The organism is Azospirillum humicireducens (assembly GCF_001639105.2).
Taxonomy (GTDB): Bacteria; Pseudomonadota; Alphaproteobacteria; order Azospirillales; family Azospirillaceae; genus Azospirillum; species Azospirillum humicireducens.
The window spans coordinates 172192-228295 of sequence record NZ_CP015285.1 but is presented as its reverse complement, the minus strand read 5'-3'; the positions used below and the strand labels follow the sequence as shown (position 1 = coordinate 228295).

51 protein-coding genes and 3 tRNA genes (2 of these 54 running past the window's edge) are annotated in these 56104 nt (G+C 66.7%); 28 read left to right on the top strand and 26 right to left on the bottom strand.

Going from position 1 to position 56104, the window contains the following annotated elements; genetic code table 11:
* Nucleotides 1-1213 carry the 3' portion of a heme biosynthesis protein HemY gene (locus A6A40_RS01000; RefSeq protein WP_063633736.1) on the top strand. 137 nt of this gene lie to the left of the window's left edge, so the window shows 1213 of its 1350 coding nt (coding positions 138-1350); its start codon lies beyond the left edge, outside the window; its stop codon occupies nucleotides 1211-1213.
* A 206-nt stretch (nucleotides 1214-1419) separates the two neighbouring features.
* On the opposite strand, the gene A6A40_RS00995 is transcribed toward A6A40_RS01000, so the two are convergent.
* Nucleotides 1420-3342, bottom strand: coding sequence for a right-handed parallel beta-helix repeat-containing protein (locus A6A40_RS00995; protein ID WP_063633735.1), 1923 nt, complete (start codon nucleotides 3340-3342; stop codon nucleotides 1420-1422).
* 245 nt (nucleotides 3343-3587) lie between these two features.
* Here A6A40_RS00995 and A6A40_RS00990 point away from each other — a divergent pair, with 245 nt between their 5' ends.
* Nucleotides 3588-4997, top strand: a complete 1410-nt coding sequence (locus tag A6A40_RS00990; RefSeq protein WP_063633734.1) for an oligosaccharide repeat unit polymerase — start codon at nucleotides 3588-3590, stop codon at nucleotides 4995-4997.
* Nucleotides 4994-5947, top strand: coding sequence for a glycosyltransferase family 2 protein (locus tag A6A40_RS00985; protein WP_063633733.1), 954 nt, complete (start codon nucleotides 4994-4996; stop codon nucleotides 5945-5947). Before A6A40_RS00990 ends, A6A40_RS00985 begins: the two co-directional genes overlap by 4 nt.
* Here the strand turns inward: A6A40_RS00985 and A6A40_RS00980 are convergent.
* Nucleotides 5883-6452, bottom strand: a complete 570-nt coding sequence (locus A6A40_RS00980; protein WP_063633732.1) for an MAPEG family protein — start codon at nucleotides 6450-6452, stop codon at nucleotides 5883-5885. The genes A6A40_RS00985 and A6A40_RS00980 overlap by 65 nt on opposite strands.
* A 286-nt stretch (nucleotides 6453-6738) precedes the next feature.
* On the opposite strand from A6A40_RS00980, the gene A6A40_RS32100 reads away from it, so the two are divergent.
* Nucleotides 6739-6867, top strand: a complete 129-nt coding sequence (locus A6A40_RS32100; protein WP_257792271.1) for a hypothetical protein — start codon at nucleotides 6739-6741, stop codon at nucleotides 6865-6867.
* A gap of 43 nt (nucleotides 6868-6910) precedes the next feature.
* Here A6A40_RS32100 and A6A40_RS00975 read toward each other — a convergent pair whose 3' ends face one another.
* The 5 genes from A6A40_RS00975 to A6A40_RS30940 form a co-directional block, all read right to left on the bottom strand.
* The gene (locus A6A40_RS00975; protein WP_063633731.1) at nucleotides 6911-7966 is read right to left on the bottom strand and encodes an alpha/beta hydrolase family protein; all 1056 of its coding nucleotides are present in this window, start codon (nucleotides 7964-7966) and stop codon (nucleotides 6911-6913) included.
* Between the two features lie 65 nt (nucleotides 7967-8031).
* On the bottom strand, nucleotides 8032-8433 hold the full coding sequence (gene pspC, locus A6A40_RS00970) for an envelope stress response membrane protein PspC (protein WP_063633730.1): 402 nt from the start codon (nucleotides 8431-8433) through the stop codon (nucleotides 8032-8034).
* A 62-nt stretch (nucleotides 8434-8495) separates the two neighbouring features.
* Entirely contained in the window at nucleotides 8496-8723 is a 228-nt protein-coding gene (pspB, locus tag A6A40_RS00965) for an envelope stress response membrane protein PspB (protein ID WP_063633729.1), read from the bottom strand.
* 74 nt (nucleotides 8724-8797) lie between these two features.
* Nucleotides 8798-9469, bottom strand: a complete 672-nt coding sequence (gene pspA, locus A6A40_RS00960) for a phage shock protein PspA (RefSeq protein ID WP_063633728.1) — start codon at nucleotides 9467-9469, stop codon at nucleotides 8798-8800.
* A 17-nt stretch (nucleotides 9470-9486) separates the two neighbouring features.
* Nucleotides 9487-9651 (bottom strand): hypothetical protein, encoded by a 165-nt coding sequence (locus A6A40_RS30940; RefSeq protein WP_167562456.1) that lies wholly within the window; start codon nucleotides 9649-9651, stop codon nucleotides 9487-9489.
* Nucleotides 9652-9830: 179 nt separating this feature from the next.
* Between A6A40_RS30940 and pspF the strand changes: the two genes are divergently transcribed.
* Both pspF and aceB read left to right on the top strand, forming a co-directional pair.
* Nucleotides 9831-10883, top strand: coding sequence for a phage shock protein operon transcriptional activator (gene pspF / locus A6A40_RS00955; RefSeq protein ID WP_063636055.1), 1053 nt, complete (start codon nucleotides 9831-9833; stop codon nucleotides 10881-10883).
* A 91-nt stretch (nucleotides 10884-10974) separates the two neighbouring features.
* Entirely contained in the window at nucleotides 10975-12579 is a 1605-nt protein-coding gene (aceB, locus tag A6A40_RS00950) for a malate synthase A (RefSeq protein ID WP_063633727.1), read from the top strand.
* A 50-nt stretch (nucleotides 12580-12629) separates the two neighbouring features.
* Here aceB and A6A40_RS00945 read toward each other — a convergent pair whose 3' ends face one another.
* Entirely contained in the window at nucleotides 12630-13223 is a 594-nt protein-coding gene (locus A6A40_RS00945; protein WP_174718504.1) for a demethoxyubiquinone hydroxylase family protein, read from the bottom strand.
* On the bottom strand, nucleotides 13220-13738 hold the full coding sequence (locus A6A40_RS00940; protein WP_063633726.1) for a disulfide bond formation protein B: 519 nt from the start codon (nucleotides 13736-13738) through the stop codon (nucleotides 13220-13222). Before A6A40_RS00940 ends, A6A40_RS00945 begins: the two co-directional genes overlap by 4 nt.
* A gap of 234 nt (nucleotides 13739-13972) precedes the next feature.
* Here A6A40_RS00940 and A6A40_RS00935 point away from each other — a divergent pair.
* Nucleotides 13973-14057 (top strand) — tRNA-Leu (locus A6A40_RS00935).
* A 2-nt stretch (nucleotides 14058-14059) separates the two neighbouring features.
* Here A6A40_RS00935 and A6A40_RS00930 read toward each other — a convergent pair.
* On the bottom strand, nucleotides 14060-14467 hold the full coding sequence (locus A6A40_RS00930; protein WP_082860679.1) for an ArsR/SmtB family transcription factor: 408 nt from the start codon (nucleotides 14465-14467) through the stop codon (nucleotides 14060-14062).
* A 93-nt stretch (nucleotides 14468-14560) separates the two neighbouring features.
* Here A6A40_RS00930 and A6A40_RS00925 point away from each other — a divergent pair, with 93 nt between their 5' ends.
* On the top strand, nucleotides 14561-14944 hold the full coding sequence (locus A6A40_RS00925) for a rhodanese-like domain-containing protein (RefSeq protein WP_063633724.1): 384 nt from the start codon (nucleotides 14561-14563) through the stop codon (nucleotides 14942-14944).
* A gap of 36 nt (nucleotides 14945-14980) precedes the next feature.
* Here the strand turns inward: A6A40_RS00925 and A6A40_RS00920 are convergent.
* A tRNA-Leu gene (locus tag A6A40_RS00920) sits at nucleotides 14981-15065 on the bottom strand.
* A gap of 254 nt (nucleotides 15066-15319) precedes the next feature.
* Here A6A40_RS00920 and A6A40_RS00915 point away from each other — a divergent pair.
* Entirely contained in the window at nucleotides 15320-15499 is a 180-nt protein-coding gene (locus A6A40_RS00915) for a hypothetical protein (protein ID WP_063633723.1), read from the top strand.
* A 74-nt stretch (nucleotides 15500-15573) separates the two neighbouring features.
* Here A6A40_RS00915 and A6A40_RS00910 read toward each other — a convergent pair whose 3' ends face one another.
* Together A6A40_RS00910 and A6A40_RS00905 are read right to left on the bottom strand one after the other, a co-directional pair.
* The gene (locus tag A6A40_RS00910; RefSeq protein WP_063633722.1) at nucleotides 15574-15819 is read right to left on the bottom strand and encodes a hypothetical protein; all 246 of its coding nucleotides are present in this window, start codon (nucleotides 15817-15819) and stop codon (nucleotides 15574-15576) included.
* Between the two features lie 106 nt (nucleotides 15820-15925).
* Nucleotides 15926-16726 (bottom strand): competence/damage-inducible protein A, encoded by an 801-nt coding sequence (locus A6A40_RS00905; protein ID WP_063633721.1) that lies wholly within the window; start codon nucleotides 16724-16726, stop codon nucleotides 15926-15928.
* A gap of 66 nt (nucleotides 16727-16792) precedes the next feature.
* Here A6A40_RS00905 and sfsA point away from each other — a divergent pair, with 66 nt between their 5' ends.
* Both sfsA and map read left to right on the top strand, forming a co-directional pair.
* Nucleotides 16793-17530 carry a DNA/RNA nuclease SfsA gene (sfsA, locus tag A6A40_RS00900; RefSeq protein ID WP_063633720.1) on the top strand — a complete coding sequence of 246 codons (738 nt, stop codon included), beginning with the start codon at nucleotides 16793-16795 and terminating at the stop codon, nucleotides 17528-17530.
* A 56-nt stretch (nucleotides 17531-17586) separates the two neighbouring features.
* Entirely contained in the window at nucleotides 17587-18396 is an 810-nt protein-coding gene (gene map, locus A6A40_RS00895; RefSeq protein ID WP_063633719.1) for a type I methionyl aminopeptidase, read from the top strand.
* Between the two features lie 302 nt (nucleotides 18397-18698).
* On the opposite strand, the gene A6A40_RS30285 is transcribed toward map, so the two are convergent.
* The 7 genes from A6A40_RS30285 to A6A40_RS00865 form a co-directional block, all read right to left on the bottom strand.
* Nucleotides 18699-20345 (bottom strand): acetate and sugar kinases/Hsc70/actin family protein, encoded by a 1647-nt coding sequence (locus A6A40_RS30285; protein ID WP_146191530.1) that lies wholly within the window; start codon nucleotides 20343-20345, stop codon nucleotides 18699-18701.
* An 18-nt stretch (nucleotides 20346-20363) separates the two neighbouring features.
* Nucleotides 20364-21368, bottom strand: a complete 1005-nt coding sequence (locus tag A6A40_RS30280) for a hypothetical protein (RefSeq protein ID WP_146191529.1) — start codon at nucleotides 21366-21368, stop codon at nucleotides 20364-20366.
* Between the two features lie 1052 nt (nucleotides 21369-22420).
* Nucleotides 22421-22495 (bottom strand) — tRNA-Thr (locus tag A6A40_RS00885).
* A gap of 103 nt (nucleotides 22496-22598) precedes the next feature.
* A complete protein-coding gene (gene recQ / locus A6A40_RS00880) occupies nucleotides 22599-24524 on the bottom strand; it encodes a DNA helicase RecQ (RefSeq protein WP_063633717.1) in 1926 nt (641 codons plus the stop codon).
* Nucleotides 24525-24946: 422 nt separating this feature from the next.
* Nucleotides 24947-25390 carry a (deoxy)nucleoside triphosphate pyrophosphohydrolase gene (locus A6A40_RS00875; protein WP_063633716.1) on the bottom strand — a complete coding sequence of 148 codons (444 nt, stop codon included), beginning with the start codon at nucleotides 25388-25390 and terminating at the stop codon, nucleotides 24947-24949.
* A 19-nt stretch (nucleotides 25391-25409) separates the two neighbouring features.
* On the bottom strand, nucleotides 25410-26648 hold the full coding sequence (gene argJ, locus A6A40_RS00870; protein WP_063633715.1) for a bifunctional glutamate N-acetyltransferase/amino-acid acetyltransferase ArgJ: 1239 nt from the start codon (nucleotides 26646-26648) through the stop codon (nucleotides 25410-25412).
* Between the two features lie 177 nt (nucleotides 26649-26825).
* Nucleotides 26826-27776, bottom strand: a complete 951-nt coding sequence (locus tag A6A40_RS00865; protein ID WP_063633714.1) for a peptidylprolyl isomerase — start codon at nucleotides 27774-27776, stop codon at nucleotides 26826-26828.
* 390 nt (nucleotides 27777-28166) lie between these two features.
* Here A6A40_RS00865 and secA point away from each other — a divergent pair, with 390 nt between their 5' ends.
* From secA to A6A40_RS00850, 3 genes are all read left to right on the top strand, one after another.
* Nucleotides 28167-30902, top strand: a complete 2736-nt coding sequence (gene secA / locus A6A40_RS00860; protein ID WP_063633713.1) for a preprotein translocase subunit SecA — start codon at nucleotides 28167-28169, stop codon at nucleotides 30900-30902.
* Between the two features lie 188 nt (nucleotides 30903-31090).
* Entirely contained in the window at nucleotides 31091-31543 is a 453-nt protein-coding gene (gene mscL, locus A6A40_RS00855; RefSeq protein WP_063633712.1) for a large conductance mechanosensitive channel protein MscL, read from the top strand.
* A gap of 249 nt (nucleotides 31544-31792) precedes the next feature.
* A complete protein-coding gene (locus tag A6A40_RS00850) occupies nucleotides 31793-34507 on the top strand; it encodes an EAL domain-containing protein (RefSeq protein WP_063633711.1) in 2715 nt (904 codons plus the stop codon).
* On the opposite strand, the gene A6A40_RS00845 is transcribed toward A6A40_RS00850, so the two are convergent.
* Complete coding sequence (locus tag A6A40_RS00845) at nucleotides 34504-34827, bottom strand: DMT family transporter (protein ID WP_063633710.1); 324 nt, start codon at nucleotides 34825-34827, stop codon at nucleotides 34504-34506. The two genes, A6A40_RS00850 and A6A40_RS00845, sit on opposite strands and share 4 nt — an antisense overlap.
* A gap of 194 nt (nucleotides 34828-35021) precedes the next feature.
* Here A6A40_RS00845 and A6A40_RS00840 point away from each other — a divergent pair, with 194 nt between their 5' ends.
* The 3 genes from A6A40_RS00840 (at nucleotide 35022) to A6A40_RS00830 (ending at nucleotide 39361) form a co-directional block, all read left to right on the top strand.
* Complete coding sequence (locus A6A40_RS00840) at nucleotides 35022-36590, top strand: lysine--tRNA ligase (protein ID WP_063633709.1); 1569 nt, start codon at nucleotides 35022-35024, stop codon at nucleotides 36588-36590.
* A 485-nt stretch (nucleotides 36591-37075) separates the two neighbouring features.
* Nucleotides 37076-37972, top strand: a complete 897-nt coding sequence (locus tag A6A40_RS00835) for a hypothetical protein (protein WP_063633708.1) — start codon at nucleotides 37076-37078, stop codon at nucleotides 37970-37972.
* Between the two features lie 84 nt (nucleotides 37973-38056).
* Nucleotides 38057-39361, top strand: coding sequence for a DUF2336 domain-containing protein (locus A6A40_RS00830; protein ID WP_236783699.1), 1305 nt, complete (start codon nucleotides 38057-38059; stop codon nucleotides 39359-39361).
* Between the two features lie 28 nt (nucleotides 39362-39389).
* On the opposite strand, the gene A6A40_RS00825 is transcribed toward A6A40_RS00830, so the two are convergent.
* Entirely contained in the window at nucleotides 39390-39875 is a 486-nt protein-coding gene (locus A6A40_RS00825) for a hypothetical protein (protein WP_063633706.1), read from the bottom strand.
* Between the two features lie 281 nt (nucleotides 39876-40156).
* On the opposite strand from A6A40_RS00825, the gene mdh reads away from it, so the two are divergent.
* The 6 genes from mdh (at nucleotide 40157) to A6A40_RS00795 (ending at nucleotide 48809) form a co-directional block, all read left to right on the top strand.
* Nucleotides 40157-41125, top strand: coding sequence for a malate dehydrogenase (mdh, locus tag A6A40_RS00820; protein WP_063633705.1), 969 nt, complete (start codon nucleotides 40157-40159; stop codon nucleotides 41123-41125).
* A 130-nt stretch (nucleotides 41126-41255) separates the two neighbouring features.
* Nucleotides 41256-42452, top strand: a complete 1197-nt coding sequence (gene sucC, locus A6A40_RS00815; RefSeq protein WP_063633704.1) for an ADP-forming succinate--CoA ligase subunit beta — start codon at nucleotides 41256-41258, stop codon at nucleotides 42450-42452.
* Between the two features lies 1 nt (nucleotide 42453).
* Entirely contained in the window at nucleotides 42454-43329 is an 876-nt protein-coding gene (sucD, locus tag A6A40_RS00810; RefSeq protein WP_014246680.1) for a succinate--CoA ligase subunit alpha, read from the top strand.
* 306 nt (nucleotides 43330-43635) lie between these two features.
* Entirely contained in the window at nucleotides 43636-46587 is a 2952-nt protein-coding gene (locus tag A6A40_RS00805) for a 2-oxoglutarate dehydrogenase E1 component (protein ID WP_063633703.1), read from the top strand.
* Nucleotides 46588-46630: 43 nt separating this feature from the next.
* Nucleotides 46631-47866 carry a 2-oxoglutarate dehydrogenase complex dihydrolipoyllysine-residue succinyltransferase gene (gene odhB / locus A6A40_RS00800; RefSeq protein WP_063633702.1) on the top strand — a complete coding sequence of 412 codons (1236 nt, stop codon included), beginning with the start codon at nucleotides 46631-46633 and terminating at the stop codon, nucleotides 47864-47866.
* A 217-nt stretch (nucleotides 47867-48083) separates the two neighbouring features.
* On the top strand, nucleotides 48084-48809 hold the full coding sequence (locus A6A40_RS00795) for a Tle-like phospholipase domain-containing protein (RefSeq protein WP_063633701.1): 726 nt from the start codon (nucleotides 48084-48086) through the stop codon (nucleotides 48807-48809).
* Between the two features lie 51 nt (nucleotides 48810-48860).
* Here the strand turns inward: A6A40_RS00795 and A6A40_RS00790 are convergent, their stop codons facing one another.
* A complete protein-coding gene (locus A6A40_RS00790; RefSeq protein WP_158279267.1) occupies nucleotides 48861-49532 on the bottom strand; it encodes a YopT-type cysteine protease domain-containing protein in 672 nt (223 codons plus the stop codon).
* A 327-nt stretch (nucleotides 49533-49859) separates the two neighbouring features.
* Between A6A40_RS00790 and A6A40_RS00785 the strand changes: the two genes are divergently transcribed.
* Nucleotides 49860-50315, top strand: a complete 456-nt coding sequence (locus A6A40_RS00785; protein WP_063633699.1) for a PAS domain-containing protein — start codon at nucleotides 49860-49862, stop codon at nucleotides 50313-50315.
* 98 nt (nucleotides 50316-50413) lie between these two features.
* Complete coding sequence (gene frc / locus A6A40_RS00780; RefSeq protein WP_063633698.1) at nucleotides 50414-51664, top strand: formyl-CoA transferase; 1251 nt, start codon at nucleotides 50414-50416, stop codon at nucleotides 51662-51664.
* Nucleotides 51665-51821: 157 nt separating this feature from the next.
* Here frc and A6A40_RS00775 read toward each other — a convergent pair whose 3' ends face one another.
* Together A6A40_RS00775 and A6A40_RS00770 are read right to left on the bottom strand one after the other, a co-directional pair.
* Nucleotides 51822-52028 (bottom strand): hypothetical protein, encoded by a 207-nt coding sequence (locus A6A40_RS00775; RefSeq protein WP_236783698.1) that lies wholly within the window; start codon nucleotides 52026-52028, stop codon nucleotides 51822-51824.
* Between the two features lie 187 nt (nucleotides 52029-52215).
* Nucleotides 52216-52635: an HRDC domain-containing protein gene (locus A6A40_RS00770; protein WP_063633696.1), complete on the bottom strand. Its 420-nt coding sequence runs from the start codon at nucleotides 52633-52635 to the stop codon at nucleotides 52216-52218.
* A 257-nt stretch (nucleotides 52636-52892) separates the two neighbouring features.
* Here A6A40_RS00770 and A6A40_RS00765 point away from each other — a divergent pair, with 257 nt between their 5' ends.
* Both A6A40_RS00765 and A6A40_RS00760 read left to right on the top strand, forming a co-directional pair.
* The gene (locus A6A40_RS00765; protein ID WP_063633695.1) at nucleotides 52893-53852 is read left to right on the top strand and encodes a hypothetical protein; all 960 of its coding nucleotides are present in this window, start codon (nucleotides 52893-52895) and stop codon (nucleotides 53850-53852) included.
* 113 nt (nucleotides 53853-53965) lie between these two features.
* Nucleotides 53966-54178 carry a hypothetical protein gene (locus tag A6A40_RS00760; protein ID WP_063633694.1) on the top strand — a complete coding sequence of 71 codons (213 nt, stop codon included), beginning with the start codon at nucleotides 53966-53968 and terminating at the stop codon, nucleotides 54176-54178.
* 169 nt (nucleotides 54179-54347) lie between these two features.
* Here A6A40_RS00760 and A6A40_RS00755 read toward each other — a convergent pair whose 3' ends face one another.
* Nucleotides 54348-54821 carry a ferritin-like domain-containing protein gene (locus A6A40_RS00755; protein ID WP_063633693.1) on the bottom strand — a complete coding sequence of 158 codons (474 nt, stop codon included), beginning with the start codon at nucleotides 54819-54821 and terminating at the stop codon, nucleotides 54348-54350.
* A gap of 176 nt (nucleotides 54822-54997) precedes the next feature.
* On the opposite strand from A6A40_RS00755, the gene hrpB reads away from it, so the two are divergent.
* Nucleotides 54998-56104, top strand: the start of a protein-coding gene (gene hrpB, locus A6A40_RS00750; RefSeq protein ID WP_063633692.1) for an ATP-dependent helicase HrpB. It continues 1467 nt past the right edge of the window; 1107 of the gene's 2574 nt are visible here — the first part of the coding sequence; its start codon is at nucleotides 54998-55000; its stop codon lies off the right edge, out of view.

The following is a 56104-nucleotide window of genomic DNA, read 5'->3' as shown; positions in this document are numbered from 1 at the left end:
GGTCACGCTGGCGGCGCTGGGCATCGCGGCGTTGGGCTACCGCCTGATCCGCGGGCTGATCCGCACGCCGCAGCGCATCCGCCGCCACAGCCGCGCCCGCCGCCGCGAACGCGGCTACCGCGCCCTGACCCAGGGTATGGTCGCCATCGCCGCCGGCGACGCGCCGACCGCGCGCAAGATGGCGCGCAAGGCCGACGGTCTGCTGAACGAGCCGCCGCTGACCATGCTGCTGTCGGCCCAGGCCGCCCAGCTGCAGGGCGACGAGCGCGCCGCCAAGCAGTATTTCGAAGCGATGCTGGAGCGGCCGGAAACCGCCTTCCTCGGCATGCGCGGGCTGCTGACCCAGGCGATCAAGTCGGGCGACCGGGTGGAGGCGCTGACCCTCGCCCGCAAGGCGCGGGGGATTCAGCCCAACACACCCTGGCTGCTCGGCACGCTCTATGACCTGGAGGCGCAGGCCGGTGACTGGGCTGCCGCCGAAGGCACCTTGCAGCAGGCGATCCAGGCCGGCGCCATCCCGACCGAGGAGGGCCGCCGCCACCGCGCCGTCCTGCTGCTGGAGCGCAGCTTCGAGGCGGAGCGCCGCGGCCGTGCCGACTCGGCCCTGTCGCACGCCCAGGCGGCACACGACATGATGCCGGGCTTCGTCCCCGCCGCGGTGCGTCTGGCCCGTCTGCAGATCGCCGCCGACCGTCCGAAGCCGGCGGCCAAGGTGGTGGAGCGGGCGTGGCGCCAGTCGCCGCATCCGGAACTGGCCGAGATCTACCGCGGCCTGGTCTCCAGCTACGACCCGCTGGCCCGCGTCCGTCTGTTCCAGAAGCTGGTGCGGCAGGCTCCGGATTCGGCCGACTCGCATCTGGCCGTCGCCCAGGCCGCCATCGAGGCACAGCTGTGGGGCGAGGCGCGCCAGCACCTGAACCGCGCCATGGAGATCGGCCCGACCCGCCGCGCCTTCCGCCTGATGGCCGAGCTGGACCGCGGCGAGCGCCATGACGAGGACGCGGCGAAGGACTGGCTGGCCAAGGCCGCCAACGCGCCGGAAGACCCGGTGTGGACCTGCAATTCCTGCGGGGCGGTCAGCCACAATTGGGGCGGGCTGTGCGGCCATTGCGGCGCCTTCGACAGCCTGACCTGGAAGGCTCCGACGGTCGCGGTCCCGGTGATGGAACCGACCGACATCCCCCCGGCGCTGGCCCGTCCGGCCACGGCATAAGGGACTGGCTTTGTGATTGAAGAAGGAAGCGCCGTTCCCCACCGGGAACGGCGCTTCCTTCATTTCGGGATGCTTGCTGCGTCCGCCAGTCGACCGTCATTCCCGCGCAGGTGGGAATCCAGTCATCACCTGCGCTTGTCCCGGAAGCCTGGATCCCCGCCTTCGCGGGGATGACGTCAGAGCGAGGCTTGCTCCGGTCTCTTGCGCTACCGCATTCCCTCCGGTCCGACGCGGTCGAGCGGCAGTTCCTTCATCGCCAGCAACCGGTCCAGCAGACGCCCACCGGCGGGCGGAGCGGCCGCCCTGGCCGTGCTGGCCATACCGGCGGACGCCGCAGGCGGCGCCGACGATTCAAGCTGCGTGTCCTCGACCTTGTAGTCGCCGCCGGTCAGGCTGACGACGACCTGCTCGTTCGGCGCCGGGCCGGCCACCACGTTGCCGTTGGCGACGTTGCCGTGCATCAGGCCGTTCCTACCGGCGCTGGGCACCCATTCCAGCCGCAGGAAGCGGTCCTTGCGGTCGGTCATCACCGTGATGTTGTCCGACACCCGGTTGTTGTCGCCGCCATGCAGGAAGATCGCCGCCATGCCGGTGTTCTCCAGCAGGTTGCCCTGCACCGTCACGCCGCTGGTCATGTCGTCCAGATAGATGCCAAAGCCTTTGTAGCGGACCAGCCAGCGCCCCTGCGCGTCGGTGGCGAGGCCGCCGGTGTCGCGGATGTCGTTGAAGCGGACGATGCTGCGGGTGTCGTTGCCGCTGCGGCCCAGCATCTCGATGGCGCCGGCGTCGGCGGTCTGGCGGGCGGTGTCGCGGATGCGGTTGAACTCGATGACGTTGTCGCTGTTCACCGTCTGCGGATTCCAGTTCTTCACCGAGATGCCGTAGCGCGCCGCCCGCCGGATGTCGTTGTGGGCGATCAGCGTGTTGCGGATGCCCGCCGCCATCACCCCGCCGCCGAAGAAGCGCACCTCGCCGACATCGCTGATGCGGTTGGCGAGGATGCGGTTGTCGCTGCTGCCCGGCGCCAGGAAGATGCCGGAGCGGCCGAGATGCTCCATCCGGTTGCGCGACACCTCGCTGCGTGCGGCACCGTCCAGCGTCACCGCGGTGCCGACCAGGGCGAAGCGGTTGCCGGCGATGCGCAGCCCGCTGCCGCCCTTCGCCAGCACGGCGCAGCCGTCCCACGGCACGTCGGTGAAGGTCAGCCCCTCCACCGTCACGTTGCGGGCGTTGTCCAGCCGCAGCAGGGTGGCGGTCCTCGCCACCACCAGCTCCGCCCGCCCGCTGTCGAACCCGGTCGGCGGCTTCACCAGCAGCCGCCGGGCCTTGGCGTCCCAGGCGAATTCGCCCGGCCGGGTCAGGAAGTCGGGATGGCCGAGCAACCGAACGGTGGAGCCGTCGCGGTACGGATATTGTCCGTCGCCGCCAAGGGTCAGCAACCCGTTCGGGTCGGCGGAGACGACGCCCAGCAGATCGTCGGACAGCCGTTCGCGGTCCAGCGCCTGCGCCCGCACCCCCGGCCCGGCCCAGCCGGACTTCAGCACCCCCGGCGGCACCTGCATCTGCCGCTTTGATCCGGGACTTTTGGCGTTGGACTGCACCGCCTTGGCCGGGAACCAGCCGCTGCGCGGGTCGCCGGGGTCGAAGTCGCCGCTGCGCGCGGCGTCCAGCCGCTGCCCGCCGCCAGAGCCGCCGATGGCGACATCCAGCCCCGGCTCGCGCGCCAGCGGCGCCGACAGCAGGCCATTCGCCATCCGCGCGCCGCCCACCATCTCGCCGCCCGACAAAACCGGCTGCTGACCCTCCGCCGCCGTCAGCCGCAGCCCGGACAGCGAGCCGTCCACCACCAGCGGCGCGCTCAGCCGATAGGTGCCGCCACCCAGCCGCACCGTCGCCGGCCCTCCCCCCCTGGCGGCGGCCAGCGCGCGGGCCGGGGTGGCGAAGGGGCCGTCGCGCCCGTCCGCCGAGGGCTGGGGCAGCCGACCCGACCAGCGGTCGTTACCAGTGGGCGACACGTAGAAGGTCGTCTCCGCCGCGGCGGCCATCGACCATCCTGAAGACAGCAGGACCGCGCAGATCGCCAGGACGCGGGCTGCACAGCTCCAGGACTCGGGGTGGAAACGGGGCATGAAGAAAGCTCCTCCGTTGCGGCGGATCTTCCGCCGAAGGGGGAGACTGACCCAGGCCCACGGCAACCGGCAAAAGCGCGAAGGGGGTGTGCGGGTGCGAAGGGGCCACGCCCTCTGCACCCCTGCCGGGCCGGGACGGGACGTATAGGCTGGCTTTTCATCCTAGCCTGACCGGCCGGTCGTACCCGCTTGCCCGCGGAACGCCCCCCGGTCAGGCGGGGCCTACAACCGGGGACGGTTTGCCGATGATCGAAATGGCGCTGATCGCGCAGGTCCTGGTGCTGGTGCTGGTGATCGCGGTGTTTCTCAGCACCGGCAGCGCGTCGATGTTCCATCCGCTGACGCTGTACCTGATCTTCCATGCCCTGGTCTTCGTCATGCGGCCGATCCTGGTCCACACGCAGAATTTCAACGATGTCTGGCTGTTCATGGGCTTCTGGCCCAGCGAGCAGCAATTCGTCATGACGCTGGTGGTCAGTTCGGTCGGTCTGATCGCCTTCGCCGCCGCCTGCACCTGGGCGGGGATGGTCCGTCCCGACTGGACCCCGAACGGCGAGCCGGCGCCGTCCTTCGCCTTCGACCGCGTCGACATCGTGGCCTTCCTGACCACCGCGGCGCTGTTGGGTCCGCTCGCCATCTATTCGGCGATCCAGCGCCAGGGCGGCGCCAGCTTCGACGGCACCGGCGACGTGCAGATGGAGCGCGATCCGCTGACCGGGCAGCCGATCTACACCAACACCACCGGCTACATCGCCGAAGCCCATTCGATGGGTCTGCCGCTGACGCTGGGGCTGATCTGGATCTGCCGGTTCCACCCGCTGTCCTTCCTCCCCTTCGCCGGCTTCGTCGCCTACCGCGCCTATCTGGGCTGGGGCCGCTGGGCGATCATCATGGGCATCCTGGGTCTGGTGCTCCTGTTGCTCTACCGCACCCGCACCCGATGGTTCCGGCTGTGGCATGTGCTGGCCGCGGTTCCGGTGATGGGGCTGTTCACGCTGCTCGGCAACAACCGCGACGCCTTCCGCGACGTGCTGGCCGGCGATGCGCCGCCTTCGGTCCTGCTGCGCTTCAACGGCGGCAGCGGCGGCGGCCGGGCGATCGACGCGCTGGCGGGCCAGGATCTCGCCAATTTCGACTTCCTCGCCTACATCCTGTGGGTGGTGCCGAAACAGTCGGCCACCTACACCTGGTTCACCCAGTATCTGCAGCTGTTCACCGAGCCGATTCCCCGCCTGCTGTGGCCGGGCAAGCCGGTGGGCGCGCCGGTGAAATGGGTGGACCTCAACGATTACGGCGTCTTCTACAACCTGACCACCTCGCTGCCGGGCGACGGCTGGATGAGCGCCGGCTGGATCGGCATGATCGTCACCATGGTGGTTGTCGGCCTGATCCTGGGGCGGCTGCACCGCTGGTTCTGGACCGACGGGTTCCGCAACCGCTACTCCGTGCTGTTCTACTGCGCCTTCCTGCCGCTGTGCCTGCAATGGTTCCGCGACGGCAACATCACCATCGTGAAGTTCGGATTCTTCTCGCTGCTGCCGATCCTGCTGTGGATCGCGCTGACCCGCGCCCTGCGGGCCTGGGGGATCCTGGAGGACGACCCGCTGCGTCCGGTGGTGGCGCCGCCCAATCTTGTCCGAAGGGAGCCGTCATGACGCTGACCGTCAGCGCCGTCATCGCCACCTACAACCGCGGGCCGGAGCTGCGCATCGCGCTGACCCGGCTGATGGCCCAGACCACCCCGCCGATGGAGATCATCGTCATCGACGACGGCTCCACCGACGGCACCGGCGCGATGATGCGGGCGGAATTCCCCACCGTCCGCTACGTCCGCCAGCCGCACAATGCCGGGCTGATCCTGGCCCGCAACTTCGGCTTCGTGAACACCAGCGGCGACTGCATCCTGTCGGTGGACGACGACAGCTGGTTCGGGGAGCCCGACGGGCTGGCCCGCTGCGTCGCCCATCTTGAGGAGAATCCGGAGGTCGCCGCGGTCGCCTGCAACATCGAGACGCGCGACGGGCTGGTCTATTTCCCCAAGGGCGCGGCGCCCTTCGATGTGCCCTGGTATGTCGGCTGCGGCCATCTGCTGCGGCGCAGCGCGGTCGAGCGGGTCGGCCTCTACATGCCCGAACTCTACCGTCAGGGGGAGGAGAAGGACCGCTGCCTGCGGCTCGTCGGCGCCGGCTACCGCGTCGTGGCATTGCCCGATGTGATGGTCTACCACGACAAGAGCGAAAAGGGCCGCAAGCCGGGGATGGAGCGCTTCTACAACCACCGCAACGACCTGATCCGCGAGGTGGCGCGCTGTCCCTCCCCGCTGCTGGCGTGGCGGCTGGCGCGTGCCTGGGCCGGCAACAGCTGGAAGAACCTGCGCCACGGCCCGCGTCTGACCGACCTGAAGGTGCTGCTGGCCCTGCCGGAGATCGTCCGCATCGGGCTGCGGCACCGCGCCCCGGTGGGCGTGGAGGCCTACCGCCGCTGGCTGCATCTGGCAAAGACGGCGGCCCCGGCCAGCGCGCCCCCGCCCGAGAAAGCCGTCAGCCGCCCGGCTGCATCCCGTCCAGCTGCAGCAGAACGGCCCAGCCCAGCACGATCAGATTGACCGTCAGCGTCATCGCCATGCCCGGCGCGCGGGCGAAGGGATGGACCAGATAGCCCGCCCAGAACAGCAGCCGCCCCAGCACGAACAGCCCGGTCGCCACCGCCGCCGCCGCCAGCGAGGGCTGCGGCAGGGTGGCGACCAGGGCGGCCAGCGCCGGCACGAAGATGGCGGACTGTTCGACGCTGTTGGCCAGCACCCGCTGACAGACGCGCTGGCCGCGCGATTCGGGATCCTCGATCGGGTTGAAGGCCTGGGTGAGCCCGCGCATCGCCATCACCCCGACGACCATGGCGAACAGCAGCAGCGCCGGCCAGACCGCCAGCCGCGCCCACAACACCATCCGCGCGCCCGGCGCGTTGACACCCAACGGCGGCGCCACCAGAGACAGCAGCAGGACGAACAGCAGCGCCGTCACCACCATCGACGCTCCGTTCAGCAGCAGGGCGCCGCGGATCAGGGATTTGCGCCTGCGCGGTGCGCTTTGGCGAAGGCTGCTGTCGGACATCGGGGCGGGGCTCCGTCACAGGGCGGGGAGGCGACAAGGGCGCCGGTCCTTTCCATCTGGTCCATCCGGCCCATCCGGGAAAGGCCGCAGCCTGTTCCTTCGACCAATAACGGCCCAGCCCGTGATTTGGATCAAGGCCCAGGCCGGAAGACCGGTGTTCGATGAGGATGTCTACTGGGGGCTTCCCCGATGGGAGAGCTGTTGTCAGTCTCTCTTTTCGCTACCATGTTCTAACCATCTGCTTCACCATGTGGGTGAACGCGGGGATCTCGATGGTGGAGGGCCTATGATGGATTTCGTTCTGCTCGGTGGTGCGGTGGCGACGGCTGCGGCGTTGGCCGGTCTGATCGCCATGATGCCCACCCCCAAACCGATCCCGATCCGCGTCCGCGACCGGCGCCGTCAGCGTCGCTGATCCGTCTGCCGATCGCACGTCCTTCACGGAGGCGGCTGTTCGCCTAGCGCGGCGGCATCGTCGATGTGAGGAAACTGACGACCAGGGCCGACACCTGACGGTGGATGGCCTCCCGGTCACGGCCGTCACGATCCCGGCATATCGCCCCGTCGCCGGGCCGTTCGGCCTCCAGCCGCGGGATGGCGCCGGCCTTGCAGACGCCGAGAAAGCTGAAATGACCGGCATCGGCGATTTCGACGGAGCGCGTCCGGTCGCTTGGCAGACTGCCGGCCAGATGTCGTGATTCCAGCTCCACCGGCATTTTCGGATTGCCGGCACCGGCACCGACGACGAGGAACGCGGCCTCGCTCCTGGACAGGCTTTCGGGATCGAACCCCTGCGACAAGCCGAGATCGAGCGTAACGACGGCCTTGATCCGCCCATCGGCCAAAGGCTGCGTCGCCCATGCTTGGGACTGCGGGCCTTCGACGCCCAATCCACCGATCTCCGGTCCGCAGGCCGCCATCAGCGGATGGGCATCGCAGGCGGCCTTGAGACGCCATGGTTCGAAACGCCCGCCGGCCAGGGCAACGGCGGTCCATCCACCGAGCGAATGCCCGACCACCGCAGCCTGTCCGGCTACGAGCAGTGCGGACCAGCGCGGCTCGTCGTTCAGCCAGTCGATGACCCGGCTGAGGTCGCCCGGACGCTTCCACAGCATGACGGCATCCGGCCGCGCCATGTCCCGGCTGGTCGAACCGGGATGGTTCGGCGCTGCGACGACATAGCCGTGCGCCACCAGATCGGCAGCCAGCCATTGCTGGTTGGTCCAGTTGCCGCCATAGCCGTGCGACACCACCACCAGCCCATGCCGGCCCGGCTGCGGCGGCGCGCCGACCCGGACCGCCGTCCCCACGAATGCCGGATTGTCGCCGATCGGCGTGGTTTCCCCCGCTGCCTCCGCCGGGTACCAGACCGCGACCTCCAACGCCCGGTTCCGGTCGGTCGCGGGCAGGGAAAGCCTTTGAAAGCCGATGGCCGGTTCGGCATGGGCGAGGCCCGGCAGCCCCACCGCCGCGATGGAAAGCGTGAGGAGCACCGACAGGGAAAAGCGCTTCATACCGATGCTCCGTGAGCCGAGGACTTCACGCCGGCTTCAGGCCGGCTTGGGAGGGTTCGGAACGATCAGCGGTCCAGGTCGCGGATCGCGCGGTTCAGCTCGAACTCCTTGGAGGCGACATAGGCCTCCATCCCGACGATGCGCTTCTCCATGTCGCGGAAGCGCTGGGTCAGGCCGGCGAGCGTCCGGTCTGGCTTGGTCGACACCGTCCGCCAGAAGGCCTCCTCCTCGGCATCGCGATAGAGCTGCGCCGGACGCACCGGCAGAACCAGCAGCGCGATCAGATAGGCGATCACCAGCGGGACCGAGAAGAAGAACAGGGCGAACAGCATCGCCAGACGGACGACCGTCGGCTGCACGCCGAAGTAATCGGCAACGCCCGTGCACACTCCGCCCAGCACCCCGCGTTGCGGGTCGCGATACAGCCGATGCGGATTCGGCGAGTCGTAGAAGGACTTGTGGTCCATGGCTGGCTCGGTCCTTTCGTTGAGTTTCGGGTTGGGCGGGAGGGGGGCAGGCGCCGAACCGCTCACACCTTGTTGCGCCAGTTCGGAGCCTCGGCATCGAGGACGCGTTCCAACGCATGGACGCGGGCTTCCAGCCGGTTGGAAATCTCCCACATCTCGGCCAGCAGCCGTTCGTCCTGCGCGGAGAGCCCGCGCTGCGCCCGCCATTTGGTGATGTAGTGGAAGACGATCCACACCGGTGCCACCACCACCATGAACAGCACCGCGAGGACGAAACCCAGGAACCCCATGGTCGTCGGGCCTTCTTATTGTCGTGAGGGAATGGGCGGGGCGTCACCGCCCCACCCCGGCGCCAAGGCAAGGATCAGCCGTTGCGCCGCGCCGCGATGCGGGCCTTCAGCGCCGCCAGATCCTCCTCGACCTTGTGGGCGGCCTCGAGTTCCGCGATCTCCTCGGTCAGGCTCTTGGTGCGGCCGACGTCGTAGGCCTCGACCCGGCCCTCCATCTCGTCCAGGTTGCGTTCGACCTGCTCGAAGCGCGACAGGGCGTCGTTGATCCGCTCGTCATGCAGGGCGCCGCGGACCTTCACGCGGTTGGCTGCGGTCTGGGTGCGGGCGACCAGCGTCTTCTCGCGGGTCTTGGCGTCGGTCAGCTTGGCCTGCAGGCGGGCGATGTCCTCGTTGGCCTTGGACAGCGCCGCTTCGACCTGCACCAGCTGTTCGGTCAGCGCGTCGGCCTGCTCGGCGACCTTGGCCTTGGCGAGCAGGGCGCCCTTGGCCAGATCCTCGCGGTCGCGGGTCAGCGCCACCTCGGCCTTGCGGTCCCACTCGTCGCGCTCGCGGTGGAGGTCGGCGACGCGGCGTTCGATCTCCTTCTTCTCCGCGATGATCTTGACGGTGGAGGAGCGGACCTCGACCAGCGTGTCTTCCATCTCCTGGATGATCAGGCGGATCAGCTTCTCCGGCTCCTCGGCGCGGTCGAGCAGGGAATTCAGGTTCGACTGCACGATGTCGGTCAGGCGCGAAAAGATGCTCATGGTCGGTGTCCCGTGTATCAGCCGATGATGGCGCCGGCGACGATGCCGGCGACGAAGAACAGCCAGCTTTCGACCGGCCGGGTGGCGAGATAGTTGCGCACGCGCCGCAGCGTCGGGCGGCTCTGCGTGGTGTTGAAGCGGTCGCCGCCATAGCGGCGGCGGAAATCGCTGAAGTCGCTCATGCTTGACCTCCTTGCCATGGCGCTACTATCGCAACCGGCGTGCCAACTTGGCCAAACACCCAGCAAGCCGTTGTAACGGCTTGGATTTCAGCCTCACGCAGGGTTCAGGCGCCCAGCTTGCCGCATCGCCTTTTCAGCGATATCATCGTTAGATTGGCGAATAGATGAATGAATACGCGATGCAGGCTGCCCCTCCGTCCCTTCTCGGCGAATCCCCGGCCTTCCTGGCGTCGCTGTCCCATGTCTCGCGGGTGGCGCCATTGGAGCGGCCGGTGCTGGTGATCGGGGAGCGCGGGACCGGCAAGGAGCTGATCGCCGCCCGCCTGCACTACCTGTCGCAGCGGTGGGACCGCCCCTTCGTCAAGGTGAACTGCGCCGCCCTGCCGGAATCCCTGCTCGATTCGGAGCTGTTCGGGCATGAGGCCGGGGCCTTCACCGGCGCCACCCGCCGGCAGATCGGCCGGATCGAGCAGGCCGACGGCGGCACCCTGTTCCTGGACGAGATCGCCACCGCCTCCCCCGCCGTTCAGGAAAAGCTGCTGCGCGCCGTGGAGTATGGCGAGATCGAACGGGTCGGCGGCCGCACCGCCACCGTCGACGTGCGGGTGGTGGGGGCCACCAACGCCGACTTGCCGGCGCTGGCCGCCGCCGGCCGCTTCCGCGCCGACCTGCTGGACCGTCTGGCCTTCGACGTGGTGACGCTTCCGCCCTTGCGCGCCCGGCCCGACGACATCCCGCCGCTGGCCGAGCATTTCGCCCTGGGCATGGTGCGCGAGCTGCAGCGTCCGCTGTTCCCCGGCTTCACCGCCGCCGCTCTCGACCGGCTGCGCGCCCATGACTGGCCCGGCAATGTGCGCGAGCTGCGCAACGCGGTGGAGCGCTCGGTCGCCGCCGCCGAGACCGACGAGCCGCTCGACCGCATCATCCTCGACCCCTTCGACTCGCCCTGGCGCCCCGCCGCGGCGCCGACGGCCCGCACCGGTCACACACCGGCCCAGCCTCCCGTTCCGGACAAGCCCCCGCCGGCCATGCCCCTGCCGGCCATGCCCGGCTTCGACGGCGGCATCCTCGATCAGGTCCGCGCCTTCGAGGCGGCGAAGCTGCGCGAGGCGCTGGAACAGAACCGCTTCAACCAGCGCCAGACCGCCGAGGCGTTGGGGCTGGGCTACCACCAGCTTCGCGGCATGCTGAAGAAGCACGGGCTGATCCCGCCCACCCCTCTGCGACCATAGGCCGTCCCCGGCTGATGCCTGTACCGTGCTATACCGGTCGCTCAACCGTCGAGAGAGCGGTTCGTCACGATACGGGAAGGGGAGCAGCACGATGGCCACCAGCATGCCCAGCCTTGAGATCCGCGGTCCGATGAAGCCCGGTTTCGAGGAGATCCTGACGCCGGAGGCGATGGCCTTCCTGGCGGAGCTGGAGGGTCGCTTCGGGCCGGAGCGGCTGCGGCTGCTGGACGTGCGGACCAAGCGCCAGGCGCTGCTCGACAAGGGCCACAAGCCCGACTTCCTGCCGGAAACCCGCGCCATCCGCGAGGCCGACTGGACCATCGGCCCGCTGCCCGTCGACCTGCTCGACCGCCGGGTGGAGATCACCGGGCCGGTCGACCGCAAGATGGTCATCAACGCGCTGAACAGCGGCGCCAAGGTCTTCATGGCCGATTACGAGGATGCGACCTGCCCGACCTGGACCAATCTGGTCGAGGGACAGATCAACATCCGCGACGCCGTGCGCCGGACCATCGCCCACGAGGATCCGGCCAGCGGCAAGAAATACCGTCTCAGCGACAAGACCGCCGTCCTGAAAATCCGCCCGCGCGGCTGGCATCTGGACGAAAGCCATGTGCTGATGGAAGGAGAGCCGATGTCGGGCGCGCTGTTCGACTTCGGCCTGCATGTCTTCCACAACGCCAAGGAGCTGCTGGCCCGCGGCAGCGGTCCCTATTTCTACCTGCCCAAGCTGGAAAGCCATTTCGAGGCGCGGCTGTGGCGCGAGGTCTTCCTGGTGGCCGAGGAGTATCTCCACCTGCCCCACGGCTCGATCAAGGCGACGGTGCTGATCGAGACCATCCTGGCCGCCTTCGAGATGGACGAGATCCTCTATGAGCTGCGCGAGCATTCCGCCGGCCTGAATTGCGGGCGCTGGGATTACATCTTCAGCTTCATCAAGAAGTTCCGGACGGATCCCGCCGCCGTCATGCCCGACCGGGCCGAGGTGACGATGGCCTCCCCCTTCCTGTCCGCCTACAGCCAGCTGGCGATCAGGACCTGTCACCGCCGCGGCGCGCCGGCCATCGGCGGCATGGCCGCCTTCATCCCGGTCAAGGACAACCCGGAAGCGAACGAGGTCGCCTTCTCCCGCGTGCGCGCCGACAAGGAGCGCGAGGCGTCCAACGGCCATGACGGCACCTGGGTCGCCCATCCCGGTCTGGTGCCGGTGGCGCGCGAGGTGTTCGACGCCTACATGCCCACGCCCAACCAGATCGCCCGCAAGCGCACCGACGTGACCGTCACCGCCGCCGACCTGCTGGCGGTCCCCGCCGGGCCCAAGACCGAGGCCGGCCTTCGCAACAACGTGGCGGTCGGCATCGGCTATATCGAGGCGTGGCTGCGCGGCCAGGGCTGCGTTCCGCTGTTCAACCTGATGGAGGACGCCGCCACCGCGGAGATCAGCCGCACCCAGGTCTGGCAATGGGTCCACACCGGCACGGCGCTGGACGACGGCCAGCCCGTTACCCTGGACCTCGTCGACCGCGTGATCGCGGAGGAACTCTCCGCCTGGAAGGAGCGGGTCGGCGCCGACGCCTATGCCAAGGGCCGCTACACCGATGCCGCCGCCCTGTTCCGCGATCTGGTCGCGCGCGAGGACTTCACGGAGTTCCTGACCCTGCCGGCCTACCAGCGCGTGGTGGCGGAGGGGGCGTAAAGCTCATAGGAAGGCGGGGGGCGTGAAGCCCCCTCCCCTGGATTTGCCACTCAGACCCGTTCGGCCACCCAAATCACCGCACGCGTGCCGGCCTTGATCGCCGCCGACAGCACCGGATAGCCGGCCGCAAGCTCCGCCTCGTTGACGAGGCCGATGTCGCGGTGCTCCACCTCCTCCGCCTGGAACTTGCGGATGCTGTCGGCAAGCTCCTGCTCGTCGGGACCGAGCTGTTTCAGCTGCGCCTCGTAATGCTCCTCGATCACCTCTTCGACGGCGACGGTGCAGGCCATCGCCGCGCGCTCGCCGAGGATCGCGGTGCCGGCCCCCAGCAGGAAACCGGTGACGTGCCACAGCGGCTGGAGCAGGGTCGGCCGCACGCGGCGCCGGTTCAGCTGCTTTTCGAAATACTGCAGATGGACCAGCTCCTGCTCCGCCATGTGGCGCAGGGTCTTGCCATGCCGGCCCTTGCCGATGACGGCGATCTGACCCTCATAGATGCGCTTGGCGCCATATTCGCCGGCATGGTCGACGCGGACGATTCGGGCCAGCCGGTCGCGCCGCGGCATGTCGCCGGGCAGCGCGCCCTTCGGCGACTGCGCGGTCGGGCGGGGACGGGCGGCGGTCGGAAAAGTGGTTTCGCTCACAATGCGGTCCTCGACACCGGGGTGCGGATGTAGGCGGCACGCGCCGCGACGAAGGCGTAGGCCGCCAGCGCCAGGGAGACCGCCACGTTGTAGCCCGCCATGGAAATGCCGAACAGCGACCAGGCCACCTCGTCACAGCGGGTGACGGGCGCCCCCATCACCTGCGCCCGCAGCGCCTCCAGCGAGTTCGCCGGGGCCGATCCGCCGCAGGACGAGGTGCCGGCCCACCAATGCTGTTCCACCCCGACATGATAGGCGGCGATGCCGGCACCGGCCAGCAGGGCAAGCCCGCTCGCCACCAGCAGCGCGTCGCCAAGCCCCTTCCAGCGGCGGAACAGCCAGGTCACCAGCCCGAACACCATCACCGCCACATAGGGCCAGCGCTGCATGATGCAGAGGACGCAGGGCTGGTAATCCAGCACGAACTGGAAGAACAGGGCCGACAGCAGCACGCCGGCGCTGGCCAGGGCCAGCAGCAGCGCGGCAATGCGGGGATCGTCGAAGATGCGGGACATGAGGGGCTCGGTCGTCATGGCCGACAAGGTAGCGCGTGCGCGACCGTTCGACCAGCCATCCGCGACGCCCAGGCCGCCCCTGCGACGGCATGGCAGGGACCGCGCCGCCGCCGGGGAATAAGCGCGGCCATGGCGGCGTCCCGCAATCCGGCCGGCGGGGATTCCGACCGGCCGTCCAACACCGTTCTTTTGCACTTTCCGTTTGCGGACGGTTGCGCTAGAAGAGGCGTCGCTGCGGGCGTGGTGAAATTGGTAGACGCGCCGGACTCAAAATCCGGTTCCGCAAGGAGTGTCGGTTCGAGTCCGACCGCCCGCACCACCTTACTCCGACCGGTCTCCCGGTCCTGACCGGCAGGTTGCCGTCCCCTCCTCCGACATTTGATCGGTCACAGCCGCGGCACCGCAGGACTGCGTGTGCGCGCCGGACGGTTCCGGCGCATGGCAGAACAGCTCGGCCAGAACCTCAATGACAGCCGTCGCCTCCCGGCTGGCGATCGAATAGAAGATCGTCTGCGAGCGTCGCCGCGTGCGGACCAGCCCGTCGGCACGCAAACGTGCCAGATGCTGCGACAGGGCCGACTGGCTGAGCCCGACGATCTCGCCCAGTTGGCCGACGCTGCGCTCCCCCTGCCCCAATTCGCACAGGATCAGCAGACGCGCCTCGTTGGACAGCGCCTTCATCAGCTTGGCGGCGGGCCGCAACCCCGGAGTCAGGATGGAAGCAGTCATTGACTCTAAATTAGAAAACACTAATCTTGTGGTCAAGGATTTTCCCGGCATCCGCTTTGCCCACCCCGCCACCATTTTCAAGGCATCCTGACCATGTCCCTGTGCACGCTGTTCCGCCGCCTGGTCCCCGCCGCTCCTTCGGCCGCTGGCGACGCCGCCGGACCAATCCGCCAGATCGACCCGGCGACCGTCATCGGTTGGCAGGCCAAGGGTGAAGCGGTGATCGTCGATGTCCGCGAAGCCCATGAACATGCCGCCGGGCACATTCCCGGCGCCATTCTGAACCCGCTGTCGTCCTTCGATCCGTCACGGATACCGGCCGACCCGGCCAAGCATCTGGTTTTCCACTGCCAGGGCGGCATGCGCTGCGGCCCCGCCGCCGAGCGCATGATCGCCGCCGGCCACACCGGCACCATCAACCGCCTGCAGGGCGGCTTCGCCGCCTGGGTCAATGCCGGCGGTTCCGTGGAGCGCTGAGTGTCGGTATGGAAGAAAGCCGAACTGCAAAGGAGATGGTGCGGGCGGCGGGACTCGAACCCGCATGCCTTGCGGCGAGGGATTTTAAGTCCCTTGCGTCTACCAGTTTCGCCACGCCCGCGTCCCGGACTTCGTCATCATAGACCGATCAGGCGACCGGATCATGACGGCAAAGCTCATGTCCACGGAACGGCCCCGAGCTGCCCGCGCAGATTGCATACTTCAATATGCAACGCACCGTTCCGTGGTCATGACTTAGACAATCGCGGGGCTGCGGGTCAAGTGGCCTTCGCAAAACCGCAGGCATTCCCATATCGAAGGAAGCGCAACTGTGGGAACGGCCCAGACCAGGGCCAGCGAAAGGGAGGATGCGGCGTGAGCGAGACCGACTGGCTGTCGCTGGTGGCGCTTCTGATGGTGGCCGTTCTGGTGGTGCCGGCGGCCCTTCGCCGGAACCGTGGGGTCGTGCTGCGCAACGCAGCGCTCTGGCTGGCGGCGATCGTGGCGCTTGTGTGGATTTACGACCGCTTCGGGCCGTTCGGCGCCAACTTCTGAGCACGGCCAGTCGGCAGGGCAGGCCCGCAAGAGGCCTCCGGAACGCTCGGCACCGGAGACCCTCACCGGAGAACTCAGGGGCGGGTGTCCTCGTTCATCGTCATGATGCCGATTCCCATCGACACGCTGCCGAAGGTCAGCATCAACCCGGCATAGAGCATGACGGTCGCGGTGATCCCGTATTCACTGTTGCCGATCAGCGTCGCCAGCCTGGCGACGTCGAACCACAAGAGACCGCTGGCCAGCACCACCGCACCGGCGACGCCTGCGGCCAGATGGCGCAGAAGGAACAGCAACGCCGCTTTCTCAAAGCTCTTCATGGCGGAGCCTCCCGGCAGACGCGGTTTGAATGATGGACAATCAACGTAGAACCGAATCGGTTCGGGACAATCGATCCGCCGACATAGCTCCCGTCATGGCGCCGCACTACCCTTTCGTACCAACCGTGACGGTCGGCGTGCCGCCCAGACGGCTGATGATGCCCGCCAACTCCTCGGTCGCCGCCGCCACCTCCTCCTCGCCGGTGCCGCGCAGGACCAGGCTGACGCCGAAGAAGCCGTTGCGGAAGTAAGGATAGCTGCCGATCTCCAGGGCCGGATGGCGGTCCTGCAGCGCCGACAGGTCGGCGGCGATCACCCCCTCCCCCAACTCGCAAGCCACCGTGCGGGCATGCAGGGCCGGCCCGCCGGCGAGCCGCGGCAGGAGGCCGTCCAGCATCGCCCGCATGATGTTGGGCACGCCGGCCATGACGAAGACGTTGCCGATCTGGAACCCCGGCGCCTGGCTGATCGGGTTGTCGATCAGGATGCCGCCGGCCGGGACGTTGGCCATGCGCAGCCGCGCCTCGTTCAACTGGCCGGCGGCGTAATGGCGTTCCAGCCGGGCGACCGCTTCCGGGTTGCGCTCCAGCGCCACGCCGAAGGCCTTGGCGATGCAGGCGGCGGTGATGTCGTCGTGGGTCGGGCCGATACCGCCGGTGGTGAAGACATAGGTGTAGCGCGCGCGCAGTGCGTTGACCGCGGCGACGATCTCCTCCTCCACGTCCGGCACCACGCGGGCCTCGCGCAGCCGCACGCCGATCTCCGTCAGCTTCTCGGCGATGTGGCCGAGGTTGGCGTCCTTGGTGCGGCCCGACAGGATCTCGTTGCCGATCACCAGGACGGCGGCAGTGGGATTTGCTGCGGTCGGGTTTGCGGCAACCGGGTTTTCTGCGGTCTCGGACGTCATGGCGGTGCGGGTCTCCGTGGAACGCTCTTGTCGAGCGGGAAGGCCAAGGGTAGCGTCGCCGCCAAGATGCGCTTTCCCACCCCCCTTCTTCAAGGCCGCCTGATCCGCCGCTACAAGCGGTTTCTTGCCGATGTCCTGCTGGACGGGGTGGAGGTGACGGCGCATGTCCCCAATTCCGGCAGTATGATCGGGCTGGACATTCCCGGCTCACCCGTCTGGCTGTCGCGCTCCGCCAATCCCAACCGCAAGCTGGCCTACACGCTGGAGCTGGTGGAGGCCGCCGCCCCCTGGGGAGAGGGGCTGGTCGGCGTCAACACCGGCCACCCCAACGCGCTGGTCGCCGCCGCGATCGCCGCCGGCACCATTCCGGAACTGGCCGGCTATGACCGGCTGCGGCGCGAGGTGAAGTACGGCCGCAACAGCCGGATCGACGTGCTGCTGGAGGACGACCCGGCCAAGCCCGCCCCCCGGCCTCCCGCCTATGTCGAGGTGAAGAACGTCCATCTCCGCCGCCCCGACGGCCCGCATGGTGACGCCGCCGAGTTCCCGGACTGCGTCACCGCCCGCGGCGCCAAGCATCTGGAGGAGATGGCGGCGATGGTGGCGCAGGGCTGCCGCGCGGTCATGCTCTACCTTGTCCAGCGCGGCGACTGCACCCATTTCCGCACGGCGGCCGATCTCGATCCCGCCTATCATGACGGCTTGCGCCGCGCATTGGATTCGGGGGTGGAGGCGCTGTGTTGGTCTTGCGCGATCACGCCCGAATCGATTGAATTGGACCGGCAGTTGCCGATCCGGCTGTAACGCCGCGGCAGGCTTCGGCATCGGGCTTTGGGTTACTCGGCATAGGGGCTTTCGTCTTGGAACAGGATCACATCGACTCCAACCGCGTCCGTCTTCATGGTCCGGAGGGATTCGAAGGCATGCGCAAAGCCGGCCGTCTGGCTGCGCTGGCTCTGGACTACATCGTCCCCTATGTGCAGCCGGGCGTCACCACGGGGGAGTTGGACCGCCTGCTGGAGCAGTTCATCCGCGACCATGGCGGCATCCCCGCCCCGCTGGGCTATCGCGGCTTTCCGCGCGCCAACTGCATCTCGGTCAACCATGTCGTCTGCCACGGCATCCCCGGCGACAAGCGGCTGGTCGACGGCGACATCCTGAACATCGACGTGACGCCGATCGTCGACGGCTGGTACGGCGACAGCAGCCGCATGTATCTGTGCGGCGATGTCGGCGTGAAGGCGCGCAAGCTGGTCGACGTCACTTATGACGCGCTGATGATCGGCATCGCCGCGGTGAAGCCGGGCGCCACGCTGGGCGACATCGGCCATGCCATCCAGACCTTCGCCGAGTCCCACCGCTTCTCGGTGGTGCGCGATTTCTGCGGCCATGGCGTCGGCCGCGTCTTCCACGAGCCGCCGTCGGTCCTGCATTACGGCAAGCCGGGCGAGGGTCTGGTGCTGAAGGCAGGCATGATCTTCACCATCGAGCCGATGATCAACACCGGCCGCCCCGACGTGAAGATCCTGGGCGACGGCTGGACCGCCGTGACCAAGGACAAGTCACTGTCCGCCCAGTTCGAGCATTCCATCGGCGTGACCGCGGACGGCGCGGAGATCTTCACCCTGTCCCCGGCGGGGTTCACCAAGCCGCCTTACGCGGTGGAGTGAGGCCGAGCATCTTTGCGGTACGAGAGACGGGCGCCGTGTCGGGGGATGCGGCGCCCGAGTTGTTTTTGGCGACGGCCAAGCTGGCACCGGCAACCCTCGCGGCATCCTGAATGTGCCACCACCGGATCAGGTCGGACTGGTAGATTATGGCGCAGTCATAAATGACCTGCCGCATGCGGGACATCAAAGATTATGCAACCGCTCCTGTCCAGTCCGGCTACATCAGGATTTAGCGAGTCTGTTTAGCAATCGCGACCAGTCACATACAATGATGATTTCTCCTGGCCTCGTGGTCATTGCAACTAGCCTTTGGATGCCGGGGGAATATAACGCGCGCCTGGCGGAGCCGCCCCTCCGAACTCGGTGTACACCCCAGTGAGTCGCGGCAGATTCTCAGCAGCACCGCCGATGCAAACTGCAAGCTGGCCGAACTCAGGGACAAGTTCGGGATAGTCCAACCCAATCCAATCCGGAAGAGCATCAAGGCGTTCACGGAGAAAGTGAGTGCCATTTGCCTCCACTACACCTTCACTTAGTTGCTTAACCATCGGCAGGTTGGCACTACCACCAGTTAGCAACACGTGAATCCGTCCATTTTGCGCAGCCGCATTCCAGCTGTCAGAAATTCCCTCAAGGCTTTCACGGAAACGCCTCTCTAGAGCATCCTGAAAGCGCCGGACCTCGTCGCGCGCGAGAAACTCTGATACCTTGATAACTCCCGCTCCATCATTAGTAAGTTGGTAATCGAGATGCCCATCCCGGAATAGCTTCTCTTTCCATCCCCGGATTCGCTTTTTGAGATCCACCAATACATTATCGTACTCAGCGCTCCCGATGCGAAGCGCTTCCTTTGCGAGAATTGCGTCTACGAGCATTCGGTCTACGGTATCCCCCGCCTGCCGCAGCACGACGCTCGATCCGCTAACTTCTGCCACACGCAACAACGTATCATTGATGCGAACAATGTAAAACAGGCCAAAATCACATGTACCTGCTCCGGCGTCGACCACCATACACAGAGATCGGGAAGGGCTAGCGCGACGTAATGCACTATTACCGGCAGCAGTAGCTTCGAGAACGGGTTCAATAATCAATTGTGCCGGTTCTGACGTCAATTTCTTCAATTCGTCTAGAGCAAAGCGCGCCTCTTCAACCAAAAGCCCATCGGCCCAACGGTTCCGCCATGTGTCGGCCAATATCTGCGCTCGAGCCATCATCGAGCTAAGCTCGCGGTTAGCCCACTCTGCTTGGTCGGCGGGCCACGATGGACGAGCGAAGCGGCGCCGCACGTAAGCCGAGTGCCCTGCATCCTCAAGGCAAGCCGTGGCTATAGCTGTCAAGTAAGCGAGATAAAGCTGAATGAGATCGGAAACTGTAAATTTTACAGAAGTGGGGTTGATTGCATCATCAACAAATCGGTGTTGAATGTTTTCAAAATCACCTTGACTAATAGCTTGCTTTGGAGAATCAAACCGCTGACGCTTCGGATCTTGATCGCGCTCACTCAGTTTGATTGCTTGCGGCCCAAACCAAATTCGACCATCTGCAAAATAAATAGTTGAGTTGACCGGATAAACCAACCCTTCTTCTCCCGCTTTCTTTCCAAGCGGCAGATCAACAAGATCTTCTCCGTCAGTCATGGCGCAGGCTTTGGAAAAAGCAGTTCCAAAATCAAGACAGAGAATTATACCTTCTTCCACCGCCTTATCCAATGAATCAAGATTCAGTTTTACTTGTACGGTTTTCTCATCCTGAAGAGGATTTTCGTTAATACGCTGCCGCAGCATCACGCTGGAGGTGACTGGCTCTTCTATTCCAGAAAAGTGATGCAATGCTGCGATTTCGCGATCAGAGATCAGTCCAAGCAGCTTCTTTTTTCCGCTACTCGGATCGATTTCTATACGGTCTAGCAGGCTAGCGATTAAATTTTTGGCAACTTCCGTGTCCACGTCGCCTCCCCAGATTGCTCAATTCACTGGCGAACCCCCAATGGGTTCAACCCGCGCTTTTAACACAACTTGCGGAGAAAGTCCCTCAATCTGGCGTATGACCGCTGGCGTTATGATGCGAACGCGCCGGGCCCCTCCCATACCACCTAAATCATGCTCTGCGGGAAGATATTCCACGATCTCTCCGGGCGTGTTGCGCAGCACTAAATGTCGCGCGGCGGCCACAACGCTCGCACTAGTCATCAATAGCCTTGCTCCTCTTAGCAGTTTTCCTGCTGGGTCAACCAAACCAGGGTCATGAATTGCCAAGCTGTCGAGGATGTCCTGCCCTATGCGGCTGGTTTCACGCGAGAATGTTGCCGCATCGATCATCAACCTTCCAATCGCCTCATCGGCGCTCAGGAGACCACTTTCCTCTGCAAAGTTAGTCGAAGCGACTCGGCGTCGGCCCTGCGCGGGCTGACGTAACCAGCGGAGCACGTCCGGAGCGAGTCCAGCAATACGCTCTCCGATCAATGTCGTCCTGCGGATCGCCACGTCCCGGCCAACCAAGGTGACCAGAGCGAGAAAGAGATTGTCATCGGTTATCCCTTGACGCGCTAACAATTCAGTCGCTTCCAGCAATACACCCGCCACTCGGCGCAATGAGGCCGCAACACCGTCAGGCCAGGATGCCGGAGCATACCAGCGATTTAGGAGCGAAATGGCTTCATATGTTTCCGATTCGGTAGCGAGGGAAAACCGCGTGCGAAGCAGTTCATAGAGCAACCAAACAACAGTCTCAGCGACAGTGTCCCGCACTTCTCTTGACTCGGGAAGCATATGGGCGGGCAAAGCCGCCTGAATTAAATCAGCGAGGGATAGACCAAGTTCTACTCCAGCTTCGAGATCGGCGGCGAGAAGCATCGGCCGAAGCGCCGCAACAATGCGTGTCAATCGTCGTGCTCTGGTATCTCCAACTGTATTAGTTTTCACATCCCAGGCCCGAAATGCTTCAGCAATTCGTCGAAGCAGCTCGCTCACCGAGCCAATACGGCATACGAGTGCCTCTAACAGGGCCGTCCGGGCCTTCTCGCCTGTGTCCTCGTTCACGACCTCAAGCGCGAGATACTCAGAAACCCAGTCTCGCCTCAGCAGACCGATAGCCGCAGCGGCGTATGCACGGTCGTCAGGGTCGTCCAGAAACTGAATCGATGGCAGACAGGGCGGCTTTGCCTCATTCAGGAGACGCTCAACCGGCTGTCGTATTGACTTTGCGCTAGCGTGCAACCGCATCAATGCAACAGCTGCCCACAGAGGCGCCTTCCCTTCTCCACCCTCCAACGCGGCCACCAGTCGCGTTAGACCATGCCTGAATTCTGGCTGCTCCACAGCCGCAGCCGTCAATTTCATTCGTGCGAGTGCCAACACTTCGCCAAGCTGCTGTTCCGGCGAACTTGCGTTGGCGAAGCGAACTAATACCTCTCGTCCGACTTCTGAAATCGCTCTAGGGGGCATTGTGCGTTTGATCCCTTGCGGAGAGGGGAGTAGTTAGCCAACGTCGTAACCTACGCGAGCCGTTGTGGTCAAACGACGTAAAGGCAGCACTGGCACAAACCGCTGCATTGTTCGGTTAGCTGACTGGAAGTGTTGCTCTATTACGCTGACGGCACGAAAAGCTGGTTAACATTCTCATGGCCCTAGAGAGTCTCACCTTTGTCTACAAGCTGCCACCGATACTGGGGCAGATTTCGCTTTAACGCGCTCGCACGAGAGCCGTCCGGTGTCAATTTCCGTCTTGATTTTCTGAATTCCAGCCCTGCCTGAGACCTAGCTTCAAGTGTGATGCCGGTCGCATTTGTTCTACGTCGGATTTGACCTCCTATTAGCAGGCACCATTGTACAGTGCCTAGGTTGAGACTTATGGCATTTACTGAAAATGGAGGTCGTCGCTCAGACAACTGCCATGACCTACCATCCTGTACCGCTCACTTCCATTTCGCTTAGTTATTGGGTAGTCGTTAAACCGATGGCTTCCGTAGGGCACCACATATGGAAAGACCCCGAAAAGCATTGCTTTTCAGGGCCTTAGAAACTGGTGCCGCAACAGGGATTTGAACCCCGGACCTACTGATTACGAATCAGTTGCTCTACCCCTGAGCTACTGCGGCGTCGTTGTGGCGCGGAACATAGCGAGGTGCTTCGTGGGATGCAAGCGGTGAATTTCGGAAAAATCGACCGCCCGAACTCATCCCTGCCATGCACCCGAAAGCCTCACCCGTGCTGCCGGATCACCTCCAGAAAGGCGTCGGCGTAACGCTCCAGCTTGCGGCCGCCGACTCCCGGCAGATGGGCGAAGGCCGCGTGGTCGTAGGGGCGCTGGGCCACCATCTCCAGCAGCGTGCTGTCGTGGAAGATCACATAGGGCGGCACGCTCTGCGCCTTGGCCAGCGCCGTGCGGCAGTCCTTCAGCGCATGCCACAGCGCGTCGTCGGCCGCCGACAGCGCACCGCGGGCGCCGGAGCGCGACACGCCCTCCCCGCTCGATCCGCCGCCGACCGACCCGCCCCGCGCGGTGTGGCGGCGCAGCGCGTCGTGGACGCCGCGGCGGCGCTCCAGCACCGGGTCCTTGCGCAGCTTCACCACCCGTTGCCCCTTGATGACCGCCACCCCGGCATCGGTCAGGCGGAAGCCGCCATACTCCAGATCGACGGTCAGCAGGCCGGTCGCCACCAGCTGGCGGTAGACCGATTGCCATTCGACCTTGGTCAAATCCTTCCCGACGGCGAAGGTCTTCAGCTGGTCATGGTTCTGCTGCACCACCTTCTCGGTGGCGTTGCCGACCAGCACGTCGATCAGATGGCCGGCGCCATAGCGCTGCCCGGTGCGGTAGACCGCCGACAGCGCCTTCTGCGCCGCAACGGTGCCGTCCCAGGTCTCGACCGGATCCAGACAGGTGTCGCAGTTGCCGCAAGGCTCCGGCAGCGTCTCGTTGAAATAGTTCAGCAGCACCTGACGGCGGCAGTCCGGCGTCTCGCAGAAGCCGAGCAGGGCCTCCAGCTTGCCGCGTTCCACCCGGCGGTGGCTGTCGCCGGCCTCCGACTGCTCCAGCATCTGGCGCAGCATCACCACGTCGGCCATGCCGTAGGCCATCCAGGCGTTGGCGGGCAGCCCGTCGCGGCCGGCGCGGCCGGTCTCCTGGTAATAGGCTTCCAGGCTCTTGGGCGGGTCGAGATGGCAGACGAAGCGGACGTTCGGCTTGTCGATGCCCATGCCGAAGGCGACGGTGGCGACCATCACCAGACCCTCGCTCTTGATGAAGCGGTCCTGGTTGGCCTCGCGCGTCTCGGCCGGCAGCCCGGCATGATAGGGCAGAGCCTCGCGGCCCTGTTGGTTCAGCCAGGCCGCGACCTCCTCCACCTTGTTGCGCGACATGCAATAGACGATGCCGGCGTCTTCCGGGTGGTTTTCGCGCAGGAAGGCCAGCATCTGCTGGCGCTCGCTCTTCTTCGGCACCACGCGGTAGGTGATGTTGGGCCGGTCGAAGCTGGACAGGAAGACGCGGGCGTCGGTCAGCCCCAGCTTATCCTTGATCTCGGCGCGGGTCTGCACGTCGGCGGTGGCGGTCAGCGCGATGCGCGGCACCATCGGGTGACGTTCGTGCAGGATCGACAGCTGCAGATATTCGGGGCGGAAATCATGCCCCCACTGCGACACGCAATGCGCCTCGTCCAGCGCGAACAGCGCCAGCCGGGTGCGGTCGAGCAGGTCGAGGAAGCGCGGCGTCACCAGCCGTTCCGGCGCCACATAGACGAGGTCGATCTCGCCCTGCACCATCGCCCGCTCCACCTCCCGCGCCTCCGCCGGGCCGAGGGAGGAGTTGAGGAAGGCGGCGCGCACGCCAAGCTCCCGCAGAGCCGTCACCTGATCGCGCATCAGGGCGATCAGGGGGGAGACCACCACCGTCACCCCGTCGCGCACCAGCGCCGGGATCTGGTAGCACAGCGACTTGCCGCCGCCGGTCGGCATCAGCACCAGCGCATCGCCGCCACGCACAACATGGTCGATGATGTCGGCCTGCTGGCCGCGGAAGGAGTCGTAGCCGAACACCGTCCGCAGCGCCTCGAGCGCCGTGGCCGGCCGTTGACCGGAGGCATCGTCCGACGCATCCCGGTTGCTGTAGGAAAACAACGAATCCACGCCGATGCGGTTCAGGAAAGTGGTGCCGGAGATCCGGCTTGTCGTCTCAACGCCCCATCATGTCGCACAGATCGTCCGCGGGGCAAAGCCGCAAAGGGTCACGCCCGGGAACAAAGGTCGGACCTTCACCGGCGCACAGTCACCGATACCACACATTGGTGTGAAAACGTGGCGCCGGCTCATCGTCCGCGTGTAAACCGAAAACAGCGGATGGGTGGTCCACCCGCCGTTTCAGAAGGAGGAAGGTGGCATGGATAAGATGCCGTTCTTCCTGGTGCTCCGGTGGCGGAGATGGCGGATCGAAATCCGCCTGATCCACCGCTAAGCACCGGGAGCGCGCCGGCGGGTGTAGCAGCACCTGCCGGCCACCTCCGAAAAACATACAGTCGTGCGGCCCGATTTTCAACGCACGGTATCGGTCCCTACAGCAGATCCCGCAGCATCGCCACCAGCGGCACGTCGGCCGGCGGCATCGGATAATCGCCCATCCGGTTCGGGTAGACCCAGGCGAGTTTCTGCCCCTCCTGCGGCATCACGTCGCCCTCCCACACCCGGCAGACATAGAGCGGCATCAGCAGATGAAAGCTCTCGTAGCTGTGCGAGGCGAAGGTGAAGGGGGCGAGGCAGCTTGCCGCCGTGTCGATGCCCAGCTCCTCCTTCAACTCGCGCACCAGCGCAGCCTCGGGCGTCTCCCCGGCATCGACCTTGCCGCCGGGAAATTCCCACAGGCCGGCCAGCGACTTGCCGGGCGGACGCTGGGCCAGCAGCACGCGCCCGTCGGCATCGACGAGCGCCACCGCGACGACCATCAGCACCGGCAGCGAGCCGCGGGCGGGGGTGGAGCTGGGATCGAAACAGGCGGTCATCACTCGACTCCGGTGGCGGTCAGCTCCGGTAGCTGCCGTTGATGTCGATGTAGCCGTGCGTCAGGTCGCAGGTCCACACCTTCGCCGTGCCCTTGCCCAGGCCGAGGTCGATGTCGATGTCGATCTCCTTGCCCTTCATGTGATTGGCAACCGGCGTCTCGTCGTAACCGGGGACTTCCATCCCGTCAGCGCAGATCAGGGTGCCGCCGACGGTGATCTTGATGAGGTCGCGGTCGGCGCGCTCGCCGGCACGGCCGATGGCGGCGACGATGCGGCCCCAGTTGGCGTCCTCGCCGGCCACCGCGGTCTTGACCAGCGGCGAGTTCGCCACCGTCATGCCAATCCGCTTGGCGGCGGCGTCGCTGTCGGCGCCGCGCACGGTGATGGCGATGAACTTGGTCGCGCCTTCGCCGTCACGCACCACCTGCAAGGCCAGATCGAGCAGCAGATCCTCCAGCGCGGCGCGGAACTCCGCCAGCTCAGCGGCATCGGCGCTCGACACCGGGGCGTTGCCGGCCTTGCCCGTCGCGAACAGCAGCAGCGTGTCGCTGGTCGAGGTGTCGCCATCCACCGTGATGGCGTTGAAGGTGCGCTCGGTGAACTCCGACAGCATGTCCTGCAGCGCGGTGGCGGCGATGGCGGCGTCGGTGAAGACGAAGCCCAGCATCGTCGCCATGTCCGGCGCGATCATGCCCGAGCCCTTGGCGAAGCCGGCGATGGTCACCGTCGTCCCGCCGATGGTCGCGGTGCGCACCGATCCCTTCGGGAAGGTGTCGGTGGTCATGATGGCGCGGGCGGCCTTCTCCCACGCGGCGGAGTCGGCGGCGAGGGCCGGCGCCATCGGCGCCAGGCACTTGCCGATGGCGTCGGCGGCCAGCGGGATGCCGATCACGCCGGTCGAGGCGATATAGACCTCGTCGGGCGCGCAGCCGGCCAGCCCGGCGGCGGCGCTGACGGTCGCCTGCACGGTGGCGTCGCCCGCCTTGCCGGTGAAGGCGTTGGCGTTGCCGGCATTCACCACCACGGCGCGGGCCGACCCCTTGGGCAGGCTGTCGCGGCACCAGATCACCGGGGCCGAGCAGGTCAGCGACCGGGTCAGCACGCCCGCCACGCTGGTGCCGGGATCCAGCACGGCCAGCAGCAGATCGTCGCGGCCCTTGTATCGGATGCCGCTGTTCGCCGTGGCGATGCGCACGCCCGCGATGGGCGGCAACGTCGGGAAGCTGGCGGGAGCCAAGGGGGAGAGGGTCGTGGCCATGGAGGGGATTCCCGTGGTGGGGAGTGGTGGTGGGCTGAAATTGAAAGAGCTCAGGCCCCCTCCCTAACCCTCCCCCGCTCACGCGGGAGAGGGAACTGCCGCCGCTTCCCCGGCAGGCCCCTCTCCCGCGAAGCGGGGGAGGGTTGGGGAGGGGGCAGAGGAGGCAGGCGCTTTGCCTTACTTCTTCGCCGGCTCGGCCGGGGCCGGGGTGGCCGGAGCGGCCGCCGGCTCTTCCTTCGGCATCGGCGAGCCGTCGAGCTGGAAGGTCTCGATCTTCGCCTTGCCGCGCAGCTCCTCGACGAGCGCGGTGACGATGTCCTTCGACAGCGTCTGCTCCAGCTGCGGCTTCACCTCGTCCAGCGTCGGTTGCGGCTGGGTGCGCTTATCCTCGACCTTGATGATGTGATAGCCGAACTGGGTCTTGACCGGCTCCTTGCTGACCTCGCCCGGCTTCATCGAGAAGGCGGCGTTGGCGAAGGGCTCGACCATCGCGTCCTTGGTGAAGTAGCCGAGATCGCCGCCCTGGGCCGCCGCGGCGGCATCCTTGGACTTCTCCTTGGCCAGCTTGGCGAAATCGCCGCCCTTCTTCAGCTGGGCGATGATGGCCTTGGCCTCGTCCTCCTTCTCGACCAGGATGTGGGCGGCCTTGACCTCCTCCTGCGCCGGGTTCTCCTTCAGGAAGTCCTGATAGGCCTTCTGCATCGCGTCGGGGGTGATGCGGGCCTTGATCTCCTTCTGGATGAAGGCGCGCTGCACCGCGCGCTCCTCGGCGCGCTTGATCTCGTCCTTGACCTCGGCCGAATCGGCCAGACCGGCCTTGTAGCCGGCCGAGGCGACGAGCTTGCCGCTGACCAGCTGGTCGATCACCGCCGGATAGATCATCTCGATCGGCATCTGCTGGACCTGGGGCGGCAGCTGCGAGACCATGCGGGAGACGTCCGACTTGTGCAGCTCCTCGCCGTTGATGCGGGCGACCACCGGATCGGCCGGGGCCGGAGCGGCGGCGGCGGCCGGAGCCGGGGCAGCCGGCGCAGGGGTGGCGGGAGCCGGCGTCTGGGCATGGGCGGCAAGCGCGATGCCACAGGCGGCAACCGACAGGAGCGCGGTGCGGAACACTCGTTGAACCATGGCGTGTCTGTTTCCTTCCGGCGGATGCTTCGCAACAAGAGGGCGGCCGATTGGCTCGGAGCCCGGTTCGCATGGTCTGCGGCATCGGAGCCATCCGCCGCTCCGCGCCCGATTCCGCAGGGGATTAAGCATGGCTAACCCGCGCGGGGCAAGGGGTCCGCTCGGGCTCGCGCCGGGGATTCGGCGCCCATGCCCCCTCCAACCACCTGTGTCCCGCCACCGGCAATACCAGCCCCACGGCCTTCCGTCAGCAGCCGTCCCGCTTCCTGGATGCGATTTCATCGTTCCGTCATGGCCGCCTGCCCGGTCTCGTTGACAGGGCCTTGCCATAGTCCTATGTGAGACCCGTCGATAGACTGGCCCGTATTCCGCTTTACTCCCGAGGTTTTCATGTTCGGCGCTCTCGCCCGCAAGATTTTCGGCACCGCCAACACGCGCGCGGTCAAGGCGCTGCACAAGACCGTGGCTCAGATCAACGCGCTGGAGCCGGCGGTCGCGGCGCTGACCGACGACCAGCTCAAGGGACGCACCGACTGGCTGCGCGACCGGCTGGCCAAGGGCGAGACGCTGGACGACATCCTGCCCGACGCCTTCGCCACCGTGCGCGAGGCGGCCAAGCGCGTGCTGGGCCAGCGCCATTTCGACGTGCAGCTGATGGGCGGCATGGTGCTGCACAGCGGCAAGATCGCCGAGATGCGCACCGGCGAAGGCAAGACCCTGGTCGCCACGCTGGCCGTCTACCTCAACGCGCTGGAGGGCAAGGGCGTCCACGTCGTCACCGTGAACGACTACCTGGCCTCGCGCGACAGCGGCTGGATGGCGCGGGTCTACGGCTTCCTCGGGCTGACGACCGGCTGCATCGTCCATGGGCTGGACGACGACGAGCGCCGCGCCGCCTACGCCGCCGACATCACCTACGGCACGAACAACGAGTTCGGCTTCGACTATCTGCGCGACAACATGAAATTCCGGCTGGAGGAGCTGGTCCAGCGGCCCTTCAACTTCGCCATCGTCGACGAGGTCGACTCGATCCTGATCGACGAGGCGCGCACGCCGCTGATCATCTCCGGCCCCTCGACCGATTCGTCGGAGATGTATGTCCAGGTCGACCGGCTGATCCCGATGCTGGTGGCCGAGGATTACGAGAAGGACGAGAAGCACCGCACCGTCAGCTTCACCGAAGCCGGCCAGGAGCATATGGAACAGCTGCTGGGCCAGGCCGGGCTGCTGAAGTCGGGCGGGCTGTACGACATCCAGAATGTGGCGCTGGTCCACCATTCGCAGCAGGCGCTGCGCGCCCACATGCTGTTCCAGCGCGACAAGGACTACATCGTCAAGGACGACAAGGTCGTCATCATCGACGAGTTCACCGGCCGCATGATGGACGGCCGCCGCTTCTCCGAAGGCCTGCACCAGGCGCTGGAGGCCAAGGAGAAGGTGACGATCCAGCGCGAGAACCAGACGCTGGCCTCCATCACCTTCCAGAACTATTTCCGCATCTACCCGAAGCTGGCCGGCATGACCGGCACAGCGCTGACCGAGGCGGCGGAGTTCGGCGAGATCTACGGGCTGGAAGTGGTCGACATGCCGACCAACGTCCCGGTCAAGCGCATCGACCATGACGACGAGGTCTATCGCACCGCGGCGGAGAAATACCACGCGATGACCGACCTGATCGAGGACGCGCGCAAGCGCGGCCAGCCGGTCCTGGTCGGCACCACCTCGATCGAGAAGTCGGAACTGCTGTCGGAGCTGCTGACCAAGCGCGGCATTCCGCACAATGTCCTGAACGCCCGCCACCACGAGCAGGAAGCCTACATCGTGGCCCAGGCCGGCCGCGCCGGCGCGGTGACGGTCGCCACTAACATGGCCGGCCGCGGCACCGACATCCAGCTGGGCGGCAATCTCCAGATGCGCGTGGCGGTCGAGCTGGCCGACGTGCCGGAAGGCCCGGAGCGCGACGCCCGCATCGCCCAGATCGAGGCGGAGATCGCCGAAGCGCGCGAGATGGTCAAGCAGGCCGGCGGCCTCTACGTCATCGGCACCGAACGGCACGAGAGCCGCCGCATCGACAACCAGCTGCGCGGCCGCTCCGGCCGTCAGGGCGACCCCGGCACCTCGAAGTTCTTCCTGTCGCTGGAAGACGACCTGATGCGCATCTTCGGGTCGGAGCGGATGGACAGCATGCTCCAGCGTCTCGGCCTGAAGGAGGGCGAGGCGATCATCCATCCCTGGATCAACAAGGCGTTGGAAAAGGCGCAGCAGAAGGTCGAGGCGCATCACTTCGAGGTCCGCAAGAACCTGCTGAAGTTCGACAACGTCATGAACGACCAGCGCAAGGTCGTCTATGAACAGCGCCACGAGGTGATGGAGAGCGAGGACATCGCGGAGGAAATCCGCGAGATGCGCCACCAGATCATCGCCAACATGGTGTCGACCGCCATCCCAGCCAACAGCTACTCCGAGCAGTGGGACATCGACGGCCTGCACGAAGGCGTGAACCGCGTGCTGGGCATGGACCTGCCGGTCCACGAGTGGGCCAAGGAAGAGGGCATCGCCGAGCCGGAGATCGAGGAACGCGTGCGCGAGGCCGCCGACCGCAAATATGCGGAGAAGGAGGAGGCCTACGGCGCCGAGACGATGCGGCATGTCGAGAAGAGCATCCTGCTCCAGATCCTGGACCAGGAATGGAAGGACCACCTGCTCCAGCTCGACCATCTGCGCCAGGGCATCAACCTGCGCGCCTATGCCCAGAAGGATCCGCTGAACGAGTACAAGCGCGAGGCCTTCGAGCTGTTCGACAGCATGTTGATGGCGCTGCGCGAGCAGGTCACCACCATCCTGATGCATGTCGAAATCCGCATGGCCCCGTCGCAGGAGGAGCTGTTCGCCCGCCAGATGCAGGAGATGCACGAGAGCCGCATGGACCCGGCGCTGGCGATGGCCGCCATGGGGGCTGGTGACGGTGAAGCCCTGCCCGACGGCATGGTCCGCGCCTCGTCCCTCGCCGGCACGCCGGAAGACCAGCCGCTGCCGGCCGAGGTGATGGAAAACACCCCGCGCAACGCCGCCTGCCCCTGCGGCTCCGGCAAGAAGTTCAAGCACTGCCACGGGCGCATGGCGTAAGGGTCGGGGAGCCTCGGCCGGGCGCCCCCTCCCTCCCCCGCTTTGCGGGAGAGGGGAAAGTTCGCAATGCGGCGGCAGTCCCCTCTCCCGCGATAGCGGGGGAGGGATAGGGAGGGGGCAAAAGTCCCCATGAAACCAACCCCTCCCCACCCCGTTTCCCTCCCGTGACCATCGAGGGACGGAGCGCCATGTTGGAAGAGTTCAAGAAATTCATCAGCCGCGGCAATGTCGTGGAGCTGGCTGTCGGCATCATCATCGGTGCCGCCTTTACGGGAATCGTCAATTCCCTGGTCAAGGACATCCTGATGCCGCCGATCGGCTGGATCATGGGCGGCATCGACTTCTCCAACTATTTCTTCAGCCTGTCGGGCGGCCCTTACGAGTCGCTCCAAGCGGCCGAGGCGGCGGGTGCCGCCACCGTCAACTACGGCCGCTTCATCAACGCCTGCATCAATTTCCTGATCGTATCGGGCGCCCTGTTCATGATCGTGCGGCAGGTCAACCGGTTGCACCTCCTGCACAAGGAAGCGCCGAAGGCCGCACCGCGGCAGGAACAGTTGCTGGAGGAAATCCGCGACGCCCTGCGCGCGCGCCCGAAAGACGTCTCTGACGCGCCTCCGTCCCCCGACCGCCCGGCCTGACGTCGTCACCTGAGGCCGTCTTCCCCCAAAACGGGTATTTGGCGCAGGGTTGGGAGACCCGCCATTGCCGACAATGGTCGAACGGGCTACCCTGTTTGGCGAGGTGGCGGGAGCGGGGCGGTGGCGGCCGGATGACGGCGCCCGGTTCTGCAGTCGCCATGTGCGCGCCCACCCGCAAGAGCCCCCTGCCAGAGCGATGCCAATGTCCGTCCGCCGCTTCCCGCCCGCCATCCGCGCCGGAACCCGAGGATGAACCTCGATCCGCGGACCGCCCGTCATGGACGATCTGCGGGCCGGCCCTTCTGGAGCCGGTACCTGGGGGGCCGGCGTCTTGCCGGCGGGCCGGTCGCATTTCGCCTGCTTGCCGCGCTGCTGCTGCCGATGATCGCCGTCGGCCCGGTCCTGGCCATCGGCTCGCCACGGCCGGCGCAGCAGGCGTCCGATGCGGGACCGCAGCCGGCCGAGCTCCGGGTTGCGCTGGATGACAATTACCCGCCCTACAGCTTCCGCAACGCCGACGGCACCCATGTCGGGATCGTGAAGGACCTGTGGGCGCTGTGGTCGCAGAAGACCGGCGTCGCGGTGCGGATGATGCCGAGCGACTGGAATCTGGCACGGCAGGCGATGGACACCGGCGCCGCCACCGTGATCGAGACCATCTTCCGCAACGAAGCGCGCGATGCGCTCTACGACTTCTCCACCCCCTACGCCCGTGTCGATGTGCCGATCTGGTTCAGCAGCGACCTCAGCGGGATCACCGGGGTGGAGTCGCTGCGCGCCTTCACCGTCGGCGTCAAGGACGGCGATTTCTGCATCGAATGGCTGACCGATCAGGGCATCACCGCCTTCCAGCGCTATTCGGGCTTCGAGGTGATGGTCGACGCCGCCGCCCGGCAGGAGACGCGGGTCTTCTGCATGGACGACCCGTCGGCCAACTACTACATGACCAAGCGCGGGGTGCAGGGGCGCTTCCGCTACACCGATCCGCTCTACACCGGCGAGCTGCACTGGGCGGTCCGCAAGGGCGATGCCGCGCTTCACCGCCTGATCTCCGCCGGCTTCGACCGCATCACCCCGGAGGAACGCAAGGCCATCGAGCAGCGCTGGATCGGCCGCAGCCTGGGCGGGGTCAGCCCCGGACTGATCGACCTGCTGCTCAAGCTGCTGGCCGGCCTCGTGGTGCTGGGGATCGGCGCGCTGGTCTGGGGGCTGCTGCTGCGCCGGCAGGTGGAAAGCAAGACGGAGAGCCTGCGCACCGCGGTCGCCGCCCTGACCGCCAGCGAGGAGCGCGTCCGCACCATCTTCGACAGCGTCAACGATGCCATCGTCATCCATGACCTGGACAGCGGCGCCATCCTGGAGGTGAACCGCCGGATGAAGGAGATGTACCGGGTGGGCAATGTGCCGCTGTCGGACATCGATGTGGGGATGCTCAGTTCGGGCACCCCTCCCTATACGGCGGAGGTGGCGGCGGACTGGCGCAGAAAAGCCGGAGACGGGGAGCCGCAACTGATCGAATGGCATGCCCGGCGGCTGGATGGGGCGCTGTTCTGGGCGGAGGTCAGCATGCGGCGAGCCGTCATCGACGGCAACGACCGCCGGGTGCTCGTTCTCATCCGCGACATCACCGAGCGCAAGGCGGCCCAGGAGCGCATGGAGTATCTGTCGCGTCACGACGCGCTGACCCTGCTGCCCAACCGAGTCCTGCTGCAGGACCGCACCGAACAGGCGCTGGCGCGGGCGGAGCGCAACGGCCGTCTGGTGGCGCTGGTCGCCTGCGGGCTCGACCGCTTCAAGACGGTGAACGACAGTCTCGGCCACGCCGTCGGCGACGCCCTGCTGCGCGCGACGGCGGGCCGGCTGAAGGCCGCGGTGCGCGACACCGACACGGTCAGCCGCAGCGGCGGCGACGAGTTCATCCTGCTGCTGTCCGGCCTGCCCGACGTCGACGCGGTGGTGGAAACGGTCGCGTCGCTGCACGAGAGGATGGCGGTCCCCTTCGAGATCGACGGGCAGGAACTGACCGTGACCCTGTCCTCCGGCGTCGCGCTGGCCCCGGCCGACGGCAAGGATTTCGCCACCCTGCTGAAGAATGCCGACACCGCCCTGCACCATGCCAAGGCCGCCGGCCGCGACACCCACCGCTTCTATGCCGAGGCGATGAACACGGAGGCGGTGGCCCATCTCTCCACCCGCAGCGGCCTGCGCCGCGCGCTGGAGCGCGGGGAGTTCCTGGTCCATTACCAGCCGCAGGTCAGCCTGGAGACCGGTGCGGTGATCGGAGCGGAAGCCCTGCTCCGCTGGAACCATCCCGACAAGGGCATGGTCCCGCCCGGCGCCTTCATCCCGATCGCCGAGGACAGCGGCCTGATCGTCCCCATCGGCGCCTGGGTGCTGGCGGAGGCCTGCCGGCAGGGGGCGGCATGGCAGGCCCGCGGCCTGTCGCTGTCGGTGGCGGTCAACCTGTCCGCCCTTCAGCTCCAGCGCAGCGATCTCGTCCGCACGGTCACGGGCGCGCTCGACGGCAGCGGTCTCGACCCGCTGCTGCTGGAGTTGGAGCTGACCGAATCGATGCTGATCCAGAACACCGATGTGGTGATGGACAACCTGCGCCGGATCAAGGCGATGGGTGTGCAGGTGTCGATCGACGATTTCGGGACCGGCTATTCCAACCTGTCCTATATCGGCCGTCTGGCGGTGGACAAGCTGAAGATCGACCGCAGCTTCGTTGCCGACCTCACCAGCAACCACGACAGCGCCAAGATCACCGCCGCCGTCATCCAGCTGGCGCACGGCCTGAACCTGACCGCCGTGGCCGAGGGGGTGGAGGACGCCGCAACGCTGGCGGCGCTGCGCCAGCTGAACTGCGATGTCGCCCAGGGCTATTTCCTCGGCCGTCCCGGCCCGGCCGACGCGGTGGAACACGCCGCCCGGCAGGTGAACCCGTTCAAGGTCGGGGTTTAGGCCGCCCCGTTCGCCATATGCAGGCTGATCACCCCGGCGACGATCAGGGCGATGCCGACCACCTTCATCGTCGTCAGCGACTCGCCGAAGACGAACACGCCGATGGCGGCGATGGCCGCGGTGCCCGCCGCCGACCAGATGGCATAGGCGATGCCGACCTCGATGCTTCGCAGCGCCTTGGCCAGCAGCACGAAGGCGACGCCATAGCAGACCACCACCACAGCTGCCGGACCCAGCCGCGTCATCCCGTCCGACATCTTCATCGCGGAGGTGCCGACGATCTCGAACAGGATCGCCACCACCAGATACAGCCAGCTCATCGCCGTCAAATCCCGACCAGCCCCGCAAAGCCTATCCCGCGGGCGGCGCAGGATGGACCGGGCGACGGCATGCCGCAAGAGCGTCCGCCATGCCCCGCGCCGCACGTCCCACGGTTGACGCCACGCCCGCCGGGCCCTAGGGTCTTTGCCCTCATTCCTTGACTTTATCTATCTGGTTTCGAAAGGGTCCGACGATGACCGGCGAACGGGATCTGGCGTTGCAGGCGAAGGCATGGCCGTTCGAGGAGGCGCGCAAACTGGTCGCGCGCTTCGCGAAAGCGCCGCCCGCCAAAGGCTATGTCCTGTTCGAGACCGGCTATGGTCCGTCGGGCCTGCCGCATCTCGGCACCTTCGGCGAGGTGGCGCGCACCAGCATGGTGCGCCATGCCTTCCAGACCATGAGCGACATTCCGACCAGGCTGTTCTGCTTCTCGGACGACATGGACGGGCTGCGCAAGGTCCCCGACAACATCCCCAACAAGGAGATGGTGGCGGCCAATATCGGCAAGCCGCTGACCCAGGTGCCCGACCCCTTCGGCACCCATGACAGCTTCGGCGCCCACAACAACGCCCGGCTGCGCGCCTTCCTCGACAGCTTCGGCTTCGAGTACGAGTTCCAGTCCTCCACCGACTGGTACAAGTCCGGCCGTTTCGACGAGGCGCTGCTCGGCATCCTGCGCCATTACGACGAGGTGATGGCGGTGATGCTGCCCACCCTCGGCGCCGAGCGTCAGGCCACCTACAGCCCCTTCCTGCCGATCTCCCCCTCGACCGGCCGGGTTCTCCAGGTGCCGATGCTGGAGCGCAACACCGATGCCGGCACCATCGTCTTCGAGGACGAGGACGGCAAGAAGGTGGAGCTGCCCGTCACCGGCGGCCATGTGAAGCTGCAGTGGAAGCCCGACTGGGGCATGCGCTGGTTCGGCCTCGGCGTCGATTACGAGATGTACGGCAAGGATCTGATCCCGTCGGCCGAGCTGGCCGGCAAGATCTGCAGAATCCTCGGCGGCACCCCGCCGGAAGGCTTCAATTACGAGCTGTTCCTCGACGACAAGGGCCAGAAGATCTCCAAGTCGAAGGGCAACGGCCTGACCATGGAGGAGTGGCTGGCCTACGCCCCGCCGGAAAGCCTCGCCCTCTACATGTTCCAGAAGCCGAAGTCGGCCAAGCGCCTGTATTTCGACGTCATCCCGCGCGCGGTGGACGAGTATCTGACCTTCGTCGACAAGGTCCATGGCGAGGAGCCGGCGAAGACGCTGGAGAATCCGGCCTGGCACATCCACAACGGCAAGCCGCCGGCCGTGCGCTCCGACGTGTCCTTCAACCTGCTGCTCAATCTGGCGGGTGCGGCGAATGCCGAAACCAAGGACACCATGTGGGGCTTCATCCGCCGCTACGCGCCGGACGCCACGCCGGAGAACAGCCCCTTCCTCGACAGCATGGTCGGCTATGCCGTGCGCTACTATCAGGATCAGGTGAAGCCGACCAAGCGATTCCGCGCCCCCACCGACGCCGAGCGCGCGGCCCTGCGGGACCTGCTGGCCAAGCTGGACGGCCTGCCGGCCGACTCCCGTGCCGACGCCATCCAGAACGAGGTGTTCGAGGTTGGCAAGACCCACGGCTTCACCGAACTGCGCGCGTGGTTCCAGGCGCTGTACGAGGTGCTGCTGGGCCAGACCACCGGCCCGCGCATGGGCTCCTTCATCCAGCTCTACGGCATCGACGAGACCAAGGCGCTGATCCGCGAGAAGCTGGGCGCCTGACGCGCATTGCCGCATCCGGTCGGGCAAGGGGGGGGCGTCGCCGGACGCCCCCTTTTTCGTTTACGAACATTTACAGGCGCGATGGTCTTCGGAAACGATCGTTTGCCTGACCCGCAAAGCACGATTTGCCTAATGAACGGGCAAAACCGCGCCCAACCGCTTACTCTCTGTGCAAACCAAACGCTATTCCATACGCTGTTATGCGGGTGTCGCACCGCACCAATTCGAAAAGCGTGGTACCGCTAACACGGCGACAGGCTTAAACTCCGCCCTGTTACTGCATTTTGCAGTGCGTTTCCTCCCTAGACTAAAGGCCGCGCCCACTTGGGCCGCGGCCTTTTTTTTGTCCACGGGGACCAGACTTTGCTCCGTCCTGTGACGGCCATCACAGCCGAGTTCAATAAAATACCGGATAAATTGTTCCGATAACCGCGGCCGGCCCGGATGGTCCGCCGGCTGGGATGCATCGGAAGGGAGGGCGCGGGATGACCGCCGATCCGCCGCCGTTCGAACGCCACCATCGCACGGCGCAGGCTCTGGTCAGCACCTTTCAGGAGGCGCTGGAGCCGCAATTCACCGCCAAGGGCGTGCTGTCCCGTGAGGAATTCGCCCGCGCCATGGGGCTGATGATGGCGCACTGGCCGTCGGTGCTGCCGCTGTTCGCTTCGATCTGCCAATCCTGCACGGTGGGGGCATGCGGCGGCTGCGGAACGGTGGGGGAGGAACCTCCGCAGATCGAAGCCGGGGGGCGCCGGCGCGATTTCGTCACCCGCCTGATGGTTTCGGCCCTGCGCTCCAGGCTTCCAGACAGCATGGACCCGATCACCGGCGCCAGCTTTCCCCAAGTGATCGTGCCCGGCCTGCAATCCACCCTGACCGCACTCTTCTACGAGAAGGAGTGGGAAGCGATGAACGCAAGCGTCATCGCCCTGTTCAACCGTCTCGGCACCGACCGCGACGCCGAGGTCTGGCATCGGCTTGCTCATGAGGAAACCTTGTCGGTGCTGGCCGACACGCCCTTCATCCGGGTGATGCTGCGCTTCCGCCAATTCCACCAGCAGCGCCAGACCTTCATCCGGCGGATGACCGACCAGCTGCGCGACCGCCATTTCGTCTTTGCCGAGGAGCATTTCCAGACGCTGTTCGACGCCCTGTTCGGCCGGCTGCGCGACGGCCTGCGCACCGAACTGGGCCGCGCCCGCACCGACATCCAGTATGGCGAGGGCACGGCGGAGGCGCTGCTGCGCATCTTCGACCAGTTCGACAAGCACCGGCAGGAGCAATCCATGCCCGTCCGCGTGCTGGGCGGGCGGCAGATGCCGCGCCCGATGCTGGCGCAGCGCAGCATGCTGGGCAGCACCCCGGCGGCCAAGCGGCGCTGAGGTCCGCTGCAAGTCCGGAGAGATATTACAGGGAACACCGCCGCCGAATTAGGAGCCCGTTAACCAGGGGAGCGTTTCGATGGAGTGCATGATCCCACAGCCGCCGCTCCGATCCGGACGCGGCTCAACCACAAGGCTTCAGGTCCGGTGACAGCCCGGCGCTCCCAGTCCAGCCCCTCGCCCCGTCTTCCGCCGGAGACGGAGTGCGGCGTCGCGCCCGAGCTGATGGACTATCTGTTCGCCGAGTCGCCGGCAGCGGTGCCGGCGCAAGAACCGATGCCGGCACCGTCCCCCGCCGCCGCTCCCCAGCCCGGCCGCACCATCGCCCGACAGGTCGGCGACGTGCTGGTCGAATCGCGGCTGGCCGGCATGGGCGACGCCGACGTGCGCTCCACCCTGGCCCGCAAGCTGTGCCGGCTGCTGCCGGACCTGCCGCCGGGCGGCGCCGACACCGTCAGCACCGTCGCGACCCGCGCCCTGGAGCAGCTGGCCCGCGATCACATCGTCCGGGTGCGCGAGGCGCTGGCGACGGCGATCAAGGACATCGCCTGCGCCCCGCCGTCGGTGGTGGCGACGCTGGCGCGCGACGTCGAGCGGACGGTGGCGGAGCCGGTGCTGCGCTGCTGTGCCGCGCTCGGCGACGAGGATCTGCTGGACATCGTCGCAGCGGCGCCCGCCGGCTGGGCGCTGTCGGCCATCGCCCGGCGCCACAGCATCGGCGCCGCCCTGTCCGACGCCATCGCCGGCAGCGGCCATGCCGAGGCGACCGGCATCCTGCTCGACAACAGCGGTGCGGTGATCGCCGAACCGACCCTCGACAGGTTGGTGGAGCAGTCCGCCCATCATCCCGACTGGCGGGAGAAGCTGGCACGCCGCCCTGCCCTGCCCCGGCGGCTGGCGCAGCGGCTGGCGGATTTCGTCGATCTGGCGGTGGTCGAGTCCCTGCGCCGCCGCGCCGATCTCGACGACGCCACGGTGGCGGAGATCGCCGCGACCACCCGGCGCCGCATCGACTGGGCCGAGGCGCCCGAGTCGGCGGAGCCGCCGGAACGCCGCGCCGTCCGCCTGCACCGGCAGGGCAGGCTGGACGAGACCGCGCTCAGCGATGCGATGTCGTGGAACGAGACCGGCTTCGTCCGGGCGGCGCTGACCTTGCGCGCCCGCGTGGCGCCGGAGGTGGTGGATCTGATCCTCGACGCCCACGATCCGCAGGCGGTCACCGCCCTGGTCTGGCGGGCCGGCCTGTCGATGCGCTGCGCCATGCAGATCCAGGCGCGCGCCGCCGGCATCCATCCGCGCGCGATGTTGAACGCCCGGCAGGGCAGCGGCTTCCCGCTGTCCCCCGCCGAGATGGCCCGCCACCTGGAACGCTATGGGGTCGGGCCGTAAAGGGGCGAAGCGCCCCCGGAGACGGTCCTTACTGCACGGCCCCGCGCGGCATCGGCTGGCGCGGCGTGGCGCGGCCGGTGTGCGGAACCGGGGTGTCGGCCGAAGGTTCCTTGTAATAGGGGCCGCGGTCGGTCGGGCCTTCCATCGCCTCGGCCGGGGTGACGATCTGCTCGCCGGTGCCGGCGTCGAAGGCGATCAGCGCCTGCTGGCGCACCTTCAGGCAGGCCTCGCGCTTGGCCGCCGTCTCCGCCGACTGCGACCCGTCCAGCGTCACCAGCGGCAGCACCCAGTCGGCCCGCTGGTTGTCGGGGATCGAGGTGTAGACGTAGTTGGTCAGCGTCTGGCAATAGGCGACGCTGGGGGCCGCCACCGCGTCGGTGATCGGGGCGGCGGCGATGGCGGCGGTATAGTCGCCGACCGTCTGGGCCTGGGCGGCACCAGCGGCCGAAAGGCCGGCGGCAAGCGCCAGCGACAGGGCCGGACCGGGAATGAAACGGGCCATGAGCTTGGCCATCTGCGCTCTCCTTCGACCATCTTCGAACAAGGTAAGGACCGGACACGAACCATACGTATAAAGCCGAACGCTCCGGCGTTTGGAAAGGATCATCGGGGGTGCGGCGCAAAGCTGCAATGCCCGTTTATGGTTGGGCTTGCGGTCATGCTTGCCCTCCGCGACAAAACGCGCTACCTACGCTTCCGAAATCTCGGGGCGCTGGATCCCTAAGACGTTAGAATGACCAACGGTTCTAGTCTCCCGCTGAATGGGGGACGCTCAAACGTTTTAGGGAACGCTCCATGGCTCGCAAGAAGATTGCGCTCGTCGGTGCCGGCCAGATTGGCGGCACGCTGGCTCTGCTCGCTGCTCAGAAGGAACTGGGCGACGTCGTCCTGGTCGACATCGTCCCAGGCACCCCCGCTGGCAAGGCTCTCGATCTCGCCGAGGCCGCCCCGGTCGAGGGCTACAACGTCAGCCTGACCGGCGGCGACGACTACTCGGCCATCGCAGGCGCCGACGTCGTGATCGTCACCGCCGGCATCCCGCGCAAGCCGGGCATGAGCCGCGACGATCTGATCGGCATCAACAGCGGCGTCTGCAAGACCGTCGGCGAGGCCATCGGCAAGCACGCCCCGAACGCCTTCGTCATCGTCATCACCAACCCGCTCGACGTGATGGTGTGGGTGCTGCAGCAGGCGTCCGGCCTGCCGCCGGAGCGCGTGGTCGGCATGGCCGGCGTGCTCGACTCGGCCCGCTTCCGCTATTTCCTGGCCGAAGAGTTCAACGTCTCGGTCGAGGACGTCACCGCCTTCGTTCTCGGCGGCCACGGCGACACCATGGTCCCGCTGGTGCGCTACTCCACCGTCGCCGGCATCCCGCTGCCCGATCTGGTGAAGATGGGCTGGACCACGCAGGAGAAGCTGGACGCCATCGTTCAGCGCACCCGTGACGGCGGCGCCGAGATCGTCAAGCTGCTGGGCAACGGCTCTGCCTTCTACGCCCCGGCCGCCTCCGCCATCCAGATGGCCGAGTCCTACCTCAAGGACCAGAAGCGCGTTCTCCCGGTCGCCGCCCACCTGAGCGGCCAGTATGGCCAGGACGACCTCTATGTCGGCGTCCCGACGATCATCGGCGCCGGCGGCGTCGAGAAGATCATCGAGATCGAGCTGAACGACGAAGAGAAGGCGATGTTCCAGAACTCCGTCGACGCGGTGAAGACGCTGGTCGACGTCGTCAAGAAGCTGAACGCCGAGAAGGCCGCTTCCTAAGGAACGGACCGCGCGGTCTCCGGCGTCTGCCCGGTCCCTGTCCGGGCCGGGTGGACGCCGGTGGTGCGCCCGTCTTGTCCTTCAGTCGACCCGTTCTCGTCAGCCGAAACAAAAAACAGATGGACGCCCGATGAACATCCATGAGTACCAGGCGAAAAGCCTGCTGAAGAAGTACGGCGTCGCGGTTCCCCGCGGCGGCGTTGCCTACACCCCGCAGGAGGCCGAGACGGTCGCCCGCGAGCTGGGCGGTCCGGTCTGGGTCGTGAAGTCCCAGATCCATGCCGGTGGCCGCGGTGCCGGCCGCTTCAAGAACAACCCCGAGGGCAAGGGCGGCGTCCGCGTCGTCAAGTCGATCGAGGAAGTCGGCAAGAACGCCTCCGAGATGCTGAACAGCGTCCTCGTCACCAAGCAGACCGGCGCGGAAGGCCGCGAGGTGAAGCGCCTCTATATCGAGGAAGGCGCCGACATCAAGCGCGAGCTGTATCTCGGCATGCTGATCGACCGCGCCACCGGCCGCGTGACGATCATGGCCTCGACCGAAGGCGGCATGGAGATCGAAGAGGTCGCCCACAACACGCCGGAGAAGATCGTCAAGGTCGCCGTCGATCCGGCCACCGGCATCCAGGGCTACCACACCCGCAAGGTCGCCTTCGCGCTGGGCCTGGAAGGCAAGCAGGTCGGCGCCGCCGCCAAGTTCATCCAGGCCGCCTATCAGGCCTTCGTGGACCTGGACTGCGCCATCGTCGAGATCAACCCGCTGATCGTCACCGGGTCGGGCGACATCCTGGCGCTCGACGCCAAGATGAACTTCGACGACAACGCGCTGTTCCGCCACAAGGACGTGGAAGAGCTGCGCGACGAGGCCGAGGAAGACCCGGCGGAGATCGAGGCGGCCAAGCACAGCCTCAACTACGTCAAGCTCGACGGCAACATCGGCTGCATGGTGAACGGCGCCGGCCTGGCGATGGCCACCATGGACATCATCAAGCTGTATGGCGGCGAGCCGGCCAACTTCCTCGACGTCGGCGGCGGCGCCACGAAGGAGCGCGTCACCGCGGCCTTCAAGCTGATCCTGTCCGACAGCAACGTCGAAGGCATCCTGGTCAACATCTTCGGCGGCATCATGCGCTGCGACGTGATCGCCGAGGGCGTGGTCGCCGCGGCGCGCGAAGTGCACCTGCACGTTCCGCTCGTGGTGCGCCTGGAAGGCACCAACGTCGATCTGGGCAAGAAGATCCTGGCCGAATCCGGCCTGCCGATCCTCTCGGCCGACAACCTCGCCGATGCCGCCGAGAAGGTGGTCAAGGCCGTGAAGGAGGCCGCGTAACATGGCTGTTCTCGTCGACAAGAACACGAAGGTGATCTGCCAGGGCTTCACCGGAGCCCAGGGCACCTTCCACTCCGAACAGGCCATCGCCTACGGCACCAAGATGGTCGGCGGTGTGACCCCCGGTAAGGGCGGCGCCAAGCATCTCGACCTGCCGATCTTCGACACCGTGTCGGAAGCGGTGGAGAAGACCGGTGCGAACGCCAGCGTGATCTACGTGCCGCCGCCGTTTGCCGCGGACGCGATCCTGGAAGCGATCGACGCCGAGATCCCGCTGGTGGTCTGCATCACCGAAGGCATCCCGGTGCTGGACATGGTCCGCGTCAAGCGCGCCCTGGATGGCTCCAAGACCCGCCTGATCGGCCCGAACTGCCCCGGCATCATCACGCCGGACGAGTGCAAGATCGGCATCATGCCGGGCCACATCCACAAGCGCGGCAAGATCGGCATCGTCTCGCGCTCCGGCACGCTGACCTATGAGGCCGTCGCGCAGACCACGGCGGCCGGCCTCGGCCAGACCACCTGCATCGGCATCGGCGGCGACCCGGTCAACGGCACCAACTTCGTCGACAGCCTGGAGCTGTTCGTGAAGGACCCGGAGACCGAGGGCATCATCATGATCGGCGAGATCGGCGGCGACGCCGAAGTCCGCGGCGCCGAGTTCATCAAGGCGTCGGGCACGAAGAAGCCGGTCGTCGGCTTCATCGCCGGCCGCACGGCTCCTCCGGGACGCCGCATGGGCCATGCCGGTGCGGTGATCTCCGGCGGCAACGACACCGCCGACTTCAAGATCGACTTCATGAAGTCGGTCGGCATCGCCGTCGCCGACAGCCCCGCCAGCCTGGGCTCCACCATGCTGAAGGTGTTCAAGGGCTGATCGCCTGCGGGCGTCGCGGCGACGTGACGCCCGCGGCCATCGGCCTTTGAAAAGAGGACGCCTTTTGAAGAGGCCGACGGGCGGGACGCTGCGGTGCCCCGCCCGCCGCCTCTTCGGGCTCTCCTCTTGGACGGATGATCCTGGGAACCCATATGCAAGCGTCGGCGGTGCTCTTCGCATCCCAGTCCGCACCCCGCCGGCCGTTTCCGCCGGTTCTTGCACATGGGTATCCAACGATCCCCCGCCCTCTTCATCACTCGCGATCATCTCCCACAGGGAATCGGGCTCACGGCCCGAGGTGAAACCATGTCGGCAAATCTGGAACAGACCTCGTTCCTCTTCGGCTCGAACGCCGGTTACGTCGCCGAACTCTACGCCAGCTACCTGTCCAACCCGGCCGCTGTCGATCCCAGCTGGAACAGCTTCTTCCAGGATCTGGACGAGGATTCGCGCGCCGTCCTGGACGAGCTGCGCGGCGCGTCCTGGACCGTGTCCGATCTGGAGGACCCCAAGGCCAAGCGCGACCCGGTCGCCGAGAGCTTCATCGTCGCCGCCCCCAACGGTGCCGCCAACGGCGCCGCCGCCGCGCTGACCGGCCCCGGCAACGGCGCCATGCTGGCCCACACCCAGCAGGTCTATGGCGGCATCAGCCCGCAGCAGCTGCGCGCCGCCACGCTGGACAGCATCCGCGCCCTGATGCTGATCCGCGTCTTCCGCGTCCGCGGCCACATGAACGCGCATTTCGACCCGCTGGGCCTGGAAAAGCGTGAGCCGCACCCGGAACTGGATCCGGCGACCTACGGCTTCGGCCCGGACGACCTCGACCGCCCGATCTTCCTGAACTACTCGCTCGGCCTGGAAACGGCGACGCTGCGCCAGATCCTCGACATCCTGCACAAGACCTATTGCGGGACGATCGGCGTCGAGTTCATGCACATCCAGGACCCGGAAGAGAAGGCCTGGATCCAGGAGCGCATCGAGGGCGGCCGCAACCACACCGACTTCACGGTGAACGGCAAGCGCGCCATCCTGGAGCGCCTGACCGCGGCCGAGGGCTTCGAGAAGTTCCTGCAGCTGAAATACACCGGCACCAAGCGCTTCGGCCTTGAGGGCGGCGAGTCGATGATCCCCGCGCTGGAGCAGATCCTGAAGCGCGGCGGCCAGCTCGGCCTCCGGGAAGTGGTGGTCGGCATGGCCCACCGCGGCCGTCTGAACGTGCTGACCAACTTCATGGGCAAGCCCTTCTCCGCCGTCTTCTCGGAGTTCCAGGGCAACCCGTCGAGCCCCGAGGACGTCCAGGGCTCCGGCGACGTGAAGTACCATCTCGGCACCTCGTCGGACCGCGACTTCAACGGCAACATCGTCCACCTGTCGCTGACCGCCAACCCGTCCCACCTGGAATGGGTCAACCCGGTCGTGCTGGGCAAGGTGCGCGCCAAGCAGCAGCAGCGCCGCGACCTGGAGCGCGAGCAGGTGATGGGCGTGCTGATCCACGGCGACGCCGCCTTCGCCGGCCAGGGCATCGTGGCCGAGACGCTGGGCCTGTCGGAGCTGCGCGGCTACCGCACCGGCGGCACCATGCACTTCATCATCAACAACCAGATCGGCTTCACCACCAACCCGACCTATTCGCGGTCGGGCGTGTACTGCTCCGACATGGCCAAGATGGTGCAGGCGCCGATCTTCCATGTGAACGGCGACGATCCCGAAGCCGTCGTGCATGTCAGCCGCATCGCCATCGAGTTCCGCCAGAAGTTCAAGCGGGACGTCGTGATCGACATGGTCTGCTACCGCCGCCACGGCCACAACGAGGGCGACGAGCCGGGCTTCACCCAGCCGATCATGTACAAGAACATCCGCGCCCACGCGACCACGCGCGAGCTGTACGCCCGGCAGCTGGTGAGCGAGAACGTCATCACCCAGGCCGAGGGCGACCAGATCACCCAGGACTTCATGAAGAAGCTGGAGGGTGAGTTCGAGGCGTCCAGCACCTACAAGCCGAACAAGGCCGACTGGCTGGAAGGCAAGTGGGCCGGCCTGCAGGCGCAGGGTGCCGATTCGCCCCACCGCGGCGAGACCGGCGTGGACATCGACAGGCTGAAGCAGATCGGCTTCAAGCTCTGCGAGTACCCGAAGGACTTCGCGATCAACTCCAAGATCGCGCGCCAGCTGGAAGCCAAGAAGAAGACGCTGGAAACCGGCGAGGGCATCGACTGGGCGACCGCCGAGGCGCTGGCCTACGGCACGCTGGTCGCCGAGGGCACCGGTGTCCGCCTGTCGGGCCAGGATTCCGGCCGCGGCACCTTCTCGCACCGCCATGCGGTGATGTACGACCAGAACACCGAAGAGAAGTACATCCCGCTCTGCCACGTCAGCCCGGATCAGGCGACCTTCGAGGTCCATGACAGCCCGCTGTCGGAAGCCGCGGTCGTCGGCTACGAGTACGGCTATTCGCTGGCCGAGCCGCACAATCTGGTGCTGTGGGAGGCGCAGTTCGGCGACTTCGCCAACACCGCCCAGACCATCATCGACCAGTTCATCTCGTCGGGCGAGTCCAAGTGGCTGCGCATGTCCGGCCTGGTGATGCTGCTGCCGCACGGCTACGAGGGCCAGGGGCCGGAACACTCGTCCGCCCGTCCGGAACGCTTCCTGCAGATGTGCGCCGAGGACAACTGGCAGATCTGCAACGTGACGACGCCGGCCAACCTGTTCCACGTCTTCCGCCGCCAGATCCGCCGCAGCTTCCGCAAGCCGCTGGTCCTGTTCACGCCGAAGTCGCTGCTGCGCCACAAGCTGTGCATCTCCGACCTGTCGGAGATGGGTCCGGGCAGCACCTTCCACCGCGTGCTGGGCGAGACCGCCAACGATCTGGCCGCCAACGACAAGATCCGCCGCATCGTGGTGTGCTCCGGCAAGGTCTATTACGACCTGCTGCAGGAGCGCATGAGCCGCGGCATCAAGGACGTGGTCATCCTGCGCCTGGAACAGCTCTACCCGTTCCCGAAGGACGCGCTGGCGGCCGAATTCGCCAAGTATCCGAACGCCGAGCTGGTCTGGTGCCAGGAAGAGCCGGAGAACCAGGGCGCCTGGCATTTCGCCGACCGCCGCCTGGAAGGCGTGCTGAAGGACGTCGGCCACAAGGCCGGCCGCCCGTCCTATGTCGGCCGCCCGGCCACCGCCTCGCCGGCCACCGGCCTGCTGAAGCGTCACAACCAGGAGCAGGCCAAGCTCCTGGATCAGGCCCTGACGGTCCGCTGACCATCGCACCCAAGCGAACAAGAAGACGAACGAGGAACAAGAAATGGCTACCGACATCAAGGTCCCCACGCTGGGTGAGTCCGTCTCCGAGGCGACGGTCGCCCGCTGGCTGAAGAAGGCCGGCGAGGCCGTCGCCATGGACGAGGCGCTGGTCGAGCTGGAGACCGACAAGGTCACGCTTGAGGTGAACGCGCCGGCCGCCGGCGTGCTGGCCGAGATCGTCGCTCCGGAAGGCGCGAACGTCGAGGTCGGCGCCCTGCTGGGCGTCCTCACCGAGGGTGCCAGCGCCGGGGCCGCCCCGGCTGCTGCCGCCCCGGCTCCCGCCGCTGCCGCTCCGGCCGCCGCCCCGGCCCCGGCCGCTGCCGCTCCGGGCAACCTGGCCGCTTCCGGCCCGGCCGCCCGCAAGCTGGCGGACGAGAAGGGCATCGACGGCTCGTCCATCGCCGGTTCGGGCAAGGATGGCCGCGTGACCAAGGGCGACGTGCTGGCGGCTCCGGCCCCGGCGGCCAAGCCGGCCGCTCCGGCCCCGGCGCCAAAGGTCCAGTGGGCCGCAGGCACCCAGGGCGACCGTCCGCGCGCCGCGCAGGAAGAGCGCGTCCGCATGACCCGCCTGCGTCAGCGCATCGCCGAGCGCCTGAAGGAGGCCCAGAACTCCGCCGCGATGCTGACCACCTTCAACGAGGTGGACATGTCGGCGGCGATCGCGCTCCGCGCCGAGTACAAGGACTATTTCGAAAAGCGCCACAAGGTGCGGCTCGGCTTCATGTCCTTCTTCGTCAAGGCCGCCGTCCAGGCGCTGAAGGAGATCCCGGCCGTCAACGCCGAGATCGACGGCACCGACATCGTCTACAAGAACTACTATGACATCGGCGTCGCCGTCGGCACGCCGCAGGGTCTGGTGGTTCCGGTCGTCCGCGACGCCGACAAGCTGGACTTCGCCGGCGTCGAGGGCACCATCGCCGCTCTCGGCAAGAAGGGCCGCGACGGCAAGCTGTCGATGGACGAGCTGACGGGGGGCACCTTCACCATCTCCAACGGTGGTGTCTACGGCTCGCTGATGTCGACCCCGATCATCAACCCGCCGCAGTCGGCCATCCTCGGCATGCACAAGACGATGGACCGCGCGGTCGTCGTCGGCGGCAAGATCGAGATCCGCCCGATGATGTATCTGGCGCTCTCCTACGACCACCGCATCATCGACGGCAAGGAAGCGGTGACCTTCCTGGTCCGCATCAAGGAGCTGATCGAGGATCCGCGCCGCCTGCTGCTGGACGTCTGATCCGAAAGAGGCAAGGGAGGGCTCCGGCCCTCCCTTGACCCACCCGCCAAGGGCCGTCGCCCTTGGAACCCTGGAGGGGCGCCGCGAGGCGCCCTTTTCTTTTTCTGCGGCACAACCGGAATGGAAATCCATTCTCGGATAACAATCGTTCCAGTCTGTTGACAGCTTTGGCGTGCCGGTATTGTCTTGGGAACCCGTTGCGACAGAAGGCGCCGTCATGTCCGTCTACATTCTCGATTTGGCCATTGCTGCCAACACCGTCTACAATTTCCAGAAGGGACGGGGAAATGACGCAGCTGCTTTCACCAAAGCGGAGGATGCGAGCCGCTGCCCCCCCGGTTTCCAGATGCTGGTCTCGATGGAGGAGACATCGGTCGGCTTCTTCGGAGCCGTGTACAAAGAAAAGCACTCCAAACACTTTATCGTGGCTTATCGCGGAACCGCGGTGGGAAGCAGCTCCTCGGGCCAGATGGCCGGCCTGAAGAATCTGAAAACCGATATCGGTCTCTATGCCATCGAAAGCCTGCCCTCCTGCCTCAGCTATGCGACCCAGCTGTATGAGTTGGCGCGCAAGACACTGCCGGGGGACCAGCCGGTCCTTTGCGGCCATTCGTTGGGCGGTGCGATCGCAACCATCGTGGCGGTGGAGAATGCGGCGCCCTGCTGCGCATTCAACGCACCGACCGTCTCCAAGATGGTGCGCGGCGGCATCATTCATGGGCCGTATGTCCGCGTTAAAAAAGAAGATCTGCCGGAAATCGAAAAGAATATCGTCAACTTCAATCTGCAATGGGATCCGATCAGCAAGTCGTCGAAGGCTGTTGGAAAAGTGATCAAGCTGCCCGCGACCATGGCAAATGGCGGCCACTCTCAGGACAAGGTGGTCGCCAACATCAAGTCCAGCAAATACGCCTCGATGTCCTTCTTCGATCTGGTCGGCTGAGACCGGAAAACGGATCGGGGCCGTTTGGGTCGGAGCCAGCCGCGTGGCCGGTCAGGCGAAGGAAACGCTTTGGACCACGAATTCCTTGACCCGGTAATCGATGGTCGCACCGCTCCGCGATTCATAATGCCGGTAGCGGTCGACCAAACCGGCGATCAGGCTGGCGGCACTGCCGCTCGACGCTTTGAATTCGCCATAGTTGGGGTCGAAGAAGTACAGGTGCGATCCCAGCCCGAAGGCCTTGCCGCCGGATTTGTAGCAGCAGGTGGCGTGCGCCGCCCCGCGCTGCGTGAAGTTCAAGGTGACAAGGTGATAGGTATGCGGGCTGGCGGTCGCGGTGGCGATCGCCTTCGTGACATCCTTGACGCTGTCCGGATCGGTCGCGCTCATCCATTGCGTCCGCGTCTGCCCAACGGCGAGTCCGGCCTGCCCCATCGCCTGGTTGCGCGCGCCCAGCTGCTCCGATGACAGGTCCAGATCGAATTTCAGCTCCGTGCTGTAGAGACGCTGCTTGATGCTGGCGTGCAGAATCGTGCTGTCCTGGTCGATGTAGGCGATGCGCTTCTGCGGCGCCTCGCCCTTGCTGGTGCGGTGGCGCTTGATCCATTCGATGCACAGGCCGAAGCAGATGCCCTTCATCGCTTCATGATCGTCGGGAAACAGCCGCTCGACCGGTGAGCGTTGCTTGAACGGTGCCACGCAATAGCTGTCGAAATCGGCCATGCTCATTCCCTGGTCTTGGCATTGCCCGGCGGAGCGAGCCGCGGGCCGCATCGTCGGCATCGATGCTAGCCCCGATAATCGGCCGCGGCCTAACGATCCTGCTTGGAATCTGACGGAACCTGCCGTCGCGGAGCAAGGCGTCGCCCGTCGAACGCCGCCCATCTGTTCGCCACAAGGACAGTTTGCGGCGCGCTCAAATCCGCTTGCAAGAGCGGTGGCATCTGGTATACCGTATCGATAATGTCAGTGCGGCACGGCTTTCGGGCCATGACGCACCGGCTCCCCCGGCGCCCAATCCAAGAGGGGGCGAGCGCCAAGGAGATCGACATGGAACAGGCAACAGCGGGCTCGCCCGCGGTCGTCGATTGCGAACAGCTGGTGGCGGTGATCGGCGACGCCGTCATCGTGTCCGACCCGGCGGGTGCCATCACCCTGTGGAACGCGGCGGCGGAGCGGATGTTCGGCTTCACCGCCGACGAGGCGATGGGCAGGTCGCTCGACATCATCATTCCGGAACGCCAGCGCCAGCGTCATTGGGATGGCTATGAAAAGACCATGGCCACCGGCGAGACCCGCTACGGCCATGACCTGCTGCGGGTCCCGGCCATCCACAAGGACGGGCACAGCCTGTCGATTGCCTTCACCGTCGCGCTGTTGCGCGGGACCGACGGTGCGGTGACCGGAATCGCCGCCGTGGTGCGGGATGAAACCGCCCGCTGGACCGAGGAGCGGAAGCTGAAGCGCCGCCTTGCCGAACTCGAGGCGGCAACGGCCGCCGGCTGAGTCTGCCGGTGCGCGTCACGCGCCCGGCATGCAGGCAAATCCAAGAGCACGTCCAAGGGACAAACTGAAACAACGCGAATAAAGGGAGTGTTGCAGTCATGACCAAGCCGCTTGAAGGCATCAAGATCATCGACTTCACCCATGTGCAGGCCGGCCCCGCCTGCACCCAGCTTCTGGCCTGGTACGGCGCCGACGTGATCAAGGTCGAACGTCCGGGCGCCGGCGACGTCACCCGCAGCCAGCTGCGCGACATCCCGGATGCCGACGCGCTCTATTTCACCATGCTGAACAGCAACAAGCGCTCCCTGACGCTGGACACCAAGACCGCCGAGGGCAAGGAAGTCCTGACCCGTCTGATCAAGGAATCCGACGTGCTGGTCGAGAATTTCGGCCCCGGCGCGCTCGACCGCATGGGTTTCAGCTGGGACAAGATCCGCGAGCTGAACCCCGGCATGATCGTCGCCTCGGTCAAGGGCTTCAGCGACGGCCACCATTACCAGGACCTGAAGGTCTATGAGAACGTCGCCCAGTGCGCCGGCGGCGCCGCCTCGACCACCGGTTTCTGGGACGGCCCGCCGACCGTGTCCGCCGCCGCTCTCGGCGACAGCAACACCGGCATGCATCTTGCCATCGGCATCCTGACCGCGCTGATGGCCCGCACCAAGACCGGCAAGGGCCAGAAGGTCGCCGTGTCGATGCAGGACAGCGTGCTGAACCTCTGCCGCGTCAAGCTGCGCGACCAGCAGCGCCTGGATCGCATCGGCTATCTGGAGGAATACCCGCAATACCCGCACGGCAAGTTCACCGACGTGGTTCCGCGCGGCGGCAATGCCGGCGGCGGCGGCCAGCCGGGCTGGGTTCTGAAGTGCAAGGGCTGGGAGACCGATCCCAACGCCTACATCTACTTCACCATCCAGGGCCATGCCTGGGCGCCGATCTGCAAGGCGCTGGGCCGCGAGGAGTGGATCGACGATCCGGCCTACAACACCGCGCTGGCCCGTCAGGACAAGATCTTCGACATCTTCGCGATCATCGAGGATTGGCTGAAGGACAAGACCAAGTTCGAGGCCGTCGACATCCTGCGCAAATACGACATCCCGTGCGCGCCGGTGCTGTCGATGAAGGAGATCGCCAACGACCCGTCGCTGCGCGCCAGCGGCACCGTCGTCGAGGTCGACCACAAGCAGCGCGGCAAGTACCTGACCGTCGGCAGCCCGATCAAGTTCTCCGACATGTCGGTCGAGATCACCGGCTCCCCGCTGCTCGGCGAGCACACCGACGAGGTCCTGGCCCAGCTCGGCTACAGCAAGGACCAGATCGCCGCCATGCACGACGCCAAGGTGGTCTGAGACCGGCTGCCCCAACTCTCCCTCCCCTGCGGTCGGACCGGCCTTCGGCCGGCCGAGAGCGGGGGAGGGGTTAGGGTGGGGTGATCGTCGCTCACCCTGAGAACACAAAACGGCGCCCCATCAGGGCGCCGTTTCCATTTCCCGAACCTTCAGCCCCTCACGCCTTCCCGGCGCGGTCCAGATCGTCCAGGATCTCGCCGGCACGGTTGGTCAGGGTATGGGCCAACCGGGCATAATGGCCGTTGCCGGTCGCACGGGCATGATTGGCCGCTTCCGCGCCCAGCTGCGCCAATTCATGTGCGATCTTGCGGTAATCGGGCTTTCTGTAATCGGGCCGGTAGTCGGGAATCCCGCAACGCGCCACGGTAAGAGCCTTCGGAGGGTCCTGCGAAGCCACAACCGCCCCACCCGCTGATAGCATCGCGAAGGGGAGATCCTGGCACGGCAGGGCGCGGACGCCAACTGACGCTTACGGCAGGGCAGGCACAGCCTTTGGGTGCGGCCCGCCCGACCGAAGCGGATAGGACGCAGCCGGTGGCTTGCCCCGCCGATCAGTCGTCGATCAGCAAATCCAGCGTCGAGCGCACCACCTGCACGATCTCGCCGCCATGGGGCGCGGCGCCCAGGCCGCGGGCGTTCATGATGATCGACAGCTCATGCTCGGTCGTCGGGGCGAAGCGGGCGATCTCCTGCACCAGATCGTCCGACAGCACGGCGTCGCGCGTCACCCCGGCCTGGACCGCGGCCTTGTCGCGCCAGCCGTTCAGGGCGGCGGCGATGGCCGCCTCGATCTGCTGCGATTCCTCCTTGCGGCGGAGATCGGTGAACAGCACCAGCACGCGCCACGCGCCGTCGGCGTAGGCGGTCTCGATGCGCTGGACCTCGACCGTCCGCAGGAAGGAGGAGAGCTGCGTCTGCGCCTCTTCGGCGGAGGCGTCGGGAATGGTGAAGGTGCGGATTTCGGTGCTCATCGCCAATCCTGCTGTGCGGCCGTCCTGTCGGGCCGGGATCCTACACAGGATTGGCGCGTTCGGCAAACTGCGACCCTGCCGCAGGGATGGTCCGCCCCCTTGGGGATACCCCCAATTTCCACAGGACGATTTTCCTCCCCCGCGCGTTGTGGGAAAAGCCGGGCGCTCACCGGACGCCTCCGGCATCCGATGCGAACGCCCGCCGCAGGATCGCTGTGCCCCGAACACCGGGTCATGACCGCCGAGGAGTCCCCCCGATGCCCGATCCGGAACCGCAGACCGCCGTCGAACGCCCCAATTCCGAACAGGCCGCCCCGGACCCGCGCCGGGATCGGAGCCGTTGGCGGGTGCTGGGCATCGGGCTGCTGCTGGGGCCGCTGGCATTGGCAGGAGTGGCTGTTCTGGCGGTTCTGTGGACCGGCTCCCTGCTCTACGACCAGCCCTTCGCCTGGTACAACCTGAACCGCATCCATGCGCTGGCCGACCGGGCGGCGCGGAACCCCGACTCGGTGTCGGTCGTCGCACTGGGCGACACCGCGCTCCGCGACGCCACCCTGGACGAGCGCGGCATGGCGGAGCTTGCCGCCAGACGCGGCGTACCAAATCTGGAATTCCTGCGCATCGTCCATCGGCAGGCCCAGTTCGCCGATTTCGAGCCGCTGCTCGACCGGCTGATCGCCGTGAAGCCGACGCTGATCCTGATCGACCGCAGCCTGCTGACCGCCAGCCGCGGCCCGATGGACGAGCTGGAGCGCTACGGCCACGGCCTGATGCGCCTCTACCGCGGACAGACCCATGTCCAGGATCAGGTGGCGCTGCAGTACCGGCGCGGCTGCGGTCCCACCCCGTCGGCCTGGCTGACCGGCGGCACGCCCGACGCCGTCACCGGCAACTCCGCCACGGTACGGCGGGTGCGCGCCTTCATCGGCCGTGCCTGGGCCGCCGGCATCCGCGTCGCCCTGGTCGAGGTGCACAGCGGCCCCGCCCCGCACTCCACCGGCCCGATCGCCGCCGCATCGGCCGCCGGGCAGGACCACGACGGGATGGACGCCGTTCCCGCCTGCACCGACGGCGAGGCCGGCACCGATGGCCGAAGTGCCTTCTCGGCCTGGCTGACCGGCGGCATCGCCGGAGCGGTCGCCGGCGCCCAGCCCGACCGCATGCCCGGCCGCGCCCCCGGATACGGCAAGGTGACGCAGGCCGCAGCACGTCCCTGACACGCCGACCGTTCATGCCGCACCGCAACCGGCCCCGCTCTTTCCGCCTTCCGGTTAAACCACTTTTTGTTTATGGTTTTGTCGTCGGGCGAGTCGCAACAGGAGACGGATGCATGGCTTCCATCATGATCAAGAAGGCCGGCGAAGGGCTGGTCTCGCAGGCCCACCGCAACGCCGACGTCGGCCCGACCAGCGGCAGCTCGGTCGTCTATGAAATCCAGAACGTGCCGGGCGATGTGACCGTCGACGACGTGATCGCCGCCTTCAAGACCTTCAAGCCGGCCGACAAGGTGTACGAGATCGACTGGTCCGCCCTGTCAAAGTAAGCGACTGGCCCGTCTCAAGATCCCCTCTCCCCCCCGGGGAGAGGGTTAGGGTGAGGGGGACGCACCGCGAGGATTTCCAAGCATCGCGCACTGCCCGCTCCCCACTGAATTCACCTCATGCATCCCCCTCACCCCGACCCTCTCCCCAGGGGGGAGAGGGGGAGGCCACTTACCCCTGCAGCGCCGGATAGCGCTTGGCCCACACCTCCAGCTGGGCGACATGCTCGGCCTCTTCGGCGGCGAACTCCTCGGCCATCATGCGGACTTCCGAATCGGTGGTGGTCTTCGCCACCTCGGCGTAGAAGGCCTGCCCGCGCCGCTCGCTGTCGAGCGCCAGCTCCAGCGCGTATTCCACCGTCATCAGATAGTGCGAGCCTTCCATCGAGGCCGCTTCCGGGCTGTCGCCGTCCGGCCATTGGAAGTCTTCCGGCGCCAGATCGGGGATCTGGCGGAAGCCCGACCGTTCCCGCGCCTCGGCCAGATGCATGCGCGAGAATTTCGCCATCTGGCCGAAGAAGGCCGCGACCTCCTGGTTGCCATAGGTCTTCATCGCCTCCGACAAATCAGCGAAGCGGTTGGCGGCGTCCTCCTCCAGCGCGCAGGCGTGGGCGAGGAACAGGGCTGCGTCGTGGATATCGGTCATAGGTCCCTTTGAGGTGCGAAAAAGCCCGACGACATCAAAACCATACATTTTTTGAGGCTATTGGTCGTGCGTCCGCGCTCCCTGCTCCGCCCCTGCGACCTTTTGGCGCGTGCCGCACCGCTCGCCTCCCGAAAACCATTGCCTTTCCCGCCGGTTCGCGGCAGCAGACTCCCCCCATGAGCAAGCCCGCCTTCCCCGCCCTTCCACCCCTTCCAATAGATCCCGTCCTTCCCGCCCTGCTGGAGGCGCTGGACCGCCGCGGCACCGCCGTGCTGCAGGCCCCGCCCGGCGCCGGCAAGACCACGCGGGTGCCGCTGGCCCTGCTGGAGGCCGGTTGGCTGAAGGGCCGCAAGATCCTGGTGCTGGAGCCGCGGCGCCTCGCCGCCCGCGCCGCCGCCCGCCGGATGGCGTCGATGCTGGGGGAGGCGGTGGGCGAGACTGTCGGCTACCGCGTGCGCCTCGACACCAAGGTCGGCCCGAAGACCCGGATCGAGGTGGTGACCGACGGCCTGTTCCTGCGCCAGCTTCAGGAGGACCCGGAGCTTCCCGCCGTCGGCGCCGTGCTGTTCGACGAGTTCCACGAGCGCGGCATCGACAGCGACCTCGCCCTTGCCCTGGTGCAGGAGGCGCGCGGCGCGTTGCGCGACGACCTGCGCCTTGTCGTGATGTCGGCGACGCTCGACGCCGCCCCCGTCGCCGCCCTGCTGGCCGACGCGGACGGCCCCGCCGCCATGGTGACCAGCGAGGGCCGCGCCTACCCGGTCGAGACCCGCCACCTCGACGCGCCAAGCCAAGGCACCCGCATCGAGGACGCCGTCGCCGCCGCCGTCCGCCGCGCGCTCCGCGAGGAGCCCGGCAACGCCCTGGTCTTCCTGCCCGGCGTCGGCGAGATCCGCCGCGTCCAGTCCCTGCTCGACCAGTCCGACCTGGGTCCGAACACCATCATCGCCCCGCTCTATGGCGACCTGTCGGCCGAGGCGCAGGACCGCGCCATCTCCCCCACACCGCCCGGTCAGCGCAAGATCGTGCTGGCGACCTCCATCGCCGAGACCAGCCTGACCATCGAGGGCATCCGCATCGTGGTGGACAGCGGGCTGATGCGGGTTCCGCGCTTCGACCCGCGCGGCGGCATGACCCGTCTGGCGACGGTGAAGGTCAGCCAGGCGTCGGCCGAGCAGCGCCGCGGCCGTGCCGGCCGGCTGGAGCCCGGCGTCTGTTACCGCCTGTGGCCGGAGGCGACGCACAAGGCGCTGGCCCCCTTCACCACGCCGGAGATCGCCGAC

Excerpts from the sequence above, each read along its gene's own strand:
- A6A40_RS00990 (WP_063633734.1), top strand. The coding sequence starts at position 3,588 with ATGATCGAAATGGCGCTGATCGCGCAGGTCCTGGTGCTGGTGCTGGTG.
- A6A40_RS00850 (WP_063633711.1), top strand. The coding sequence starts at position 31,793 with ATGAACCTCGATCCGCGGACCGCCCGTCATGGACGATCTGCGGGCCGG.
- A6A40_RS30940 (WP_167562456.1), bottom strand. The coding sequence starts at position 9,651 with ATGAGCGACTTCAGCGATTTCCGCCGCCGCTATGGCGGCGACCGCTTC.
- A6A40_RS00785 (WP_063633699.1), top strand. The coding sequence starts at position 49,860 with ATGGAACAGGCAACAGCGGGCTCGCCCGCGGTCGTCGATTGCGAACAG.
- pspB (WP_063633729.1), bottom strand. The coding sequence starts at position 8,723 with ATGGGGTTCCTGGGTTTCGTCCTCGCGGTGCTGTTCATGGTGGTGGTG.
- A6A40_RS00975 (WP_063633731.1), bottom strand. The coding sequence starts at position 7,966 with ATGAAGCGCTTTTCCCTGTCGGTGCTCCTCACGCTTTCCATCGCGGCG.
- A6A40_RS00825 (WP_063633706.1), bottom strand. The coding sequence starts at position 39,875 with ATGGCCAAGCTCATGGCCCGTTTCATTCCCGGTCCGGCCCTGTCGCTG.
- argJ (WP_063633715.1), bottom strand. The coding sequence starts at position 26,648 with ATGGCCACGACCCTCTCCCCCTTGGCTCCCGCCAGCTTCCCGACGTTG.
- odhB (WP_063633702.1), top strand. The coding sequence starts at position 46,631 with ATGGCTACCGACATCAAGGTCCCCACGCTGGGTGAGTCCGTCTCCGAG.
- A6A40_RS00765 (WP_063633695.1), top strand. The coding sequence starts at position 52,893 with ATGCCCGATCCGGAACCGCAGACCGCCGTCGAACGCCCCAATTCCGAA.
- mdh (WP_063633705.1), top strand. The coding sequence starts at position 40,157 with ATGGCTCGCAAGAAGATTGCGCTCGTCGGTGCCGGCCAGATTGGCGGC.
- aceB (WP_063633727.1), top strand. The coding sequence starts at position 10,975 with ATGGCCACCAGCATGCCCAGCCTTGAGATCCGCGGTCCGATGAAGCCC.
- sucD (WP_014246680.1), top strand. The coding sequence starts at position 42,454 with ATGGCTGTTCTCGTCGACAAGAACACGAAGGTGATCTGCCAGGGCTTC.
- A6A40_RS00925 (WP_063633724.1), top strand. The coding sequence starts at position 14,561 with ATGTCCCTGTGCACGCTGTTCCGCCGCCTGGTCCCCGCCGCTCCTTCG.
- A6A40_RS00805 (WP_063633703.1), top strand. The coding sequence starts at position 43,636 with ATGTCGGCAAATCTGGAACAGACCTCGTTCCTCTTCGGCTCGAACGCC.
- frc (WP_063633698.1), top strand. The coding sequence starts at position 50,414 with ATGACCAAGCCGCTTGAAGGCATCAAGATCATCGACTTCACCCATGTG.
- pspA (WP_063633728.1), bottom strand. The coding sequence starts at position 9,469 with ATGAGCATCTTTTCGCGCCTGACCGACATCGTGCAGTCGAACCTGAAT.
- A6A40_RS00845 (WP_063633710.1), bottom strand. The coding sequence starts at position 34,827 with ATGAGCTGGCTGTATCTGGTGGTGGCGATCCTGTTCGAGATCGTCGGC.
- A6A40_RS00755 (WP_063633693.1), bottom strand. The coding sequence starts at position 54,821 with ATGACCGATATCCACGACGCAGCCCTGTTCCTCGCCCACGCCTGCGCG.
- A6A40_RS00905 (WP_063633721.1), bottom strand. The coding sequence starts at position 16,726 with ATGACGTCCGAGACCGCAGAAAACCCGGTTGCCGCAAACCCGACCGCA.
- A6A40_RS00980 (WP_063633732.1), bottom strand. The coding sequence starts at position 6,452 with ATGTCCGACAGCAGCCTTCGCCAAAGCGCACCGCGCAGGCGCAAATCC.
- A6A40_RS00835 (WP_063633708.1), top strand. The coding sequence starts at position 37,076 with ATGACCGCCGATCCGCCGCCGTTCGAACGCCACCATCGCACGGCGCAG.
- A6A40_RS00865 (WP_063633714.1), bottom strand. The coding sequence starts at position 27,776 with ATGGTTCAACGAGTGTTCCGCACCGCGCTCCTGTCGGTTGCCGCCTGT.
- A6A40_RS00875 (WP_063633716.1), bottom strand. The coding sequence starts at position 25,390 with ATGACCGCCTGTTTCGATCCCAGCTCCACCCCCGCCCGCGGCTCGCTG.
- A6A40_RS00840 (WP_063633709.1), top strand. The coding sequence starts at position 35,022 with ATGACCGGCGAACGGGATCTGGCGTTGCAGGCGAAGGCATGGCCGTTC.
- A6A40_RS00790 (WP_158279267.1), bottom strand. The coding sequence starts at position 49,532 with ATGGCCGATTTCGACAGCTATTGCGTGGCACCGTTCAAGCAACGCTCA.
- pspC (WP_063633730.1), bottom strand. The coding sequence starts at position 8,433 with ATGGACCACAAGTCCTTCTACGACTCGCCGAATCCGCATCGGCTGTAT.
- A6A40_RS00910 (WP_063633722.1), bottom strand. The coding sequence starts at position 15,819 with ATGAAGAGCTTTGAGAAAGCGGCGTTGCTGTTCCTTCTGCGCCATCTG.
- secA (WP_063633713.1), top strand. The coding sequence starts at position 28,167 with ATGTTCGGCGCTCTCGCCCGCAAGATTTTCGGCACCGCCAACACGCGC.
- A6A40_RS00995 (WP_063633735.1), bottom strand. The coding sequence starts at position 3,342 with ATGCCCCGTTTCCACCCCGAGTCCTGGAGCTGTGCAGCCCGCGTCCTG.
- pspF (WP_063636055.1), top strand. The coding sequence starts at position 9,831 with ATGCAGGCTGCCCCTCCGTCCCTTCTCGGCGAATCCCCGGCCTTCCTG.
- A6A40_RS32100 (WP_257792271.1), top strand. The coding sequence starts at position 6,739 with ATGATGGATTTCGTTCTGCTCGGTGGTGCGGTGGCGACGGCTGCGGCG.
- A6A40_RS00985 (WP_063633733.1), top strand. The coding sequence starts at position 4,994 with ATGACGCTGACCGTCAGCGCCGTCATCGCCACCTACAACCGCGGGCCG.
- A6A40_RS00770 (WP_063633696.1), bottom strand. The coding sequence starts at position 52,635 with ATGAGCACCGAAATCCGCACCTTCACCATTCCCGACGCCTCCGCCGAA.
- A6A40_RS00940 (WP_063633726.1), bottom strand. The coding sequence starts at position 13,738 with ATGTCCCGCATCTTCGACGATCCCCGCATTGCCGCGCTGCTGCTGGCC.
- sucC (WP_063633704.1), top strand. The coding sequence starts at position 41,256 with ATGAACATCCATGAGTACCAGGCGAAAAGCCTGCTGAAGAAGTACGGC.
- A6A40_RS00795 (WP_063633701.1), top strand. The coding sequence starts at position 48,084 with ATGTCCGTCTACATTCTCGATTTGGCCATTGCTGCCAACACCGTCTAC.
- A6A40_RS00930 (WP_082860679.1), bottom strand. The coding sequence starts at position 14,467 with ATGACTGCTTCCATCCTGACTCCGGGGTTGCGGCCCGCCGCCAAGCTG.
- sfsA (WP_063633720.1), top strand. The coding sequence starts at position 16,793 with ATGCGCTTTCCCACCCCCCTTCTTCAAGGCCGCCTGATCCGCCGCTAC.
- mscL (WP_063633712.1), top strand. The coding sequence starts at position 31,091 with ATGTTGGAAGAGTTCAAGAAATTCATCAGCCGCGGCAATGTCGTGGAG.
- A6A40_RS00760 (WP_063633694.1), top strand. The coding sequence starts at position 53,966 with ATGGCTTCCATCATGATCAAGAAGGCCGGCGAAGGGCTGGTCTCGCAG.